The sequence below is a fragment of the Streptomyces sp. NPDC127084 genome, assembly GCF_042724175.1.
Classification (GTDB): domain Bacteria; phylum Actinomycetota; class Actinomycetes; order Streptomycetales; family Streptomycetaceae; genus Streptomyces.
Window position 1 is genome coordinate 14,343 of sequence record NZ_JBHXFA010000008.1, and the last position, 57,416, is coordinate 71,758.

At 68.8% G+C, this 57,416-nt stretch carries 46 protein-coding genes and 4 pseudogenes (1 of these 50 only partly in view); 24 read left to right on the forward strand and 26 right to left on the reverse strand.

All coding sequences use genetic code 11. The annotated features are described in order from the left end of the window. Positions 1-60 precede the first annotated feature (60 nt). Both ACFWI9_RS03635 and ACFWI9_RS03640 read left to right on the forward strand, forming a co-directional pair. On the forward strand, positions 61-696 hold the full coding sequence (locus ACFWI9_RS03635) for an HtaA domain-containing protein (RefSeq protein WP_387158844.1): 636 nt from the start codon (positions 61-63) through the stop codon (positions 694-696). A gap of 59 nt (positions 697-755) precedes the next feature. Further along, positions 756-1,427: pseudogene (locus ACFWI9_RS03640) on the forward strand (PhzF family phenazine biosynthesis protein); the annotation flags it as partial. A gap of 136 nt (positions 1,428-1,563) precedes the next feature. On the opposite strand, the gene ACFWI9_RS03645 reads toward ACFWI9_RS03640, so the two are convergent. Further along, the gene (locus ACFWI9_RS03645) at positions 1,564-2,229 is read right to left on the reverse strand and encodes a heme oxygenase (biliverdin-producing) (RefSeq protein ID WP_387158845.1); all 666 of its coding nucleotides are present in this window, start codon (positions 2,227-2,229) and stop codon (positions 1,564-1,566) included. Positions 2,230-2,350: 121 nt separating this feature from the next. Then, the gene (gene map / locus ACFWI9_RS03650; protein WP_387158846.1) at positions 2,351-3,208 is read right to left on the reverse strand and encodes a type I methionyl aminopeptidase; all 858 of its coding nucleotides are present in this window, start codon (positions 3,206-3,208) and stop codon (positions 2,351-2,353) included. Between the two features lie 94 nt (positions 3,209-3,302). Between map and ACFWI9_RS03655 the strand changes: the two genes are divergently transcribed. Then, positions 3,303-3,533, forward strand: a complete 231-nt coding sequence (locus ACFWI9_RS03655) for a hypothetical protein (protein ID WP_387158847.1) — start codon at positions 3,303-3,305, stop codon at positions 3,531-3,533. 35 nt (positions 3,534-3,568) lie between these two features. Here ACFWI9_RS03655 and ACFWI9_RS03660 read toward each other — a convergent pair whose 3' ends face one another. Next, entirely contained in the window at positions 3,569-4,174 is a 606-nt protein-coding gene (locus ACFWI9_RS03660) for a hypothetical protein (protein WP_387158848.1), read from the reverse strand. A gap of 72 nt (positions 4,175-4,246) precedes the next feature. Between ACFWI9_RS03660 and npdG the strand changes: the two genes are divergently transcribed. After that, complete coding sequence (gene npdG, locus ACFWI9_RS03665) at positions 4,247-4,957, forward strand: NADPH-dependent F420 reductase (protein ID WP_387158849.1); 711 nt, start codon at positions 4,247-4,249, stop codon at positions 4,955-4,957. Between the two features lie 72 nt (positions 4,958-5,029). Beyond that, a complete protein-coding gene (locus ACFWI9_RS03670) occupies positions 5,030-5,194 on the forward strand; it encodes a hypothetical protein (RefSeq protein ID WP_387158850.1) in 165 nt (54 codons plus the stop codon). A 4-nt stretch (positions 5,195-5,198) separates the two neighbouring features. Here ACFWI9_RS03670 and ACFWI9_RS03675 read toward each other — a convergent pair whose 3' ends face one another. Then, positions 5,199-6,005: a site-2 protease family protein gene (locus ACFWI9_RS03675; RefSeq protein WP_387158851.1), complete on the reverse strand. Its 807-nt coding sequence runs from the start codon at positions 6,003-6,005 to the stop codon at positions 5,199-5,201. Between the two features lie 127 nt (positions 6,006-6,132). Here ACFWI9_RS03675 and ACFWI9_RS03680 point away from each other — a divergent pair, with 127 nt between their 5' ends. Next, positions 6,133-9,645, forward strand: a complete 3,513-nt coding sequence (locus tag ACFWI9_RS03680; RefSeq protein ID WP_387158852.1) for a BTAD domain-containing putative transcriptional regulator — start codon at positions 6,133-6,135, stop codon at positions 9,643-9,645. On the opposite strand, the gene ACFWI9_RS03685 is transcribed toward ACFWI9_RS03680, so the two are convergent. The 4 genes from ACFWI9_RS03685 to panB all read right to left on the reverse strand — a co-directional run bounded on the left by ACFWI9_RS03685 (position 9,593) and on the right by panB (position 13,069). Next, positions 9,593-10,441: an ABC transporter permease gene (locus ACFWI9_RS03685; protein ID WP_387158853.1), complete on the reverse strand. Its 849-nt coding sequence runs from the start codon at positions 10,439-10,441 to the stop codon at positions 9,593-9,595. The two genes, ACFWI9_RS03680 and ACFWI9_RS03685, sit on opposite strands and share 53 nt — an antisense overlap. Further along, positions 10,438-11,433 carry an ATP-binding cassette domain-containing protein gene (locus ACFWI9_RS03690; protein WP_387158854.1) on the reverse strand — a complete coding sequence of 332 codons (996 nt, stop codon included), beginning with the start codon at positions 11,431-11,433 and terminating at the stop codon, positions 10,438-10,440. Before ACFWI9_RS03690 ends, ACFWI9_RS03685 begins: the two co-directional genes overlap by 4 nt. Before the next feature lie 191 nt (positions 11,434-11,624). Then, positions 11,625-11,990, reverse strand: a complete 366-nt coding sequence (locus tag ACFWI9_RS03695) for a cupin domain-containing protein (protein ID WP_387158855.1) — start codon at positions 11,988-11,990, stop codon at positions 11,625-11,627. Between the two features lie 203 nt (positions 11,991-12,193). Further along, complete coding sequence (panB, locus tag ACFWI9_RS03700) at positions 12,194-13,069, reverse strand: 3-methyl-2-oxobutanoate hydroxymethyltransferase (protein ID WP_387158856.1); 876 nt, start codon at positions 13,067-13,069, stop codon at positions 12,194-12,196. 200 nt (positions 13,070-13,269) lie between these two features. On the opposite strand from panB, the gene ACFWI9_RS03705 reads away from it, so the two are divergent. From ACFWI9_RS03705 to ACFWI9_RS03715, 3 genes are all read left to right on the forward strand, one after another. After that, complete coding sequence (locus tag ACFWI9_RS03705; RefSeq protein WP_387158857.1) at positions 13,270-14,898, forward strand: DHA2 family efflux MFS transporter permease subunit; 1,629 nt, start codon at positions 13,270-13,272, stop codon at positions 14,896-14,898. Positions 14,899-14,960: 62 nt separating this feature from the next. Continuing rightward, positions 14,961-15,620: a TetR/AcrR family transcriptional regulator gene (locus ACFWI9_RS03710; protein WP_387158895.1), complete on the forward strand. Its 660-nt coding sequence runs from the start codon at positions 14,961-14,963 to the stop codon at positions 15,618-15,620. Positions 15,621-15,822: 202 nt separating this feature from the next. Next, positions 15,823-16,872, forward strand: coding sequence for an endonuclease/exonuclease/phosphatase family protein (locus ACFWI9_RS03715; protein ID WP_387158858.1), 1,050 nt, complete (start codon positions 15,823-15,825; stop codon positions 16,870-16,872). An 81-nt stretch (positions 16,873-16,953) separates the two neighbouring features. Here the strand turns inward: ACFWI9_RS03715 and ACFWI9_RS03720 are convergent, their stop codons facing one another. Together ACFWI9_RS03720 and ACFWI9_RS03725 are read right to left on the reverse strand one after the other, a co-directional pair. Next, entirely contained in the window at positions 16,954-18,714 is a 1,761-nt protein-coding gene (locus ACFWI9_RS03720) for an NAD+ synthase (RefSeq protein WP_387158859.1), read from the reverse strand. Between the two features lie 100 nt (positions 18,715-18,814). Beyond that, the gene (locus ACFWI9_RS03725; protein WP_387158860.1) at positions 18,815-20,596 is read right to left on the reverse strand and encodes a multicopper oxidase family protein; all 1,782 of its coding nucleotides are present in this window, start codon (positions 20,594-20,596) and stop codon (positions 18,815-18,817) included. Between the two features lie 345 nt (positions 20,597-20,941). Between ACFWI9_RS03725 and ACFWI9_RS03730 the strand changes: the two genes are divergently transcribed. After that, positions 20,942-21,868, forward strand: a complete 927-nt coding sequence (locus ACFWI9_RS03730) for an alpha/beta fold hydrolase (protein WP_387158896.1) — start codon at positions 20,942-20,944, stop codon at positions 21,866-21,868. On the opposite strand, the gene ACFWI9_RS03735 is transcribed toward ACFWI9_RS03730, so the two are convergent. The 4 genes from ACFWI9_RS03735 to ACFWI9_RS03750 all read right to left on the reverse strand — a co-directional run bounded on the left by ACFWI9_RS03735 (position 21,853) and on the right by ACFWI9_RS03750 (position 24,207). Further along, positions 21,853-22,272 carry a CBS domain-containing protein gene (locus tag ACFWI9_RS03735; protein ID WP_387158861.1) on the reverse strand — a complete coding sequence of 140 codons (420 nt, stop codon included), beginning with the start codon at positions 22,270-22,272 and terminating at the stop codon, positions 21,853-21,855. The two genes, ACFWI9_RS03730 and ACFWI9_RS03735, sit on opposite strands and share 16 nt — an antisense overlap. A gap of 178 nt (positions 22,273-22,450) precedes the next feature. Then, positions 22,451-23,158, reverse strand: a complete 708-nt coding sequence (locus ACFWI9_RS03740) for a DUF305 domain-containing protein (protein ID WP_387158862.1) — start codon at positions 23,156-23,158, stop codon at positions 22,451-22,453. Then, the gene (locus tag ACFWI9_RS03745) at positions 23,155-23,790 is read right to left on the reverse strand and encodes a DUF3105 domain-containing protein (protein ID WP_387158863.1); all 636 of its coding nucleotides are present in this window, start codon (positions 23,788-23,790) and stop codon (positions 23,155-23,157) included. The genes ACFWI9_RS03740 and ACFWI9_RS03745 overlap by 4 nt, the downstream gene beginning before the upstream one ends. Before the next feature lie 57 nt (positions 23,791-23,847). Then, positions 23,848-24,207 (reverse strand): hypothetical protein, encoded by a 360-nt coding sequence (locus ACFWI9_RS03750; RefSeq protein WP_387158864.1) that lies wholly within the window; start codon positions 24,205-24,207, stop codon positions 23,848-23,850. A gap of 186 nt (positions 24,208-24,393) precedes the next feature. Between ACFWI9_RS03750 and glnA the strand changes: the two genes are divergently transcribed. Continuing rightward, a complete protein-coding gene (gene glnA / locus ACFWI9_RS03755; protein ID WP_387158865.1) occupies positions 24,394-25,755 on the forward strand; it encodes a type I glutamate--ammonia ligase in 1,362 nt (453 codons plus the stop codon). Positions 25,756-25,762: 7 nt separating this feature from the next. Here the strand turns inward: glnA and ACFWI9_RS03760 are convergent, their stop codons facing one another. Continuing rightward, complete coding sequence (locus ACFWI9_RS03760; RefSeq protein WP_387158866.1) at positions 25,763-26,287, reverse strand: hypothetical protein; 525 nt, start codon at positions 26,285-26,287, stop codon at positions 25,763-25,765. 672 nt (positions 26,288-26,959) lie between these two features. Then, a pseudogene (locus ACFWI9_RS03765) lies at positions 26,960-27,190 on the reverse strand (LysR substrate-binding domain-containing protein); the annotation flags it as partial. Here ACFWI9_RS03765 and ACFWI9_RS03770 point away from each other — a divergent pair. Further along, a pseudogene (locus tag ACFWI9_RS03770) lies at positions 27,126-28,078 on the forward strand (zinc-binding dehydrogenase). The pseudogenes ACFWI9_RS03765 and ACFWI9_RS03770 sit on opposite strands and share 65 nt — an antisense overlap. A gap of 22 nt (positions 28,079-28,100) precedes the next feature. On the opposite strand, the pseudogene ACFWI9_RS03775 reads toward ACFWI9_RS03770, so the two are convergent. From ACFWI9_RS03775 to ACFWI9_RS03785, 3 genes and pseudogenes are all read right to left on the reverse strand, one after another. Next, positions 28,101-28,211, reverse strand: a pseudogene (locus ACFWI9_RS03775) (IS5/IS1182 family transposase); the annotation flags it as partial. A 127-nt stretch (positions 28,212-28,338) separates the two neighbouring features. Next, on the reverse strand, positions 28,339-30,996 hold the full coding sequence (locus ACFWI9_RS03780) for a LuxR C-terminal-related transcriptional regulator (protein ID WP_387158867.1): 2,658 nt from the start codon (positions 30,994-30,996) through the stop codon (positions 28,339-28,341). Positions 30,997-31,158: 162 nt separating this feature from the next. After that, a complete protein-coding gene (locus tag ACFWI9_RS03785) occupies positions 31,159-32,403 on the reverse strand; it encodes a cytochrome P450 (protein WP_387158868.1) in 1,245 nt (414 codons plus the stop codon). A 1,416-nt stretch (positions 32,404-33,819) separates the two neighbouring features. On the opposite strand from ACFWI9_RS03785, the gene ACFWI9_RS03790 reads away from it, so the two are divergent. From ACFWI9_RS03790 to ACFWI9_RS03805, 4 genes are all read left to right on the forward strand, one after another. Beyond that, positions 33,820-34,692, forward strand: a complete 873-nt coding sequence (locus ACFWI9_RS03790; protein WP_387158869.1) for a hypothetical protein — start codon at positions 33,820-33,822, stop codon at positions 34,690-34,692. Positions 34,693-35,040: 348 nt separating this feature from the next. After that, entirely contained in the window at positions 35,041-35,250 is a 210-nt protein-coding gene (locus tag ACFWI9_RS03795; RefSeq protein WP_387158870.1) for a hypothetical protein, read from the forward strand. 1,050 nt (positions 35,251-36,300) lie between these two features. Further along, positions 36,301-37,287: a tetratricopeptide repeat protein gene (locus ACFWI9_RS03800; protein ID WP_387158871.1), complete on the forward strand. Its 987-nt coding sequence runs from the start codon at positions 36,301-36,303 to the stop codon at positions 37,285-37,287. Between the two features lie 311 nt (positions 37,288-37,598). Then, complete coding sequence (locus ACFWI9_RS03805; protein WP_387158872.1) at positions 37,599-38,510, forward strand: cytochrome P450; 912 nt, start codon at positions 37,599-37,601, stop codon at positions 38,508-38,510. 268 nt (positions 38,511-38,778) lie between these two features. Here ACFWI9_RS03805 and ACFWI9_RS03810 read toward each other — a convergent pair whose 3' ends face one another. Further along, positions 38,779-39,219, reverse strand: coding sequence for a VOC family protein (locus tag ACFWI9_RS03810; RefSeq protein WP_387158873.1), 441 nt, complete (start codon positions 39,217-39,219; stop codon positions 38,779-38,781). Between the two features lie 168 nt (positions 39,220-39,387). Beyond that, positions 39,388-40,029, reverse strand: a complete 642-nt coding sequence (locus ACFWI9_RS03815) for a DUF1963 domain-containing protein (protein WP_387158874.1) — start codon at positions 40,027-40,029, stop codon at positions 39,388-39,390. 400 nt (positions 40,030-40,429) lie between these two features. Between ACFWI9_RS03815 and ACFWI9_RS03820 the strand changes: the two genes are divergently transcribed. Then, positions 40,430-43,432 carry a bifunctional [glutamine synthetase] adenylyltransferase/[glutamine synthetase]-adenylyl-L-tyrosine phosphorylase gene (locus tag ACFWI9_RS03820; protein WP_387158875.1) on the forward strand — a complete coding sequence of 1,001 codons (3,003 nt, stop codon included), beginning with the start codon at positions 40,430-40,432 and terminating at the stop codon, positions 43,430-43,432. A gap of 157 nt (positions 43,433-43,589) precedes the next feature. On the opposite strand, the gene ACFWI9_RS03825 is transcribed toward ACFWI9_RS03820, so the two are convergent. From ACFWI9_RS03825 to ACFWI9_RS03835, 3 genes are read right to left on the reverse strand one after another with little or no spacing between them, the layout of a single operon-like run. Then, positions 43,590-44,546 carry a phosphatase PAP2 family protein gene (locus ACFWI9_RS03825; protein WP_387158876.1) on the reverse strand — a complete coding sequence of 319 codons (957 nt, stop codon included), beginning with the start codon at positions 44,544-44,546 and terminating at the stop codon, positions 43,590-43,592. 51 nt (positions 44,547-44,597) lie between these two features. After that, positions 44,598-45,632, reverse strand: a complete 1,035-nt coding sequence (locus ACFWI9_RS03830; RefSeq protein ID WP_387158877.1) for a LacI family DNA-binding transcriptional regulator — start codon at positions 45,630-45,632, stop codon at positions 44,598-44,600. Between the two features lie 25 nt (positions 45,633-45,657). Then, positions 45,658-47,301: a glycoside hydrolase family 13 protein gene (locus ACFWI9_RS03835; RefSeq protein ID WP_387158878.1), complete on the reverse strand. Its 1,644-nt coding sequence runs from the start codon at positions 47,299-47,301 to the stop codon at positions 45,658-45,660. A 392-nt stretch (positions 47,302-47,693) separates the two neighbouring features. On the opposite strand from ACFWI9_RS03835, the gene ACFWI9_RS03840 reads away from it, so the two are divergent. From ACFWI9_RS03840 to ACFWI9_RS03860, 5 genes are read left to right on the forward strand one after another with little or no spacing between them, the layout of a single operon-like run. Further along, on the forward strand, positions 47,694-48,968 hold the full coding sequence (locus tag ACFWI9_RS03840; RefSeq protein WP_387158879.1) for an extracellular solute-binding protein: 1,275 nt from the start codon (positions 47,694-47,696) through the stop codon (positions 48,966-48,968). A 16-nt stretch (positions 48,969-48,984) separates the two neighbouring features. Next, positions 48,985-49,998 (forward strand): carbohydrate ABC transporter permease, encoded by a 1,014-nt coding sequence (locus tag ACFWI9_RS03845; protein ID WP_387158880.1) that lies wholly within the window; start codon positions 48,985-48,987, stop codon positions 49,996-49,998. Further along, on the forward strand, positions 49,995-50,900 hold the full coding sequence (locus tag ACFWI9_RS03850; RefSeq protein ID WP_387158881.1) for a sugar ABC transporter permease: 906 nt from the start codon (positions 49,995-49,997) through the stop codon (positions 50,898-50,900). Before ACFWI9_RS03845 ends, ACFWI9_RS03850 begins: the two co-directional genes overlap by 4 nt. Before the next feature lie 59 nt (positions 50,901-50,959). Then, a complete protein-coding gene (locus ACFWI9_RS03855; RefSeq protein WP_387158882.1) occupies positions 50,960-52,651 on the forward strand; it encodes a glycoside hydrolase family 13 protein in 1,692 nt (563 codons plus the stop codon). Beyond that, positions 52,636-53,682, forward strand: coding sequence for a LacI family DNA-binding transcriptional regulator (locus ACFWI9_RS03860; protein WP_387158883.1), 1,047 nt, complete (start codon positions 52,636-52,638; stop codon positions 53,680-53,682). Before ACFWI9_RS03855 ends, ACFWI9_RS03860 begins: the two co-directional genes overlap by 16 nt. A gap of 59 nt (positions 53,683-53,741) precedes the next feature. Here the strand turns inward: ACFWI9_RS03860 and ACFWI9_RS03865 are convergent, their stop codons facing one another. Further along, positions 53,742-54,161, reverse strand: a complete 420-nt coding sequence (locus ACFWI9_RS03865; RefSeq protein WP_387158884.1) for a PIN domain nuclease — start codon at positions 54,159-54,161, stop codon at positions 53,742-53,744. Next, a complete protein-coding gene (locus ACFWI9_RS03870; RefSeq protein WP_387158885.1) occupies positions 54,161-54,415 on the reverse strand; it encodes a type II toxin-antitoxin system VapB family antitoxin in 255 nt (84 codons plus the stop codon). Before ACFWI9_RS03870 ends, ACFWI9_RS03865 begins: the two co-directional genes overlap by 1 nt. A gap of 537 nt (positions 54,416-54,952) precedes the next feature. Between ACFWI9_RS03870 and ACFWI9_RS03875 the strand changes: the two genes are divergently transcribed. Together ACFWI9_RS03875 and pulA are read left to right on the forward strand one after the other, a co-directional pair. Continuing rightward, positions 54,953-56,641 carry a carbohydrate-binding module family 20 domain-containing protein gene (locus ACFWI9_RS03875; RefSeq protein WP_387158886.1) on the forward strand — a complete coding sequence of 563 codons (1,689 nt, stop codon included), beginning with the start codon at positions 54,953-54,955 and terminating at the stop codon, positions 56,639-56,641. A gap of 123 nt (positions 56,642-56,764) precedes the next feature. Next, positions 56,765-57,416, forward strand: the beginning of a protein-coding gene (pulA, locus tag ACFWI9_RS03880) for a pullulanase-type alpha-1,6-glucosidase (protein ID WP_387158887.1). 4,700 nt of this gene lie beyond the right edge of the window; the window shows 652 of its 5,352 coding nt (coding positions 1-652); its start codon is at positions 56,765-56,767; its stop codon lies off the right edge, out of view.

The window sequence follows — 57,416 nt, forward strand, 5'->3', positions numbered from 1 at the left end:
TGTGTGTCTCACACCCTTGTTTCGGTTGCCCCACCCCACACTTTCCCGTATATCATTTCTTTGTCTTACTCTCCCTTTACCCCCCCCTGTGCGCACCCCCCCCACGCCGCCTTCGGCGGCAAGGTCCGCTTCGCCTGCGCCGCGCACGGCATCGACTGGACCATCGGTGACATCAAGGTGAAGACGACCGGCAAGTCGTCCGGCACGCTCATCGCCGACGTCGCCACCGCCAAGGGCACGTCGAACGACGTGGCGTTCGCCAAGCTCGACCTCGGCAAGGCCGACTTCCGTGCGAAGAAGGGTGTCGTCACCCTCAAGAACCTCCCCGCCAAGCTCACCGATGCGGGCGCCGCGCAGTTCGCCGGCCCGAACGGCGAGTCCTTCTACCAGCCGGGCACGCCGATCGACCCGGTGACGGTCACCCTCACCCTCGACAAGGACGCCGCCCTGCCGATCACGGACCCGTCCGGCGGCGCCGCACCGACCGCGGACGCCTCGTCCTCGACGGACGGCGGCGCCAGCGGCGGCACGGTGGGAGGTGGCACGGCCGGCGGCGGGCTCACCACCACCGGCAGCCTCGCCACCACGGGCTCCGAGGTCCCCGGCGGCGCCCTTCTGACCGCCGCGGGTGCCCTCGCCGCAGCGGGCGCGGGCGTGGTGTTCGCGGTGCGCCGCCGCGCTGAGACCCGTAACTGACGCTCCCGGGTGTGACGATCGCCGCTCCGGCCGATTTCGGCTGAGGGCGGCGCTCGCATATGCCCGGGTGCTTCAATGCCGGTGTGGACGAACTCGACGTGCTCCAGGTCTTCTGCGCCGGCGACGGCCGGTTCGGCAACGCCCTCGGAGTCGTACGCGACCCGCGCCGCTGGCCCGACCGGGAGTCCCGGCAGGCACTGGCGGCCGAACTGGGCTTCAGCGAGACGGTGTTCGTCGACGATCCCGAGCGCGGGACCGTCGACATCTACACGCCCGGCGTGCGGCTGCCGTTCGCCGGGCATCCGCTGGTCGGAGTCGCCTGGCTGCTGGACCTGGAGACCGTGCAGCCGCCCGCCGGTGAGGTGTGGGCGCGCGACGACGGCGAGTTCACCTGGATCAGCGCCCGCGCCGAGTGGGCGCCGCCTCGGCTGCTGGAGCAGTACGGCTCAGCCGCCGAGGTCGACGCGCTGCCCACGCCGCCACCGGGCGAGGGCTGGCTGTACGCCTGGGCGTGGGAGGACGAGGCGGCCGGCCGGGTACGGGCCAGGGCCTTCCCGCGCCGCGGGGACGGGATCGTCGAGGACGAGGCGACCGGCGCGGCGGCTCTGCTGCTGACCGCCCGGCTGGGCCGCGCCCTGAACATCACCCAGGGCCGGGGCTCGCAGATCCTGACCGCCCCGGGTCCGGACGGCATCGTGGAGATCGGCGGCCGGGTGCGGATGGCCCCGCGCGCGGCCGGCCCCGCTGCTGCCGGGCCCGCCGGGCCCGGCACGGCGTCCTATGTGAGGGACACCGCCGCGCCCCGTGCCACCGCCACCCGGATAGCGCCCCTGCGGCGCACGGAACGCCTCCGGCTGCCGCACGCCGTCATGCGCTCAGCGGAAACTCCCCCTCCAGCTCCCGGAACACCGCTCCGTTGAAGTCGAAGGCCCGCTTGCACTCGTCCACGATCCGCTGCTTCTCCAGGTCGTTCGCGTCCACCCGGTCCAGCAGCTCGCGGTAACCCCGCTTGAACGCCGCGGGGTTGGTGATCCGCTCGAACACATAGAACCGGACGCCGTCGCCCTTGCGTTCGAACCCCCAGGTACGCTCGGCCTTGTCGCGGATGATCTGACCGCCGGACAGGTCGCCGAGGTAGCGGGTGTAGTGGTGGGCCACATAGCCGGCCGGCCAGTCCCGGGCGCATTCCTCGATCCGGGCCGCGTACGCCGCCGTCGCGGGCAGCGCCCGCAGTCCGGCCCGCCAGCCGGTCCCGCGCAGATGCGCCAGGTCACGCTCCAGCTCCGCCGTACGGAACAGCTCGGGCTGTATGAACGGTCCGGCCACCCTGTCCGCCCTGAGCGACTCGGCCGCGCCTTCGAGCGCCGCGTACACGAACCACAGCTGCTCCGTGTACCGCGCGAACGCCTCCACTCCCAGCCTCCCGCCGAGCAGATCGCTCATGAACGTCGAGGTCTCCGCCTCCGTGTGCTGCTCGTGCGACGCGACACGGATGAGCGTGGAGAACGGCGTGGGCGTGTCCAGCGTGTCCAATGCGGACCTCCGGTGGCGTGGGCCGATGGGGGCGGGTACCAGCTAGGATGCTCCTACTTAGGCATACCTAAGTCAACTGGTTCCCGACGACCTGTCGGTAAATTCCTACCCCGTTTCCGCCTCAGGGCAACGTCAGGATCTCGGCGCCCGTCTCCGTCACCACCAGGGTGTGCTCGAACTGCGCGGTCCGCTTGCGGTCCTTCGTCACCACGGTCCAGCCGTCGTCCCACATGTCGTACTCATGCGTGCCGAGCGTCAGCATGGGCTCGATCGTGAAGGTCATCCCCGGCTGCATGACGGTCGTCGCGTGCGGGCTGTCGTAGTGCGGGATGATCAGCCCTGAGTGGAACGAGGAATTGATCCCGTGCCCGGTGAAGTCGCGCACGACGCCATAGCCGAACCGCTTCGCATACGACTCGATGACCCGTCCGATGATATTGACCTGACGGCCCGGCCGGACCGCCTTGATCGCCCGGTTCAGCGCCTCCCTGGTGCGCTCGACCAGCAGCTTCGACTCCTCGTCGACATCGCCGCAGAGGTAGGTGGCGTTGTTGTCGCCGTGCACGCCGTTGAGGTACGCGGTGACGTCCAGGTTCACGATGTCGCCGTCCCGCAGCACCGTCGAGTCCGGGATCCCGTGGCAGATGACCTCGTTGACGGAGGAGCACAGGGACTTCGGGAAGCCGCGGTAACCCAGGGTGGACGGGTAGGCCCCGTGGTCGCACATGAACTCGTGCGCGACCCGGTCCAGTTCGTCGGTGGTCACCCCGGGTGCGATGAGCTTCGCGGCCTCCTCCATCGCCCGCGCGGCGATGCGGCCCGCGACGCGCATACGCTCGATCGTTTCGGCGTCCTGGACCTCCGCGCCGGTGTACGGCTTCGGCATGGGCTTCCCGACGTACTCGGGGCGCCGGATGTTTCCGGGGACGGAACGGGTGGGAGAGAGCTCCCCTGGTACGAGCAGCGACTGGCCAGACATGCCAGCGAGTCTATCCGGGGGTCCCGCACATGCTCTGCGGCGTAGCGGGAGCCCCGCGGGGCAGGCAGCATGGCGACAGAGGAAGGAGCCGAGGATGGCCCTGTTCAAGAAGCGCACGGTGGGCAAGCCGGGCGAGTGGTACTACTGCCTGGAGCACAAGAAGGTCGAAGAGGGGCCGGAGTGCCCGGCGAAGGACCGCTTCGGGCCGTATACGACGCGGACGGAGGCGGAGCACGCGATGGAGACGGCCCGCGAGAAGAACCTCCAGTGGGAGAACGACCCCCGCTGGCACGACGCCCCCCGGGGGGAGAGTGCCCCCGAGTAGCCCCTAGCCCGAGCGGGCCCCGGCCCCGCCTGCCGCTACCAGCGCGGGGGCGGTGGGGCCGTCAGATGGTCGGCGAGGCGGAACAGGCGGGCCCGCAGGCCCCCGTGGCGGCGGTGACCGGGCGGGGCGCCGTTCTCGCCGGTCGCCGCGCTGATCAGGTGCTGGACGGTGTCCAGATCCACCTCCGCGGATCGGGGCACCGTCAGCGCCTCATGCGCGAGACCCCGCACCTCCGGGTCACCGGCGTCCAGGGACAGCACCGTCGCCCCGGAGCGGCGTGCGTCGTGCACCCTTTCGAGCAGTGCCGCGTCCGGCCGCTCCGGGGCGACCAGCAGCACCGTCTCCCCCCGCCCAGCCGCCTCCACCCGGGCCAGCCCCACGGCCAGATGCGCCGGATCACCCGCTCGGACCCGGTGCCGCACCAGCGTCGGGGCCAGCGCGGGCTGGCCCGACCAGGCGGCCTCGTCCACGAGGTGGGCGGCCAGGTGCCAGGGCTCGTACTCCGCCGTTCCGACCAGCAGCAGCCCCCCGCCGTGCGGTACGACGGACGAGCGCAGTACACCCGCGAACCGCCGGGCCTCGGCGGGCCAGGCGGTCCCGGCCAGCACCTCCCGCAGCAGTGCGACACGTACGGCATCCATGTCCCGGCATCCTGCCCCAAGGACCCCCATGGTGTGGGGTGTACGCGAAACCCGTACACGTAAGGTCGGCACATGACTTCTCAAGACAACGCCGCCGCCCCCAAGCCAGCTCCGAAGGACCCCTGGGAGCTCCCCGATGTCTCCGGCCTCGTCGTCGGGGTCCTCGGCGGCACCGGGGACCAGGGCCGGGGCCTCGCGTACCGGCTGGGCCGAGCCGGGCAGAAGGTGATCATCGGCTCCAGGGCGGCCGAGCGCGCCGAGCGCGCAGCCGCCGAGCTGGGCCTCGGCATCGAGGGTGCGGACAACGCCGAGTGCGCGCGGCGCAGCGATGTGGTGATCGTGGCCGTGCCCTGGGACGGTCACGCCAAGACGCTGGAGTCGCTGCGCGAGGTACTGGCCGGAAAGCTGGTCATCGACTGCGTGAACCCGCTGGGCTTCGACAAGAAGGGCGCCTACGCGCTGAAGCCGGAGGAGGGCAGCGCCGCCGAGCAGGCCGCCGCCCTGCTGCCCGACTCCAGGGTCACGGCGGCCTTCCACCACCTGTCCGCCGTGCTGCTCCAGGACGAGTCGATCGAGGAGATCGACACCGATGTGATGGTGCTGGGCGAGTCGCGTGCCGACACCGACCTCGTACAGGCCCTCGCGGCCCGCATCCCCGGTATGCGGGGCGTCTTCGCGGGACGGCTGCGGAACGCCCACCAGGTCGAGTCGCTGGTCGCCAACCTGATCTCGGTGAACCGCCGCTACAAGGCCCACGCGGGCCTGCGGGTGACCGACGTCTGACCCAGGACGGACGCCCCGCGGGCATGGGGGACACTGGACCGGAGACACGTCACCGGACAGGAGCCCGCCCCCATGCCCCGCCTCGCCCTCTACGCGCTCGTCATCTGCCTGCTCGCGGCCACCGCCGCGGTGGTGTCCTTCGTCCAGGGCAGCTGGCTGGGGATCGTCTGGGTGCTGATGGCCGGTGTGTCCTCGAACATGGCGATCTACTACTTCCGCCGCGCCAAGGCCGGCTGAGTCCTCACCCGCTGGTCAACGTCTCGCAGACCGGGTTCTGCACGGTCCAGAAGCGGTAGAGGTTCTGCCCGCAGTACGAGTCCACATCCGTCACCCCGAGACCGCGCAGCAGCGTGTCGATCGCGTCGAAGAAGGCGTGGTTCACCTCGGGGATGAAGAGCACGCCGAACACCGCCAGCAGACCGAACGGGGCGAACGGCTCCACCTGGCGGCGCACCCCGTGGGGCAGCCACGGCTCGATCACCCCGTACCCGTCAAGCCCCGGGACCGGCAGGAAGTTCAGGATCGCGGCGGTCAGCTGGAGCAGCGCCAGGAAGCCCAGCGCGAAGCGGAACGCCATCGGTACCCCGTCGAGCGCGCCCAGCCAGAACGGTGCCGTGCACACGATCGCGAACAGCACGTTCGTCAGCGGTCCGGCCGCCGAGATCAGACTGTGCTTCCAGCGGCCCTGGATACGGTGCCGCTCGATGAACACCGCGCCACCCGGCAGGCCGATCCCGCCCATGATCACGAAGATCACCGGGAGCACGATGCTCAGCAGGGCGTGGGTGTACTTGAGCGGGTTGAGCGTCAGATAGCCCTTGGCCCCGATGGTGAGATCACCGCCGTGCAGCGCCGTGCGGGCGTGCGCGTACTCGTGCAGGCACAGCGAGACGATCCACGCCGATGTCACGAAGAGGAAGACCGCGAGCCCGGGGTTCGGTGCGAAGCCGGTCCACACGGCCCATCCGGTCACCGCCATGATCGCGGCGATTCCGAGGAAGACGGGCGAGATTCGCCGATCGCTGCTGCGGGTCGCGGCGGTGGCCATGGGGCGGGCTCCTGGGGATGGGGCGTGCGGCTGGTGCCTGGACTGGGGTTGAGGCTGGGGCGAGCGTAGCCGCTCCGGGTGGCTCGGCGTCATCGTCGGACTCACGGTGATCGATGACAATGGGCCGGTGCAATACCGCGTACTCGGCACCACACAGGCCATCCAGGACGACGGCACCCCCGCCGCGCTCGGCGGGACACGGCTGCGTGCCCTCGTGACCGTGCTGGCGCTGCGCGCGGGACGCACCGTGCCGGTGGGGATGCTCGTGGACGAGGTATGGGACGGCGATTCCCCGGCCAACGCCGCAGGCGCCGTGCAGGCTCTCGTCGGCCGGGCCCGCCGCGCTCTCGGGCATGCGGAGGTGGTGTCCGCGGAGGGCGGCTACCGGCTGCGCGCCGATGCCGGCGACGTGGATCTGCACCGCTTCGCGCGGCTCGCGGAGCAGGGCGCCCAGGCGCTGGCCGAAGGCGATCCCGGCCGGGCCGTCGAACCGCTGGACGAGGCCCTGGCGCTGTGGCGGGGACCGGTGCTCGCCGATCTGCCCGACCGTGCGGCGGAAGCCGCCCGCTGGGACGCCCGCCGCCTCGAAGCCCGCCGTACCCGGCTGGTCGCGCTCATGGCCCTGGGCCGGGCCCGGGAGGCGCTGCCCTCGCTGGTCGCCCTCTGCGGCGAGCACCCGCTGGACGAATCCCTCCAGGCACTGCGTATCCGCGCCCTGCGCGCGGTCGGCCGCCCGGCCGAGGCGCTCGCGGCCTACGAGTCCGTGCGCCGCGAGCTGTCGGACCTGCTGGGCGCGGAACCCGGTCCCGAGCTGCGCTCCCTGCACGCCGAACTGCTCGCACCCGCGCCGGTGGTCGGGTCCGCGCCGGTGCAGGGTGTGCCGGTGGTGGTGCGGCCCGCGCCCGCCTCGGGAACCGTGCCCGCGTCGGGGAACCTGCGAGCCCGGCTGACCAGTTTCGTCGGGCGGGAGAGCGATATCGAGGCCATACGCGGCGACCTCCGCCGGACCCGACTGGTCACCCTCGTCGGCGCGGGTGGCGCCGGCAAGACCCGGCTGTCCCAGGAGGCCGCCGAGCAGACGGCCCGGGCGTATCCGGACGGTGTCTGGCTCGCGGAGCTCGCCCCGGTCAGCGACCCCGGCAACCTGCCGGAGGCCGTGCTCACCGCCGTCGGCGCACGGGAGACCGTGCTGCGGGGCGTCGGTGCCGAGGAGCTGTGGCACGGGGGCGATCCGCTGGTACGCCTCACCGAGCACTGCGGCCGGCGCCGGATGCTGCTCGTACTCGACAACTGCGAGCACCTCGTGGAAGCGGTGGCCACGCTGTGCGAGCGGCTCCTGGAGCGGTGCCCGGGGCTGACCGTCCTCGCGACCAGCCGGGAACCCCTCGGTGTGCCGGGTGAGGTGGTACGGCCGGTCGGGCCGCTTCCCACTCCGATGGCCCTGCGGCTGCTCGCGGAACGCGGTGCGGCGGCGAACCCCGGCTTCCGGCTCGACGCGGCCGCAGCCGCGGAGGGAGAGGTCGACGACGACACCGCTGCGGCGGCGGCCGAGATCTGCCGGCGTCTCGACGGTCTGCCCCTCGCCATCGAACTCGCCGCCGCCCGGCTGCGGCTGCTGACGCCACGGCAGATCGCCGACCGGCTCGACGACCGCTTCCGGTTGCTGACGAGCGGCAGCCGCACCGTCCTGCCGCGCCAGCAGACCCTGCGCGCGGTGGTCGACTGGTCCTGGGACCTGCTCGACGCGGCAGAACGCACCGTCCTGCGCCGGCTCGCGGTCTTCGCCCGCGGCTGCGACCTCGAAGCCGCGGAGGCGGTCTGCGCGCTGTCCGGCCCGCACGGCATACGCCAACCCGAGGCGTCGTCGGCGCGAGTGGCCGACGAGCGGGACGTCCTCCCCCTGCTCGGCGCCCTCGTCGACAAGTCACTCGTCGTCGCCGTCCCCTCGACGGACGGGACGATGCGCTACCAGCTGCTCGAAACCGTCGGCGAATACGCCGCCGAACGGCTCGACGAGGCGGGCGACCGGGCGGAGGCCGAGCGGGCACATCTCGTGTACTACCGGGAACTCGCCCGCCGCACCGACCCGTTGCTGCGCGGCCCCGGACAGATCGAGGCCATCGCGCGACTGGAACGGGAACGGGAGAACCTGCACACGGCGCTGCACCGGGCCACCGCCGCGGGCGACGAGGACGAGGCGCTGTGCCTCGTGCTGTCGCTGGCCTGGTACTGGCAGATGCGGGATCTGCGCGCTCCCGCCCGGCACTGGTCGCGCACCGTGGCGGCGCTCGGGCCCGATCCGTTCGCGGCGCCCGTCGTACCCGCCGAGCCGATGCGTGCGAAGGTGACCGACACTCCGCCGCCGTTCGACGCCGGGTCCCGCGAGGAGGCCCGGCGCGGGGTGCGGCTGATCGGGGTCTGCAGTATGGAGCACTGGGCCGAGGACTGGACGACACCCGAGCGGCTCGACTGGCTGCGCGGGGTCGCGTCGGCGTATCGCCCCGGCCATCCGCAGACCTGCCGCTTCCCCGGTTCACTCTGGCTCTACGCTGTCGTGCTCACCGGTGACGAGGAGCAGCTGCTCAGCACCATCGACGAGACCGTGCGGGGCTGTGCGGAGTACGGCTACGAGTGGGACCTCGGTGTCGCCCTCCAGATGCGGGCCAATGTGCTGGCGAACCGCGGCGAATGGCCGGGCGACGCACGCGCCGACGCGGATCGCAGTCTGGAGATCTTCGAGCGCATCGGAGACCTCTGGGGAGCCGCCGGAGCGCTGTCGGCGCGAGGGGAGGCCCGGCAGACGCGCGGTGAGTTCGCACTCGCCGCCGAGGACTTCACCGCCGCCGTCGACCGTGCCCGGCGCCTGGGCGCGGACAGCCAGGTGCCGTATCTGCACGCCCGGCAGGCGGCGATGCTCACCGAGCTCGGCCGCCGCGACGAGGCGGAGGCCATCTTCCGCGAGGTGCTCGCGCAGCCCGACGAAGGCGTCGTCGGCGAGGCCCTGCCCACCGCACGGCTCTTCTTCGCCATGCTGCTCGGGCTCGACGGCCGTACGGCCGAAGCCCGCGAGCAACTGGAGCTGCTCGCGGACGAGTTCCAGTCCGAGACCCTGGCGTTCTTCGACGGCTTCCGGCTCGGCTCGCTGGCCTGGATCGACTGTCTCGACGGCCGTTACCCGGAGGCGCTCCGCCATGTCCACGTGGCGCTGGAGTCCGCATTGGCGCCCATCGCCCGGATGGTCGCGCCGAATCTGGTCGCGACCCAGCTACCGACCGCCGCTGAAGCGCTCGCCCGCCTCGCCGCTCCGGTCAGGCCGGCTGGTCCGGCAGGTCCCGCCGCGGGCATCGACCGCACCGCCGCCACCTGTGACCGCGCGGACGGCGCAGCCGCCGACGCGGCCCGGTTGCTGGGTGCGCACCGGCGGCTGCTGCCCGCCGGGCATGTCCCGACGACCTTGGAGCGCGAGGGCCGAGAGCGTGCGGAGCTTGCCGTCCGCGCCGTGCTGGGCGACGAGTGCTGGGCGGCCCGCTCCGCCGAAGGCGGGAGCCTCACCCCGGAGCAGGCCGTCGCGCTCGTGGAGCGGCACGTCAGGACTTCGTGCGGAACTTCCGGACCGCGACCGGAGCCATCACCGCGGTGATCGCCACCGACCAGATCAGCGTCACCCACACATCGTGTGCGATGGGTCCGCCGTGGATCAGACCGCGCGCCGCGTCCGCGAGCGAGGACATCGGGTTGTAGTCGGTGAAGGTCCGCAGCCACCCCGGCATGGTGCTGGGCGGCGAGAAGATCGAGGATCCGAACTGCAGCGGCATCAGTACCAGGAACCCCATGCCCTGAATGGCCTGGGCACTCTTCATCGTCACGCCCATGGTGAGGAAGATCCACATGACCGAAGAGCTGAAGACCACGGACAGACCGAACGCGGCGGCCAGCCCCCAGACCTGCGACACGGACATACCCAGCAGGAAGCCGACGGCCAGCTGGATCGTCGTGGCGACGGACATCCGGAGCAACTCGACGACGACCTTGGCGATCAGCACCGATGACCGGGCGATGGGCAGGGACCGGAACCGGTCCATGACCCCGCTCTGGTAGTCCTGGTTGAAACCCGTGCCGACACCCATGGCGATGTTCATACCGATCATCGCCATCAGGCCGGGCACCACATAGTCCACGTACGTGGCGCGGTCGCCGCCCAGGGACGCCCCGACAGAGCCGCCGAAGACGAACACGAACAGCAGGGTGAAGACGATCGGCATCAGCACGGCGTCGAACATCGACTCCGGGTCCTGGCGGATCCACAGCAGGTTCCGGCGGACGAGCGCGCCGATGTGGCGCAGATTGCCGCGCAGCCCGATCCGGCTGTCGTCGTCGAGCGCGTGCTTCCCGACCAGGGTGTCAGGCGTGGCAGGGGAGACGGTGGTGGCGCTCACGCCGCGACCTCCTGGGGAATCGTGTGGGTGGCGGACGCGGTCTTCTGGCCGGTCAGGGCCAGGAAGACTTCGTCCAGGCTGGGCAGATCGGTGCCGATGTCGGCGACGGCGAGCTCGCGGGCGCCCAGCAGCCCGACCACGGCGGTCAGTTGTTCGTCACTGAGGATCGGCACATACAGCACGCCCTCGTCCGGTACGGCCTGGATGCCCGCGATACCGTCCAGTCCCGCCTCGCGGATCGCCGCCGCCATCGGCGCCAGCTCAGCCGGGTCGGCGGGCCTGATCCGCAGGGTCCGGCCGCCGACCTTCGCCTTCAGCTCATGGACGGCGCCCTCGGCGATGACCCGCCCGCGGTCGATGACCGTCAACGCGTCGGCCAACTGCTCGGCCTCTTCCATGTACTGCGTGGTCAGCAGCACGGTGGCGCCCTCGGCGACCATCCGCTGGACCTCGTCCCACACCTCGTTGCGGGTGCGGGGGTCGAGCCCGGTGGTCGGCTCGTCCAGATAGAGCACGGCGGGCCGCCCGATCATCGACGCGGCCAGGTCCAAACGGCGGCGCATACCCCCGGAATAGGTGGAGGCGGGTCGTTTGGCGGCTTCCGTGAGCGAGAACCGCTCCAGCAGCTCGTCCGCGCGGAGCCGCGCGTCCTTGCGGGACAGGTCGAGCAGCCGCCCGATCATGTAGAGGTTCTCCCAGCCGGGGAGCTTCTCGTCCACCGACGCGTACTGGCCGGTCAGCCCGATCGTGCGGCGCACCCTGCGAGGCTGCCGGACCACGTCGAGACCGGCGACGGTGGCGCGTCCGGCGTCCGGGACGATGAGCGTGGAAAGGCAGCGCACCAGCGTGGTCTTGCCCGCCCCGTTGGGCCCGAGGACCCCGAGCACGGTGCCTTCCCGCACATCGAGGTCCACTCCGTCCAGGGCTTTCGTCTCGCCGTAGTGCTTTACGAGGCCACGTACCTCGACGGCGTTCTTGTCGCTTCGCGTCATGTGCCGAAGCGTGGCAGCCGCCACCGACAATCCACCGACAGACTGCCGACAGCCCACCGACACCCCCTTGCGCCGGAGTCAGGGCCGTGCGGTACCGCGGTCGGCGTCGGTGCCGTCGAGAAGGTGTCCGCCCAGCGAGACGAGGGTGTGGCAGATCGCGATGCCCGCGCGCTGAACGGCGTCGGTACCGGTCACCGGGGCTTGGCGTAGTCCCCGAAACCGGCCCAGTCGAGCATGACACAGGGTTCGTCACCCTCCACCCAGGCGTCGTGCCCAGGCTTGACGCCTATGTAGTCGCCGGGCCCCACCTCGGCGGACTCCCCATCGTCCATGACGATCTTCATCCGTCCGCTGACGATGTATCCGGCGTGAGCGGCCTGGCAACTCTCGGTACCGGCGATGGACTTGACGTGCTTGGACCACTGCCAGCCCGGTTCGAACACGGCGCGGCCGACGGGTCCCTGCTCGGTGTTGAGGAGCTCGAGCCTCCCCGTACCGTCATCGAAGGGACGGGTCTCGTCCGCGGAGTCGAAGTTCTTCGTGAAGATTCCAGCCATAATCGTCCGCCTCCCGGCGGAGGAGCGGGTCCCCGAGTCCGATTCCAGGCTAGCCCGAACCCCGCGCCCCCTCCACGGACGGCCGACAGCCCGCCGACGGGGGAAGATCGGCGGGCTGTCGTTGGTGCCGGGAGTGGCTCAGCTGACCGGACCCGGACGGCCCGGATGCCCTTCAGGCCGGCTCCGTGGCGTCCAGGCCGTGCTCAGTGGAAGGTGTGCTCCTCGGCGGGAAACGCCCCGCCCGCCACGTCCTCCGCGAACGCCTTCGCCGCGTCGCCGAGCACCTGCCGCATGTTCGCGTACTGCTTGGTGAAGCGCGGCACCTTCCCGCCCGTCAGCCCCACCATGTCGGTCCACACCAGCACCTGCGCGTCCGTCTCGGCGCCCGCGCCGATGCCGATGGTCGGGATGTCCAGCGAACGGGTGACCTCGGCGGCCAGCTCCGCCGGTACGAGCTCCAGCACGAGGGCGAACGCGCCCGCGTCCTGCGCCGCCTTGGCGTCACGCAGCAGCCGGTGCGCCGCCTCGTCGCTGCGGCCCTGGACCCGGTAGCCCATGGTGTTGACGGACTGCGGGGTGAGCCCGAGATGGGACATGACCGGGATGCCCGCCTGCACCAGCAGCTCGGTCTGGGGCAGCGAGCGCTCGCCGCCCTCCAGCTTCACCGCTCCCACACCGGCGTCCTTGACCAGCCGGGTGGCGTTGCGCAGGGCCTGCACCGGACCCTCCTGGTACGAGCCGAAGGGCAGGTCGCCGACAATGAGGGCGCGCTTGGTGCCCCGGACGACGGCGGCGGACAGCAGGGTCATCTCGTCCATCGTGACGGGCACGGTGGTGTCGTAGCCGAGGTGGGTGTTGCCCATCGAGTCGCCGACGAGCATCACCGGGATACCGGCCTCGTCGAACACGGACGCGGTCATCGCGTCGTAGGCCGTGAGCATGGGCCACTTCTCACCGCGCTGCTTGGCGGCGGCGATGTCGTGGACGGTGACGCGGCGAGTGCTCTTTCCGCCGTACAGCGCCTTGCTTCCGCTGTCGCTGCTGTCGGCGGACTGCTTCGGGGCAGCCTGAAGCGTCATGGAACGGCTCCTTCGTCATCTCGAGGCGCCCTGACGGCGTCCCCGGACCGCATCCATGGTGGCATCCCGGCGCCCGTCGCGTGAAGTGGTGCCGTTCACACCTGGCGATGTTCCGCCACCGGTCCACCAGCGTTCCGCCATCCCGGTCGTTTTTTCCTATTACGAGACGGCCTCGTATCGAAAACGGGAAGTCCTGGATCATGTCCACACCCCCGGGGGCGCCACCCGCCCCGCCCCGTGTCCCGGAAGCCGTCCACCGGCGCCGCTGGGCCATCCTCGCCGTCCTCATGTTCAGTGTGCTCATCGTGGTGCTCGACCACTCGGTGCTGAACGTCGCGGTCAAGACCATCGCCACCCCGGCCCCCGTCGGCCTCGGGGCCACCCAGGGCGAGCTGGAGTGGGCCATCAACTCCTACACCCTGGTCTTCGCCGCCCTGCTGTTCACTGCGGGCCTGATCGGCGACCGTACGGGCCGCCGCAAAGCGCTGCTGTTCGGTATGGCCGTCTTCGGGGCGGGGTCCGCGCTGGCGGCGTTCTCCGGGTCGTCCGCCGAGCTCATCGCCTACCGCGCGGTGATGGGTGTCGGCGCCGCGTTCGTGATCCCCGCCACGCTCGCCATCCTCATGAACGTGTTCGAGCGGGATGAGCAGGCCAAGGCGATCGGTATCTGGGCGGGCGGGGTGGGTGTGTCGATCGCTCTCGGCCCCCTCACCGGCGGGCTGCTGCTCGAACACTTCTGGTGGGGCTCGATCTTCCTGGTCAACGTCCCCGTGGTGCTGATCGGCTTCGCCGCCATGGTGGTGCTGATCCCCGACTCCCGGGACCCCGCACCCGGCCGACTCGACCCGGTCGGCGTGCTGCTGTCGATCGTCGGTCTCGTCCTGCTGGTGTACGGGATCATCCGGGGCGGTGAGCTGGCGTCGCTCACCGATCAGGCGGTGCTGGTGCCGCTGCTCGGCGGGTTGGGTGTGCTGGCGGTGTTCGTGGTCTACGAGGTGCGCAGCGACCATCCGGCGCTCGACTTCTCGTACTTCAGGAACCCGGTCTTCTCGGCCGCGATCGCCGCGACCGCGCTCGGCTTCTTCGCGATGATGGGCGTGGCGTTCCTGTCCGTGTTCTACCTGCAGAGCGCGCGCGGCTACAGCCCGCTGGCGGCCGGACTGCTGCTGCTGCCGCTCGCCATCGCGCAGTCGGCGTTCGCCCCGCGCGCCCGCCTCGCCATCGGCCGGTTCGGAGCCAAGGCGACCTGCACGGCGGGCATGCTGATGATCACCACCGGTCTCGCCGCCTTCGCCTTCTTCGACGGTTCGACCCCGCTGTGGCTGATCGAAGCCGCCTTCTTCGTCCAAGGCGCGGGGATGGCCCATGTGATGCCACCGGTGACGGTGGCGGTGATGCAGGCGCTGCCCCGTGAGAAGGCGGGCGTCGGCTCGGCGATCAGCAACACGTTCCGGCAGGTGGGTGGGGCGCTGGGCGTGGCCGTGCTCGGCTCGCTGCTCTCGGCGGGGTACCGGGGCGGTATCGAGTCCACCCTGGCCAGGACGGCGGGCCTGCCCGACGGCGTCAGGGCGGCGGCGGGCGAGTCGATCGAGGCCACTCTCAGCGCCGCCGCCAAGCTCGGCCCGTCCGGGAAGCTGCTGGTCGGCCCGGCGAACGACGCCTTCGTCTTCGCCATGCACCTCACGGCCCTCGCGGCGGCGACCGCGACCGTCGTGGGCGCCGTGGTCGTGGCGATGCACTTGCCGGGACGGGTACGCCCCGGAGCGGACGGGACACGCCCCCCGGGGAAACCGGACGGAAGGCCCACGGCAGGGGCGGTCCGAGGGTGAGTGCCGGAAGCGCCGGGCTCGTCGGCACCGCCGGGAGCGCCGGAAGCCCGCGTCGTACGGCTGTGCGGGACCGGGACCGGGACCGCGCCACCGCGCGAGGCCGTACTGCTGCGCGGGGGCGCCCCCGGAGCGAGGCTGCCGAGCGGGCCATCCGGACGGCTGTGGTGGGGCTCCTCGAGGACGGGGTCCCGCTGGGCGAGATCTCCATCGAGCGCCTCGCCCGCACGGCCGGTGTGGGCAAGGCCACCATCTACCGCCGCTGGAGCGGCAAGGAGGAGCTGTTCGTCGAGGTCCTCCGGGACATCGAGCCACCGGAGCCCGCCCTGCCGGGCACTTCCGCCCGGGACGACCTGGTCGTGATGCTGGAGTCCGTACGGGTACGGGGCCTCGCCCACCGCTCGTCGGCGCTGCTGCACAACGTACTGGCGCAGATGAAGAGCCACCCCAAGCTGTGGGCGGCCTACGTCGCCACCGTGATCGACCCCCGGCGGGCCACCGTCCTGCAGATTCTGCGGCGGGGGATCGCGGGCGGGGAGCTCCGCGCCGACGTCGATATCGACCTGATCAATGACCTCATCGTCGGTCCCATACTGGTCAGGGCCGTGATGCGGCCCGACGCCCCGCTGCCGGAGGACCTGGCGGAGCGTATGGTCGCCGCGGTGCTCGACGGCCTGAGCCCGGCCCGGCCCGCCCGGCCGCTGAGCCCGTCCCAGGCGGACTGAGGACGCTATATGCGTGTTCTGTCACAGCTGCCTTCCCGCCACCCGTGACCGGAACCCGGCACGCCCACCGGTTCGTCCTCGTGACCGTACGACGGCAAGCCCTCCGTCATCCCCTAGGGTCGGTAGCGGCGCGGACAGCACGGGCGGACGGCACGGCTTGCGAGGCACGGCAGCAAGGCGCGGTAAGGCAGTGAGGACACGCATGCGGCAGGCATTCATCACGGAGACGGGACAGGACGCGGAGCAGGGCGGACGCTCCGGCTCCCGCGTCCGGGCCGCGCTCGACAGATGGCGTCGCGATCCGGGGATCTGGCGCCGCGGCATCGTGCTCGCCGTGTTCGCCCTGCTGGCCGGACTGCTGATGATCTTCCACGCGCAGATCCCCAACCGGATCGGCAACCTGGGCAGCCTGACCGAGACCTTCCTGCCCTGGCTCGGTCTGCTCGTACCGCTGCTGCTGGTGTTCGCCCTGCTCCGGCGGTCGGCCACGGCGCTCATCGCCCTGCTGGTGCCGGCCGTGGTCTGGCTGAACCTCTTCGGCGGCCTGCTCGGCAGCAAGAGCGAGAGCGACGAGCCGCGGTTGCGGTACGCGGACAAGGGCGCGCTCACGGTCGCCACCCACAACGTGAACGCCGACAACCCGGACCCCGAGGGCACCGCGCGTCAGGTGGCGGAGTCCGGCGCCGAGGTCGTCGCGCTGGAGGAGCTGAAGGCCGAGGCGGTCCCGGCGTACGAAAAGGCACTGAAGTCGGCGTACCCGCATCACTCGGTGGTGGGCACGGTCGGGCTGTGGAGCAAGTACCCCATGAGCGGGACGGGACCCGTGGACATCCGGCTCGGCTGGGAGCGCGCGATGCGCTCCACGGTCGCGACACCGTCCGGCGACGTGGCTGTGTACGTGGCCCATCTGCCGTCCGTACGGGTCAAGATGAAGGCCGGTTTCACCGCCAACCAGCGGGACGCGAGCGCCGACGCGCTCGGCAAGGCGATCTCCCGCGACGAGGTGCCCAGGGTGGTGCTGCTCGGTGACCTCAACGGCACCATGAACGACCGTTCGCTGAACGCGGTCACCGCCCAGATGCGGTCCACCCAGGGCGCGGCGGGCGACGGTTTCGGCTTCAGCTGGCCGGCCTCGTTCCCGATGGCGCGGATCGACCAGATCATGGTGAAGGGCGTCGAGCCGGTGTCGTCCTGGACGCTGCCGCGCACGGCGAGCGACCACCTCCCGATCGCCGCGCGCGTCACGTTCTGACCGCGTTCGCGACAGACGGGGGCGAGAGACGGGAGAGGGACTTCCCGCGGTACCGGGAAGCCCCCTCTGCTCTCGCAGGGCTCAGTGGGAGGTGCTCTCCCGCCAGCGGTTGGTGATCGGGAGCCGGCGGTCCTTGCCGAAGCCCTTCGCCGAGATCTTGGTGCCCGGCGGGTACTGGCGGCGCTTGTACTCCGCCATGTCGACCATCCGCAGGGTCCTGGCGACCAGTTCCTCGTCGTAGCCCGCCGCCACGATCGCGTCCTTGCCCTGGTCCCGGTCGACGTACAGCTCCAGGATGCGGTCCAGCACGTCGTAGTCCGGGAGCGAGTCGGTGTCGACCTGGCCGGGGCGCAGCTCGGCGCTCGGCGGCTTGACGATGGAGTTCTCCGGGATCGGCGGGGTCTGGCCGCGCTCCTTCGCCGCCTCGTTGCGCCACTTCGCGAGGCGGAACACGGTCGTCTTGTAGACGTCCTTGATGGGGCCGTACGCGCCCACCGAGTCCCCGTAGAGCGTCGAGTAGCCGACGGCCAGCTCGGACTTGTTGCCCGGAGCGAGGACGATATGGCCCTCCTGGTTGGACACGGCCATCAGCATGGTGCCGCGCAGCCGCGACTGGAGGTTCTCCTCGGCGAGACCGGTGAGACCGAGCGAGCCCATGTAGGCGTCGAACATCGGCTCGATCGGTACGGTGCGGAGGTTGAGCCCGGTCCGGCGGGCGAGCTCGGCTGCGTCGCCCTTGGAGTGGTCCGAGGAGTACTTGGACGGCATCGAGATGCCGTACACGTTCTGCGCGCCGACCGCGTCGCAGGCGATGGCGGCGACGAGAGCGGAGTCGATGCCCCCGGAAAGGCCCACCAGCACCGAGCGGAAACCGTTCTTCGCGACATACGCCCGCAAGCCCACGACCAGCGCGGAGTAGATCTCCTCCGCGTCGTCGAGCCGGTCCGCGTAGCCGCCGGTCAGCTCCGGCTCCCACGGCGCCAGCGGCTCTTCGGAGAGCACAAGCCGGTCGATGGCCAGACCGTCGTCCACCGTGCCGGTGGGGGCGTCCGGGGACGCGGCCGGAAGGTCCAGGTCCAGGATCACGCTGCCCTCGGCGAACTGCGGGGCGCGTGCGACGACCTCGCCGTCCTTGTCGACCACGATCGAGTCGCCGTCGAAGACCAGCTCGTCCTGGCCGCCCATCATCGCCAGATACGCGGTCGTGCAGCCGGCTTCCTGGGCCCGCTTGCGGACGAGTTCGAGGCGGGTGTCGTCCTTGTCCAGCTCGTACGGCGAGGCGTTGATGGACAGCAGCAGCCCGGCACCGGCGGAACGGGCGGCGGGCACCCGGCCGCCCTCCTGCCAGAGGTCCTCGCAGATGGCGAGGGCGACGTCCACCCCGTGGACACGGATCACCGGCATGGTGTCGCCCGGGACGAAGTACCGGAACTCGTCGAAGACCCCGTAGTTGGGCAGGTGGTGCTTGGCGTATGTCAGCACCACCCGGCCGCCGTGCAGCACCGCCCCTGCGTTCTGCGGAGCACCAGCCGGCTGGCCGAACCGGGGCTGGGCCTTCTCGGAGCGGTCCAGGTAGCCGACGATCACCGGCAGCTCCCCGAAGCCCTCGTCAGCGAGCCGCGCGGCGAGCGCGCGCAGGGCCGACCGTGACGCTTCGACGAAGGAGGACCGCAGAGCGAGGTCCTCGACGGGGTAACCGGTGAGCACCATCTCGGGGAAGGCGACCAGATGCGCCCCCTGCTGGGCGGCGTGCCGGGTCCAGTGCACGATCGACTCGGCGTTTCCGGCGAGGTCGCCGACGGTCGAGTCGATCTGATTCAGGGCGAGACGTAGTTGAGGCACGGGGACAGTGTAATCGTCTGACTGACGCAATGTCCCTGCGGGGGAGTGTGGGGCGCCCCACTCCGGGGCGCCCCGGACATCCTGGGTGACGGGTGCGGCGTCACCCGCGACCGCGACCGCGACCGCGGCCTCGGCGGTCGCGATAGGCGACCGTCGTCATCATCCCGGACTCCGCGTGGTAGATGTTGTGGCAGTGGAGCATCCACGCGCCGGCGTTGTCGGCGTCGAAGTCCAGCACCAGCTTGTGGTGCGGCAGCACCGCGGCCGTGTCCTTGCGGGCGCCGTGCGAGAGGATGTCGGCCAGTGCGAACGTGTGCCCGTGCAGATGCACCGGATGCCACATGTCCGTGACGTTGATGACCACGAGGCGGACCCGCTCGCCGTACTCGATCCGGTGGATCGTGTCCGGGTCGTAGGGCCTGTTGTCGAAGGCCCAGTCGTACTTCGCCATACCGCCGGTCAGCTTGAGCTTGATCAGCCGGTCCGGCTTGCCGCGCCGCGGCAGGGCCACGGACTCGTCCGGGCGCAGCTTCGCCGCCGACGTGAGCACGTCCCGGTACAGCTCACGCGGCCGGGTGCGCGGCCCTGGCGCGCGACCGCCGCTGGTGCGCAGCACGGCCATCGCCGAGCCGTGCTTGCCCTCGGCCAGCGCGGTGAGCGGGAAGACCCCGTCCTTCGCCGTGATCAGCACGTCGTAGCGCTCGCCCATGCCCATCAGCAGGGCGTCGGTCTTGTACGGGCGGACGGGGAACCCGTCGGTGTGGGTGACCGTGAAGCGATGGCCGCCGAGCGCCACCCTGAAGGCCGTCTCACCACCGGCGTTGATGATCCGCAGCCGGATCCGGTCGCCTGGCTTGGCCTTGAACTGCGTGGGGAAGTCCGGGGTGCGTCCGTTGATCAGGTAGTACGGGTAGGCGATATCGCCCGCGTGGCCGAGCAGGCTGCTGTGGGCGCCCGTCATCACCCGCCGGGGGCCCCTGGGGCGGCGCCGCGCCGAGGGGTCGTCGTTCTTCGGGTCGTCGTCACGCAGCGCCCCGCCGCCCGCGCCCACGGCGCCGGACGGCTTGGCCCCGGCCCGGGCGCTCGAGCCCGGACCGGAACCGGAACCCGACCGGTCGCCGTCGTGCCCGCCGCCACCTCCGTGGTGTCCGTATCCGGGGTCGTGCACCATCTTCTTGCCCTTGCTGAGCTGGAAGAAGACATCGTCCGGGGTCGAGCCGTCCACCCCGTCGATCCAGTCGTCCAGCATGATGATCCACTCGTGGTCGTACGAGAGCGGCTCCCTGGGGTCGTCCACGATCAGCGGCGCGTACGTACCGCGGTCGACCTGGACGCCCTGGTGCGGGTGGAACCAGTAGGTGCCGGCGTGCGGGACCTCGTAGCGGTACGAGAACGACTCGCCGGGTTCGATCGGCGGCTGGGTCACGAAGGGCACGCCGTCCATGTCGTTGCGCAGCGCGATGCCGTGCCAGTGCACCGTGGTCGATTCCGGCAGATGGTTCTTGAGGGTGAGTGAGAGGGTGTCGCCCGCGGTGATCCGGACCACGCGTCCCGGCAGCTCGTCGTCGTACGTCCAGGTCTTGAAGGTGCGTCCGCCGCCCAGGTCCACCGTGCTCGGCCGGGCAGTGAAGGTGAGCTGGCGGCTGCGCTTGCCGCCGCCGTCCCTCTCACGGATGCCACCCCCCTCGTCGTGTCCGCGGCCGGGCGCCGCGGTGCCCCTGGGGCCCGCCCCCTGGTCCGCGCCGTGGCTGCCGGATCGTCCGGAGTCGCCGTCGCCGGAGCCTGAGCAGGCGGCGAGCAGGCCGGATCCCGCGACGGCGAGCCCGGCGCCGAGCACGGCGCGACGGGAGGAGGGGGTCTGACCGGTGTGCTCCATGGGCATGACTGTGTGCACCTCGCTGGGGGGTGAAGGCGTGAAGGGGGGTGCGTCTGCCACCGCGTCAGGACAACAGGACGGGACGGCCGGACGCGCTCATATCGGCAGCGGCAGCGGTCCGTACCCGGCCGTCCGGTGGTTCATCACACGACGCACATTAGCCGGATCGGACAAAAGACCCGAGTAAGGGCTGATCCGACACGGCCTATCATGCGCTCCTATGTGGTGAATGTAGTGATTGCTTCCCCGTGGTGTCGTCGCCCATGGCAGGGTGGCCCCGTGAGCGACAAGGCCGGCGGCGAGGTCAGCGGCAAGGTGGGCGGCGAAACGAGGTTCGTGCGGATCGGGGGCGTGTCCGGGGGTGCCGTCGGAGGCGGGTTCGGAGGCGTTCCGCACCATGTCGTGGTCGACGGCAGCGGGCCGGTCTGCGTGCTCAGCGCCGGGCTCGCCATGAGCTGGTTCGACTGGGACCCGGTGGTCCCGCTGCTCGCCCCGTACCGCACGGTCGTCCGCTTCGACCGGCCCGGCCACGGGCTCAGCGGGCCCGCGCTGGTGCCGCCCACCGCCGCCGGTGAGGCCCACCGGATCGCCGCCGTACTCGACGCACTCGGCCTGGACGGGCCCGCCACGGTCGTCGGGCACTCGATCGCCGGGTTCCACGCCGAGGCCTTCGCCCGGCTGTATCCCCACCGCACGGCCGGGGTCGTACTGGTGGACTCCAGTATCGAGGAGGACGCCCGGGTGCCTCCGGCCCCGGCCGTCCGTACCGCACTCGCCCGCGGCGCCGGGACCGCGCTGTCCCTGCTGGGCGCCCCCGCCGCGCTGGGACCGGCCACCCGGCGCCTCGTGGTCCGGCTGTCACGGACCGGGGGAGGCGACCCGGCGCCCGCCGCGCTCGTGCGCCGCTGCTACCGGACCTCGCGGGTGCTGCACGGCATCCTGAACGAGAACACCCACTACCAAGCGGTCGCCGCCGAACTCCTCGCCCTGCGCGGGCGCTACCCGCTGCCGCAGGGCATCCCCGTCGCGGTGCTCGCCGCTCACGACGGGCGCGGCGGGCTCGCCGACCGGCTCGCCCGGCGCCGACTGGAACGGCAGCGCGCACTCGCCCGCGCACTCGGCGGCGACGCGCACGGTGACGCGTACGCCGAGGCGCGTTTCGAGGCCGTCGAGTCCGCGGGCCATATGGTCATGCTGGACCGGCCGGACGCGGTGGCGCGCGCGGTACTGACGATGGATCAGGCGGTCGATCGGGCTGCGGCTCAGCCCCGCGCGTAGATCTGCTCGACCCACGAGGCGAGCTGGCCCTCCGGCAGATGCTGGGCGAGGTCGGCCTCGCTGATCATGCCGACCAGCCGTTTGTTCTCGATGACCGGCAGCCGGCGGATCCGGTGGTCCTGCATCTCGTGCAGCACATCGTTCACATCCGCGCCCGCGTCGATCCAGCGGGGCGTGCCCTTGGCCATGTCACCCGCGGTCACCCGGGCGGGGTCGTGGCCCATCGCGACACACCCCACGACGATGTCGCGGTCCGTGAGGATGCCGCCGAGCCGTTCGTCGGAGTCGGCGATGGGGAGTGCTCCCACGTTCAGTTCACGCATCAACTGCGCGGCGCGGTCGAGCGTCTCGTGCGCGGGGATCCACTGCGCCCCGGGATGCATGATGTCCTTGGCGGTGGTCATGGGGTGCGTACCTCCTGCCTGCTGTATGCGGCTTCACACGCGGCTTCATACGGCGACCCGAACCCGTTTTCGACCTTACCGCCGACGGCGGTGAGCCGCCCCATGGACCGTGGCCATGACGAGGGCCATGACCAGGGCCGCAAGGACGCCTCACCGCCGTCAGCCGCTGCCGTCGGGGTCAGCTCCGGGGCGCCGCCCCCCGCTTTTTCAGCATGTCGGCCATCAGATCCAGCTCGGACTGCTGGGCATTGACCATGCCCTGCGCCAGGGACTTCTCCGGGGCCACCGTGCACTGCTCGGCGCAGCCCCGCGCCATGACGACACCGCCCTTGTGGTGGTCGGTCATCAGCTGGAGGTAGAGGATCTCCGCCTGGCGGCCCTCGGCCTTGGCGAGCTGGTCCAGCTCGGCCCGGGTGGCCATACCGGGCATCAGCGAGCCGTCGCCGCCCGACCCTTGCCCGGCGCGCTCGCCATGACCGCTGTGGTCCATGGAGTCCATGGACTGCATCCAGGCCATCGGCTCGGTCCCGGCCTCGACCTTCGGCAGCCCCCACAGGTCCAGCCAGCCGAACAGCATGCCCCGCTGGTTGGCCTGGGTGTTGGCGATGTCGTACGCGAGTCTGCGCACGTCCTCGTCCTCGGTGCGGTCGCGGACGATGAAGGACATCTCCACCGCCTGCTGGTGATGGACCGCCATGTCACGGGCGAAGCCCGCCTCCGCCGAGTCCTTGCCCGGCACGGCGCCGCCCGCTGCGGTCCGCTGAGCGTCCTCGTCCGCGCCGCCCGCCGTCGCGACCGTGGCCGCCCCCGCGAACAGCAGGGCCAGGAGCACGGCCGCGATCGACACCCAGTGCGTACGCGTCAGACGTCGGGTGCTCCGGCTCACGCGGTCTTCCCACCCATGCAGCTCGCACCCGGCTCAGGCGTCTGGGGGCCCTGCACGTACTTCGTGAAGAACTCGTCCACCCGGGGGTCGTCCGCGCCGTCGACGGTGAGCTGCTTGCCCCAGGCGCTCAGCATGATGGCCCCGGACTGGCCCTTCACCGGGCTCATCAAGGAGTACGAGGTCTTGCCGACCTTGTCCTTCAGCTTCTTGACGTCCTCGGCCGCGGCCTTGTCGTTGTAGGTGACCCACACCGCGCCGTGCTCAAGCGAGTGCACCGCGTTGGACTCGGGGATCTCCTCGGCGTAGACGTCGCGGTCGCAGTTCATCCACACCTCGCTGTGGTTGCCACCCACCGGAGGCTTCATCGAGTACTTCTGCGGCTCCTCGGTGTGCTTCTGGCCCAGCTTCTTGGCGTCCCAGATCTTTTCGCCCCGCACCGGCGCCTTGGCCCGCTCGTTCTCCCGGGCTTCCTCGTTCAGCACATAGACGCCGAAGCCGACGAGCCCCGCCACCACGAGTCCGCTGACGCCGATCGTGATGAGGCGGTTGCGGCGCTCGCGCGCCTGCTCGGCGCGGCGCATCTGCTCTATCCGGGCGCGGCGGTCGGTGGCGATGCTCTTTTTGGCAGTCATGACGTGTCCTTCTCAAAGTGGGGGTGGTGAGGGCGGTGGCGCGGAGAAGGGCGGGGCCTAGGTCCGCTGCACCTGAAGGACATGCAGATCGGGCGCCCGGGGCAGTGCTCCGGTGCGCGGCACCCGGCCGGAGACAGGCACCACAGCGGACACGGGGTGCGAGCCGGCCTGGTCGGTCGGTGCGTCCAGCGGCGGCGCCGTCAGCACGGCGGGCGACAGATGGCCGAGCATGCCGCAGTCGCCGCGGTCGAAGGGACAGCCGACCTGCGCGCCCGCGGGCACACCAGCCGCGACGGTGATCCCCGGCGGGCGACCGCCCCCGTCGTGGCCCGTATGGCCGGGCCGGGTGTCCGGCGGTACCCCGAGGCAGACGAAGAGCGCGGTGAGGAGCGTCGCCACGGCGCTCCCCAGCGCCATGGGACGCACGATGTGTGCGATGCGGCGGCGCCGCGAGCCCCCCATGGAGGCAGATGGTAACGATGACGGCGTGCCCCGGGGATACGGGGTGCGTAATCTGGGCGAAACCAAGGGTGGCGATACTGAAGCTCCTCCACTACGCCCTGGCGGTGGTGCGCAGACCGTCTGAACTGCAAGGATGTGGTCATGGACAAGCAGCAGGAATTCGTGCTCCGTACGCTCGAGGAGCGCGACATCCGGTTTGTACGGCTGTGGTTCACCGATGTGCTCGGCTTCCTGAAGTCGGTGGCGGTGGCCCCCGCGGAGCTTGAACAGGCATTCGACGAGGGCATCGGCTTCGACGGGTCCGCGATCGAGGGCTTCGCCCGGGTCTACGAGTCGGACATGATCGCCAAACCGGACCCCGGCACCTTCCAGATCCTGCCGTGGCGCGCGGAGGCCCCCGGCACCGCCCGGATGTTCTGCGACATCCTCATGCCGGACGGCTCCCCGTCCTTCGCCGACCCGCGCTACGTCCTGAAGCGGATCCTGGCCAAGACCTCCGACCTCGGGTTCACCTTCTACACCCACCCCGAGATCGAGTTCTTCCTGCTGAAGGACCGGCCGCTGGACGGCACCCGGCCCACCCCTGCCGACAACTCCGGCTACTTCGACCACACCCCGCAGAACGTCGGGATGGACTTCCGCCGCCAGGCCATCACCATGCTGGAATCCATGGGCATCTCGGTGGAGTTCAGCCACCACGAGGGCGCGCCGGGCCAGCAGGAGATCGACCTGCGGTACGCGGACGCGCTGTCGACCGCGGACAACATCATGACGTTCCGCCTGGTGATGAAGCAGGTGGCGCTGGAGCAGGGCGTCCAGGCCACCTTCATGCCGAAGCCCTTCTCCGAGCACCCCGGCTCCGGGATGCACACCCACCTCTCCCTCTTCGAGGGCGACCGCAACGCGTTCTACGAGTCGGGCGCCGAGTACCAGCTCTCCAAGGTGGGACGTTCCTTCATCGCCGGTCTGCTGCGGCACGCCGCGGAGATCTCGGCGGTCACCAACCAGTGGGTCAATTCCTACAAGCGCATCTGGGGCGGCTCGGCCCGCACCGCGGGCTCGGGCGGCGAGGCCCCCTCGTACATCTGCTGGGGCCACAACAACCGCTCGGCCCTGATCCGCGTTCCGATGTACAAGCCCGGCAAGACCGGCTCGTCCCGCATCGAGGTCCGCTCCCTCGACTCCGGAGCCAACCCCTACCTCGCCTACGCGGTCCTGCTCGCGGCCGGACTCAAGGGCATCGAGGAGGGCTACGAGCTCCCCGCGGGCGCCGATGACGACGTCTGGGCCCTCTCGGACTCGGAGCGCCGCGCGATGGGGATCGAGCCGCTGCCGCAGAACCTGGGCGAGGCGATCGCGCTGATGGAGCGCAGTGAGCTGGTCGCGGAGACGCTGGGGGAGCATGTCTTCGACTTCTTCCTCCGCAACAAGAAGCAGGAGTGGGAGGAGTACCGCTCCGAGGTGACGGCGTTCGAGCTCCGCAAGAACCTGCCGGTGCTGTAAGCACAGGTCAGATGGTGTAAAGCCCGGAATCAACGATCAGGGCCGGCGGTCGCGAACCGCTGGCCCTGACCCGTCTCACTCGCCCTGGGCCGTCTCTGGGCCGTCCGACGTCGAACCGGCGCCCTCGTATGAGCGCCTTGATGTTCTCGCCGGCGTCCAGGAGCAGGGACGCGTAGAAGTGCCTCAGCGCATGCATCCCATGCTCACGGGCCGCCTGGTGCCGCCCGCCCTCCTTGGGCTCCGGAATGAAGCCGACCTGGATGAGCGCGAACTTCCACACGCGGGTGTTGAAGTCGGTCCGCCTGACGGCGCCGCCGCCGGTGAGCGAGAAGAACAGGCGCTTGGTGACGAGCGGCCCGTCCGGCTTCAGCCAGGGCAGCGAGACCTCCACGGTTGAAAACTCCTCGGAGTGCTCGCGGAAGACCGGGCAGCTTGGCGGGGGAGCGGGACGTCTCGCTCCTTTCCGCGCTTCGGCGGATACGAGGCGGCCGTTGACCACCTTCAGCGTGGTCTCTTCTGCTGAAAAGTCCACTGAGAAAGGGTTGAAGAAAACGAGCGGGGTGATGGACTTGAATCTTTCCTATTCTTTGCGCCGCCTTATTTCGAAGAAGTACAGTGGGCAACCTAGCGCAAGTCCCATAAATAGTGCTTAGCCAAATCCTCGAAGAAGACTTGGTTCTGGATCGAATATCGCACGACTGACCCCGGCAATAGTTCCAATCGCAAGGACACACAGTCCTAGTTTGCGTAGATCGATCTTTTTCATAATTTTCCTTCTTTACTGGAGGCGGCATGGGGTGCTCGCTCGGGAATGCTGCATGATCAGGTGGCAGCGCGGCTTATGCAGCCAGAGCTGCGGGTGGGCAATGATGGTCTCGTATTCGACGGGGGTCAAGCGGTCCGGGCGACGTGAGATACCAAGAGAGGTTCGGCCGTCGTCCGCCCCCCGATGCGCATGCGGCCCGCATTAGACCTATGCCTGCGCCGCCCACTCCAGCCCGAGCCCAGCCAGTCGTTCCAACTGCTCGCCGCTCCGCTCAGCTTCACCCGCGGTCTCGCTGTTCGCGAGGAACACCCCAAGCCGCACCTGGGTCCCCGTCAGGGAGGGTCTCGACCCACGAGCGGCTGACGGGTCCTGCGGATCCGGTGCGGACGTATCGGTTCTCATGGCCCCCCTTTGCCTGGTCTCGCCGGAGCCTGCCCGTCAGAGGGCGGAGCCGGCGGCCCGCAGCTCCCGGACCAGAGCGCGCACGGCGGCGGAGGCGACGAGTTCCGGGGTGGTCACGTAGCCGACGCGGCGTGTTGGGCGCTCCGGACCGAGGTCGGTGATCTCGATCGAGTCTGGTGCTCCGACCAGGGAGAGCGCGGGCATGATCGCCATTCCGTTGCCCCCGCTCACGAGTGAGAGCACTGCTCCGTCGTCCTCGGCTTCGACCCTCTACTGGTCCGTCGACCCCTACCACCGCGAGATGATGGACGACGTGCCCGGCGGCTTCGCGCTCCACGCACCGCTCGAGGGCCGGACTCTCGGACTCTCGGGCGCGTCGTCGCCTCGCGGACGCCGGAGCTGACCGAGGGCGAGATTGTGTTCCACCGGGAGGGCTGGCGCACACACTCCGTGATCCGGCCCGAAGAGAGCCGCAAGCTTCCCCGTTTCGACGGGGTCCCTCTGACGGCCTACCTGAGCGTCCTCGGCGGTACCGGACTGACCGCCTACGTGGGCCTCACCCGCATCGCCCGGCTCCGCGAGGGCGATGACCTCTTCGTCTCCGCCGCGGGCGGCGGCGTCGGCACGGCCACCTGCCGGTTCGCCCGACTGCTGGGCGCCGGCCGGCTCGTGGGCAGCGCGGGCTCGGTGGCCAAGGTCGACCACCTGACCCGGGAGGTGGGCTACGACGCGGCGTTCGACTACCACGACGGCCCTGCCGCTGAACTGCTCGCCAAGGCTGCACCGGACGGCATCGACGTCTTCGTCGACAACGTCGGCGGAGAGCAACTGGCCGCCGCGGTGGGCGCACTGCGTGAGTTCGGGCGCATCGTCCGGATCGGCACCATCAGCCGCTACAACACCCCGGACGAGCCCACGCCGCACTTCAACTACGCGGACATCGTGGAGAAGAGCCTTCGCATGGAGGGCTTCCTGGTCAGCAACTACCGCGACCTGCAGGACGAGCTGTACGCCTTCGCGGTCCCCCATCTGCAGAGCGGACGGCTCGCGCTGGACCAGATGGTGGTGGACGGATTCGAGAACATCGTGGACGCGTTCCTGGGCATGCTGCACGGCAAGCACACCGGAAAGATCATCGTGCGGGACCACACGTAGGCACTGCCGGGGGGTGATGGCACTGCGGACTGTCGTGCCGCTGACCAGCGGTGATAAGCAGCGACAGCGGCTCATGCCCCTGCTCGACCGCCAAGTGCAGCTTGGTGGTCAGCCCGCCACGCGAGCGTCCGATGCCGTGATCGTCGGGTTCGGTGCCAACGCCGCCGGGAGGCTCCTTCTGCAGCGCACCTGCCCTGGCCGGAGAACAGGAACATGGCCAGCACCGGCTTGATTCGCAAATAGAGTCCCAAGGTCCACCATCAACCGCCGACGTGGAAAGCTCCGGGGAGCTGGCGACGGGAAGCGATACCGAGCTTTGCGTATATCTGATGTAGGTGGTTGTTGACAGTGCGGGGGGACAAGTGAAGAGCCGCAGCAATTTCTTTACTAGTGATGCGGTCGGCGGCCATCCGGGCTATTTCACGTTCGCGTCTGGTGAGTGGAGCTACGGCGGGTGCAGCGCTTTGAAGCAACGGAGTCTGCACATTGCCGCAACGGGCGGCGTAGGCGGTGGCCTGTCGGGCCGAGGAGGTAGACCGCCGGCTTTCTCCGGCAGATCGCCAAGCAGCCGATGCAGCCATCGCTGCTTCTGCGGCAAGGAGTTCCAGGCCGATAGCCTCCAGGGCGTTGGCTGTGGCAAAAAGTTCCACGGGGTCGTTGCTCTCCAGCGCTGCAGCCAGACGCGCGCAGGCTGCTATCAACTCGCCATCGCACTCGTCCGCGAGCTCGGCAAGCCGGTGCACAACGCTCTTGGCTCCGCCAAGGCGTGCGACATCGGTGAGCAACTGTGCCTCCGTCGACCACCAGCCGGCATCGCGGGCTGACTGCGCAGCGTTGGTGAGTACAGTCCTTGCATCGCTCAGACGGCCGTGCGCAGCGAGCAACCAGGCCTCAGCCAGGTGCTCTTCTCGTTCAGGTGGATACGAAGGAGGGTAGGTGAGCGCTTCTCGCTGGGCAGCTTCAGCGATGCTGATTTCTCCTTGAAGGGCAGCCGCGGCTGCTAGTCCGGACAATGCACGACGCATCATCCTGTAGTTGTTGAATGAGCGGCCCTGGGTTACGGACTCTGCATACCAACGGTATGCAGCACTCACATTTCCGGACATCCAATCAGTGTTCGCCTGATGGTAGGGAAGAAGAATCCATGGCAGGACTGGATCATTTGTTTCCCTTAGCCCTTCCCATGCTTGCTCACTGATCTCTCGCGCTTCGCTCAACCTCCCCGCACTGTTATACGCGTTAACCAGGCTGATGAGATAGGCCACCTTTCCAAAGAGCACGAGAGGCATCGGATCCGATAGCCCACAGCGCTGCTCGTATGCGCGTTCAGCGAACTCCACCGCTTCCTGGCAGCGTCCCACAGCTGAAAGAGCTGCTGGCTTGAGGAGTGATGCCATCAGCCATATCCCGAGATTGGGGGATGTAGCGGGCTCGTCTTCCAGGTCCCGTAGCAGTCTCAGGCCCCGCTCAGACTCTCCGATCATGAGCCGCAGACAGCCTTCGAGCATTCTCAGCATGCGTTGATCAGCCGGTCCAGTCAGGGACTTGAGTGCAGCGTCGTTGAGCGCGAGGGCGTCTGTTACACGATCGCAGGCCCAGCTGAGATTCATACTGCGGATGAAGATAGCCTGCAGGCGCTCTTCATTTGTGCGGGCCAGTTCTGCTGCCGACTTCAGCGTCTCTTCTGCCTGTTCTGATGCTCCGGACTCGAACAGCGACGCCCCCAACTGGAGAAGGCTGCTGACGGTATGCCGTTCTTTGGGAAGCGCATTGAGCAGAACAATTGCCTGCCGGTAATCAGCAGAATGACGGGCGAGGGCGGCACCTTGGAGGAGAAGTTCCGGTTCAGCCGTACCTGTAGCAGACAGTCGCCAATTGGCAATGTTCAAAGCGTCTTGGCGTCTGCGGCACCCCCAAGCCTCGGTCCGCTCAGCTTGTTCTTCAAGTAGATGCCGACTACGTACTGCGGGGAGGCCATCCCGCAGGACCTCGCCGTATAGAGGATGCGCCAGGCTCACTTCAACTCGGCGGCCTTCCATAACGGCATGGATTAGGCCTTTGTCTTCCAGATCAGCCACCACCGAGGGAGCGGCGACAAACTCAGCATGATCCAGCGACATGGCGCCGCATAGTGCGAGCAATTCCAGTACCGGCCGACCTTCAGGCGGCGCTGCGGACAACCGGCCTTTGATCAATTCCGTCAGCTGCCATGTGCTAGGCAGATCACCATCGACCAGTTCCCACACTTCGCCGTGATTCCTCAACCTTCCGGAAAGCGCAGCGCCGTGAACAAGCTCATGCAAGTACAGCGCGTTTCCCCCGGATGCCATGAACAGAATATTGACCGTTCGCTTTCCCACCGGCCCACCAAGCACCTGTTCAAGTATGCACTCAACGGTGCTTCTGTTGAATTCGTTAAGTTCAACACAGTGGACTTCCCCGCTCATGAAAGCTTCGACTGCGTGACCGATTCTTTCACCTGTGCGGACGGTGGTGATCAGTCGGAGCGCTCGCGCGTCCACGAGTTGTCGCAACAGCATCACGGACGTATCGTCAAGCAAATGCAAATCATCGATGAATAGCACCCATCGCCGTCGGCCGGACTCGGAGAGGTTTCGGGTCACTGCAGCAAATCCCTCCACAGGATTCGCCGTATCCACCCCGGACGGAAGCAAATGCGCGATCGCCCCTAGTGGCACCGCAGCCGCCGCCTTGCTTGCCGTCGCCCTTCCGATGTGTGCTTTCTCGCCTCTGATTCGCTCTATGCATTCCTCGGCCAGACGTGTTTTTCCCACTCCTGCCGCACCGCATATAACGAAGGCGCCGCACCAGTTGCCTTCCCAGGAACGAATGAAGGAATGCAATTCCCTTTCGCGTCCAACTAGGGGCCAGCGCTGTTCGAGATTGATCAGGTCCACGACACACCTCGTACTGAGAGTAGCGCTTCGCCGGGTGCCTCGGTAGTTCTAGCCGACAAAGACCTGAAGACCACAACTATGGATGCACCGTTCGCTGGTCTGCCATGTCCAGGCAGTGGGCGGTATTCACTCCCGGACAGCTGGGTGAGTTGAACGCTGCAGCTATTGGGCCGTTCCAGGGGAGATGCGGTCGCAGGCGACGTTCAGGTGGCGGCGCCCGCGTAGGACCGCATTCTGCCGGTACTCGGGCGGATCCTCTAGCAAGCGGGGATTCTCGAGCCTGCGTGCCAGCTGACTGAGTGCGAGCTGGGCCTCAACCCTCGCGAGCGGCGCGCCGAAGCAGCTGTGGATGCCGCTGCCGAAGCCCAGGTGCCCGGCGTCCTTGCGGTCAGGGTCGAAGCGGTCGGGGTCAGCGAAGCGTTGCGGGTCACGGTTGCCGGCAGCGGTCACAAGCCAGATCAAGGCGCCCTTCGGGATACCGACACCGCAGACTTCGATGTCGGTAAGGGGGGTGCGGTTGGGGAGAAGGTGCACAGGCGGCTCGTAGCGAAGCAACTCCTCCACCAAGGGTGCGGCCAATTTCGGGTCGTCCCGCAGACGCTGGAGGACCTCTGGGTGGCGCAGCAGTGTGAGCATGCCGTTGCTGATCAGGTTGACGGTTGTCTCGTGGCCGGCGATCAGCAGGAGAGCTGCGGTGGTGATGGCCTCAATCACCGACATCGTTTCCTCTTGGCTCCCGCTACTGGCGACAAGGTGGGAGAGCATGTCGTCGGCGGGCTTCTTCCGCCGCTCCTCGATCAGCTCCGCCAGATACCCTCCCAGTTGTGTCTGGGCATCACGGACCTCCCGATTCCGCTCGGTCGGGTTCTCCCCCGGCTTGGGGTCAAGACTCGCTGCCAGGGTATCCGCCCAGTGATGGAAACGGACTTCGTCCTCGCGTGGAACCCCTAGCAGTCGGCAGATCGCGGTCACGGGGAACGGATAGGAGACCTGCTCAACGATGTCGATCCGATCCACGTCGCTGATACCGTCAATGAGGCTGGATACGACCCCACTGAGTTCAATGCCCAATTCCTGGACCCGCTTTGGGGTGTGCGGCGGGCCGAAGGAGCGGTTCGTGACACGGCGCAGCCGGTCGTGTTCTGGGGGATCGAGCCTGAGGAACGGAGGAGTGGTGCCTTCGGCGCCGCCCTCCTGCGAGGCAAACCCGTAGGCGTCGCCAGCGGTCCGCTTGCGGTGGTCGGAGCTGATCCGCGGATCGTGTAGAAGATTGACGATGTCCCAGTACGTGCTTACGACGTAGGCACCGTCTTCGTCATGCAGCACCGGCGTCTTGCGTAGCTCCGTATAGAGGGGGTAGGGATTCGCGCGGCTGTTGTAGTCTAGGATCTGCCGGATAAGCGTCATGTCAAGTCCTCACAAGGTTGCGGCCATGAGCAGAAAGTCGCCCGGGGTATTCCACGCTGACGCACTGTTGCTCAGGCGAACTGCTGTGGCGGCGGCCTAAGACCGCCGAAGAGGGCGCCGCTCCCGGTCCGTTTACGAGTATCCCTCTCGCACTGCACAAACGCAGAGCCATCCGCACCAGGCAGGCCAGTGAGCTGCGCAGTTCTTGCTCCAGCCGTGAGTGTGTTTCTTGCCCGAAGCATTCCGGCCTCCCGGACACCGTCACTGTTTCCCGCACGGGCTGCATTGCCGCACCATAGGATCATCACGCGGACGCTGTAAGAGCAGCCGAAACACCAGGTCGAACCGATGGTTTCGGGCGCTGCAACATACGCTGAAACTGGCTGGCGGGGGGGCGCTTGCGGTGCTGGCAGACCGGGCCGGTGTTGATGGGGCGCCGTCGCGCAGCGCCGTGATGTCTTCGCTGATCTCGTCGGCGGTCTTGGTCGAGGGGTGCGGCCTATGGCGCTGGCACCTTGGTGGGCCCGAATGAGCCAGGGTGAGTACCTGGCTGATCAGGCAGGTCTGGATGCTGTGTGCCCGGGCCGCGGTTGCTCGGACCGGCAGAGTCGGCGAGGACTGCAGGGGTGTGCCGTCAAGGTGGGTGATGCCTTGCACGTCTGTCCCGTACCGGGGGTGCTTTTCGCGAGTAGTACGGGTCGTCCGCGCGGATGCGGCCGGTGGGGATGCCGCCCCCGGCCTCCGCTGAGGGCGAGGGAGCCTCCGGCCCCCTGTGACAGCACCCCAGAATTCATCCGGCACCAGCCGCTCAATGTTCCCCACCACCCAAGACCATCGAACACACCACAGGAGAACGGCTTCTTGGCTGCTCCATCGGAGTGGTTCTTCTCCCATCGGATCTAGGGTCGCCGTCTTGCGGGCATGGTGCGGGTACGACCCGACCGACCCTGTCGACTCGGCGATGCTCAGGCCTGCTGTGAGATGTCGCCTCTGGGCGTTCGGGCAACCGGTATGGGACGGACAGAGAACGATGCCTCCACTGCAACTGTGGCCCAATGGCTGCGGCCGGCGGCTGAGCCGCCCAACGGCGAGGCCCTGGTGGAGCCCCGGGCCAGGGTCGGTGCAGTCGCGTGCGGTGGGCGTGGCGGAGTGTGCGACGGTGCGTCCGGCCGCAGTGATCGACGCGAGCGGCGGGTGGCTCGCTCGGCCCGGGCATGCCCACGGCCTGGCTGCGTCAATCGGCTTCGGCTGGCCGGTATCACCGGAATGAGCCGTCTCCAGCGGTGCGTACGGCTCGGGCGTCTCTGGCGGGCCGTCGCCGCTTCGTGGTACGTCTGCCTGGCCGGGGCCCTGCTCGCTGTATTGGCCAGTGCTGGGCCTGCTTCAGCGACTCCTGTATGCAGGGTCGGTGTGTACTTGGCCGACCTTTACGATCTCGACGCTGCGGCGGAGACCGTGGGCGCGGATATGTGGTTGTGGAGTGTGTGTCCCAGGGCTGAACTCGATCCCACCCGGCGCCTCGAGTTCGTCAACGCGACCGAGACCACGCTGAGCGGTCACTCCATTGTCAAGGTCGCTGGTGAGTACTGGTCGCAGGTGAAAGTCGTGGGGAAATTTCGGCAGCACTTTCACCTCGAAAGCTATCCTTTCGACCGGCAGCTCATCGAAATCTTGATAGAGGACAACCAGTTCAACACTTCGCAGTTGGTGTTCCAGCCGGACACTGCTAATTCCACCTACGATCACAGCATCTCGCTCGACTACTTCAAGGTCGTAAAGTTCGGGGTCGGAGTCGGGATCCACAAATATCCCACCAACTTCGGCGACCCGAGCATCCCATCGGGCAAGGGAAGCGATTTCAGTCAGTTCACCATCGCCCTCGAACTGAGCCGGGTGAACCTTTCGAGCTTCGTCGAGGAGACATGGCCGGTTTACGTGGCCATCGTCTTCACTCTCATCTCGTATCTGATCTGGTCGGAAGATTCCATGACGGGACTGACCACTCGATACGGAATCCTCGGGGCCGCGGTTTTCGCGCTCGTCGTCAACATGCGGGCTGCCAGTCAGTCACTGGGAGCGGTATTCGGGGTGACACTGGTGGATGGGATCCACCTCCTCGCCCTCATGTACACACTGGTCGCCTTGGTCACCACGACCTATGTCTGGAGGCATTTGGGTACGCCGGAGGAAAAAGGAGCGGCACGGCGCGTGAACACGGTGGTCGCCATCACCTCCACGGGCTTGTACCTGGCCGTCAACGCCGTCATGGTGCTGCTCGCATTGCACTAAAGAAGACCGCGCCGCATCGCGACTGCCAGTGCGGCAGGCCGCCCCGATGGTTCGCTCGCCTGGGTGACCGCGGACGCTGTCTACCGACAGGTGCGGCGCTTCCGTTCACTGCTGGAACAGTCCAGCCTCGGTTATGTACTGAAGGTGCCCGAGTATGTACTGGCGGTGCCCAAGTCCCAGTTGGTCCCTCGGCCTGCGCGTCGACCGTGTCTGCGAGAGGGCCGTCACTCAGGATGAGATAGGTTTACTCTTCCTTCCTTCCCGAGATCACTTCACCCTCCAGTGCGTGAGGCTGAGTAACTGCGTCACCTGAAATATGAGTAAAGATTACTCTGATTCCCCCTCGGGGTGGCAGTACTCTTTTTGTATCTGCACGTTAACGATTCACGGGAAGTGGTGAGCGTGATGGAAGAAACTAATCCGGCCCCTCTGGAGAATGTGGAGCTTGAGCAGCCTGACCTGGATTCGGTATGGGAAGCGGCCGGGGTCCTTGAGGATTCCGATTTCATTTCGTTTGCCATCGCCCCGAATCACAACGAAGCAGTTGTGACTGAGTGACTGGTTCCGCCCAGGCTCCTTGTGCGGGCGGCGTCGCGTATGCGGTTCCGCCCGTACACATCTCAATTTTCTGAAACAGCGATCAGGTGTTCATCGTGAGCGGCTTCTCCTTCCGTGCATGCTTTGACGGAGTCCCGGCTCCCGTTCCGGCAGATCCCTCCACGGAGGGAGGGGCGTCGTTCCGTGCTACCGCGCACTGTCGGCCGTTCCGTGAGGCCAGCGGATACGGGTGGCATGTCAGCCCGCCGCTCGACTGCTACGTGAAGTGGGATGGTGCGCAGTTTCACTGGCTGCTGGCCGGGGAGGATGCTTGGCTGCCATTGACAAAGGTGACAGTCCGTATGCTTCGGCGACTGCGCGGTGCCAGTCTTACCGATGACCCGTTGCTTTCCATGCATGTGCTCGCCACAGGGCCGGAGCCGGGCATGTTGCTGGTGTGGACGGGCCTCATCGCGACAGCTCCCCCGGCCTGGAGCCTGCTGGTACGCAATGTGCCCAACAGGCCTGGGAGTCTGGCGTTTGAAGTGCTGGAGGGCCTCACTGAGTATGACTGGTGGAACGGCCCGCTGGTGGGGGTACTGCGGTTCCGTAAGAGTGACCAGGTTGTTCCGCTTCGGAGGGGCACGCCGATCTTCGGTGTGCAGCCGGTACCGCGCGCAGCATACGCAGACGCTTCTCTCAAGGAGGCGGAGTTCAGGCCGTATGTGTCTTGTGACGCGGCAAAGACACGGGAACTGGCCCAGAAGTCAATGGATTTCCGCGTGCCAGGCCGACCTGGCGGATACCAGCGTGAGGTTTCCCGGCGAAGTCGCGACCTGCTCATCAGGTCTTCAGGAGAGGCGAGACCCGGCTCGCCGGAGACGGCGTGACCCGTTGGCGGGGACCCTCCCTGTTCAGGCGCGCGTGTCACTTCTGGGATCTTGCGGGCGTTGGGGCAGGCGCAGGGGACGGACACCAACCTGCGGAGCCCGGGGCCGGACTGACGCGCGGATGCCCGAACCTATCCGCCGGATTCCCCTACCTACCCCGTACACAAGCGGAACTGACGTCATGATGCCAACTCCTTCCCAGCCCGGGCGAACAGATGGTTGCTACGGCCGCGTTCTGGAGCATGCCGGCCACAATGAGGCTGAGCAGCAGATCCGGGCGGCTATTGCCGACAGCCGCCGCTCAGGTAACAAGTCCAAGAGGTTGTGGGCGCAGATCGCCCTCGCCAACAGGTGGCGTGAATACGGCGACTACCGCCGTGCCGGCCTTCTGCTCTCGCTCACACTGGGCGCAGCGGAGAGCCTGACAGGTCGTGACAGTCCGCTCGTTGCCGCTACGTACAACGATCTCGGTGTCCTGAACAAATACACCGGCGATTTCGCGTCATCGGAGGAGTACCTCCAGCGTGCACTGCGCCTCTACGAAAGTGCCTACGGGCCTGCCCATGACACAGTCGCCACTGTCTACCACAATCTCGGGGGCCTGGCACATGCCCGCGAGGAGCCTGTCCGCGGAGAGGTCTGGGCAGCCCGGGCCGTTCAGATCCGGACCGGTCTCCATGGTGGCGACGATCACCGTACCGCCGCCGACGCCGCAGCATGGGCCGCGCTCCTTGAGGGGTGCGGGCGACTGGATGAGGCGGAGGCCCAGCTTCGCCGGGCCCTCGAGGTCTTCCGCCGGGCGTTCGGCGATGAGTCCTGCGAAGTCGCGGTCGCCCTTCACAATCTGGCGGCTCTTCATCATCGTCGCGGCAATCTCTGCAAAGCACTGGTCGGCTATGGGCAAGCCCTCACGCTGAAAGAACGAATTCTGGGGGCTTCTCATCCCGGACTCGCCCCCACTCTGGTCAATCTTGCGGCCATCTACCGGCGCCTGGAGTGCTACAACCTTGCCGCGTCGTGCTGCGTCCGCTGCATCGCTCTTCTCGCTCCTCGGGTGGACTCCTGCCACCCGACCCTCGCTGCCGCCAGACGAAGCCTCGCCCGCATAGTGCTTCGCCCACATGTGCACGAGGAGTTGGACGACAGGGGCCCCTCGGCTTGTTTCTGATCAAACTGTACTGGCCGACCGTCCGAGCAACCATTTCTCTCCCCCCACTGCGAAAGGACAAGGAAATGCCAGCACCTGTAATGCCCTCGGCGCAGGGCGGTCAGCTTCCCTTTATTCCTTCTCCAGTCACGCGCCTCAGCCGCCTCGGGCCCGTGATCCGACTCGAGCCCGCCAACGGGATTAACAGGTGGATTGTCACTGGGTATCAGGAGGCGCGTTCAGTCCTAGGCGATCCCGCCCGCTTCAGTTCTTGTGTACCCAACCCCGGCGCGGCAGAGGGCTTTCACAGCTTCGTCCTCACTGATCCCCCTGTGCACACCGAGATCCGGAAGAAGCTCGTCCCGGAGTTCAGGGCGCGAAGGATCACCGAGTTGCGCCCCTCTTTGGAGATGACAGTGGCCTCTCTCCTCGAGGGCCTCTCCCGGGAACAGCGTCCGGTCGACCTGGTGACTTGTTTGATACGGCCGGCTGCTTACGGTGCGCTCTCGCACATACTCGGTACCACGGTCGCCGATCATGTGGCATTCGACCGCTGGTCGCGAACCTTTCAGGGGCGCCGCACGCCCTCAGCCGTGAAACGCCGAGACGGTGCCGAACTCATGGCTTTCATGCGCAGGATAATCGCCGAGCGGACTGGCAATCCGTGTGAAGACCTGCCTAGCCGGCTGATCGGTCACGGCTTCGGCGGCGTCGGCCCCAAGGATCCTGCGTCCATCCTCGCAACCATCGCGTCCGGCGGTTACGAAACCACGAGCAGCCTCATCAGCACAGGGCTCCTGGCCTTGCTCGCGCATCCCTCTCAGGCAGCAGCCCTAGATGACGCGATGATTGCCTCCGCCGTTCAAGAAGCCGCGCGATACGTTGCGGTTATTCCGGCACTGGACCGTATTGCATCCGCAGAAGCGCAAGTCGGGGGCGCTGTGGTCGGTGAGGGCGACCTTGTGCGCGTGAGCATCGCCGCCACTACACGGGACGCACGAGAATTCTCTGATGCAGACATCTTCGACGTCCAGCGGCGCGATCTGCGCCATCTTGGATTCGGCTACGGAAGTCACCACTGTCTCGGCCGGAACATCGCAGAGACCCTCTTCGAGATCATCATCCGGCAGCTCTTCCTCCGCTTTCCGTCTATTTCTCTCGTCGAGTGGCCCAGTGTCGGTCGAGAACTGATGAACAGCGGCTCTCTGCTGCACAGCGCACGCCGGCTCCTGGTCACGTGGTGACGTATGGCGACAGGCTGCCGGCCCATCAGCTCGTCAGCGCGGCCAGCAGGAATGTGTTGGCCCGGAGACTCGATGCTCGATGGCTGGCCACCGACTCAGCGCTCAAAGTCACCAGCCCAGTGCCGGTCACGCGGCTCCGGGCGGGCGCATCGTCATCGTCGGCGCCTCCCCTGCAAATGGGAGAAGCGCCGCTCCGAGGTGACGGCGTTCGAGCTCCGCAAAAACCTGCCGCTGCTGTAGTGCCGAAGACCGGGGGTGCCGTGCTCCCTCACACCTGGAGCCGCTGGGCGAGCGGTGACGGCGCCTCCTGCACCACCCAGCCGTTGCCGTCCGGGTCCTGGAAGAACACGAACGAGTTCCAGGTCCCGCCCTTGCCGCGGGTCCAGCCGTCCGGTGAGACGTGCTGGACCGCGCTGACGGCGACGCCCCGGGCGAGCAGCTCGTCGTGGGCGGCCTCGATGTCGGGGACGCACAGCTGGAGACCCTGGACGGCGCCCGGGGCCATGGTGCGCTGGCCGGGTGCGGGAAGCATGCCGGATCCGATGACGATGGAGCAGGGCGACCCTGGTGGGGTCAGCTGGATGATGCGTACGCCTCCCTCGACACGGGTGTCGTGGTCGACGCGGAATCCGCACTGACCGGCGTAGAAACTCTTGGCCCGGTCGATGTCGCCGACCGGGACGACGATCACTTCAAGGGTCCATTCCATGGCCGTCTCTCCCGTCGTCTACCTCGACCGGTTTCCCATCGGACAGCCAGTGGTCATTCAACCGTCGTGCCCTGACTGGCTCCGCCATCCACAGACCTCGCCCTCGACATGTACCCCCGGTGAACGTTCCCGGCCAACGCACCGGCTGCCCGAGCAGCCGGCCCGGGCTCAGCACTGCCACAGGAACTTCGCGCGGCCACATGGTTCGCAGGCGAACGCGTAGCCGCCACCGCAGTCGCCGAAGTTCATGGCGGTGCTGTGGTCCGGACCTTCCTCAAGCTGGACGATCAGCGGCATAGGAGCGGCGCATGACGGGCACGACGGGGTCTCGTCGTCCTGAATCCAGGCGGGGCTGCCGCCGAGCTGGCCGAGCACGGATGAGACGGGGAGGTCGTTGTCCGCTGCCCACTCGTCGCCGGCCCGGTCGTAGTCGGGCTCATCCATACGCACCAAGCCGACCGCCCGAACGGAACCGAGCAGAAGCAGTGCCTCATCGACACCGCCCTCGGGCCGGGGCAGTGGCTCAAGGCCGTCCCCCGGGAAGAGCAGGGCCTGGTTCCCGCCGGAGTCAGGTTCCCACTCGTCGCACATACCCGGCTCGTTCTGGCATTGGAACAAGGCGAGGACTCCCCGCTTCCCCATCCCGTCCCCGAGGTCGTCCAGGACCACCTGGGCGAGGAACTGCATCGGGCCACCGCACGCGGTGCAGCTGGGCCACGGCGTGCCCGCCGGTGCCAGAGGCACTCCACCGGTCCGGGTCACCTGAGCAGCCGGCGCAACCGGACCCGCGTCGATCATCAGAACGGTCATGCCGGGACTCTAGGACAGACCGGTGACACTGCCCGGAAGAGCCAGCCCCGGCCCTCCGCGGCATCAGTGACCAACGTGCCATCGACGGACGTCCCGGCCCGGGCACCGGCGGCCTCGGCCGGGCAGGCCGCAGCGGTGGCGGCGACTCCACCGGTTCCCGGCTTGATCTGGCCAGCCTTCTCTACGCGGTCGGGCGCTTCACGAGGGCGGTGACGTGCGCGGACTGCGTCCCTGTCCCACCACAGCGGGTGGGATCCGGTCGGCCGAAGCCGACTGCGAGGAACGTGAGCGCCGCGGCCCCGGTGGAACGACCCGCGGGACGGTGAAAGCCCCCCGACATCGGGATGCGGCGCCGCGGGCTACGCTCGGATCCTGGCCTTGATCGGATGGAGGCGGCGGGATGACGGTGCCGGGGCGCAGAAGCAGCACGTTCACCCGTTTGCTGCGACACGGCTTCACCCACCCGGCCGTCGCCGAGCGGTTCCTGGAGCTTCCCGAGATGGCGCCCGTACGCGCCGACTCCGTACTGCTCGACGCACTCGGGGCCACCGCCGACCCGGATCTCGCGCTGCGCGGTCTGGTGCGGCTGCTGGAGGCGCAGAAGACGGCGGACGGCGAGCCTGACGAGCGGCAGGTGCTGCTGGACACGCTGATCTCGTCGAAACCCCTGCGGGACCGGCTGCTCGGGGTGCTCGGGGCATCGGAGGCACTCGGCGACCATCTGGCACGGCACCCTCAGGACTGGCACGCCCTGGAAACCTACGAGGCGGCGGATCTGCACCCGGGTGTGGCGGAGTTCGAGCGCGGGCTCGCCGAGGCCACCGACCCGGTGTCGCTGCGGATCGCCTACCGGCGCTGCCTGCTGCTGCTGGCCGCCCGGGATGTGTGCGGGACTACGGATGTCGCCCAGACCGCGGCCGAGCTCGCCGATCTGGCCACCGCGACCCTCCGTGCGGCGCTCGCCATCGCGTGTGCCGACGCACCCGATGACGCCGCGGCCTGCCGACTCGCGGTGATCGCGATGGGCAAGTGCGGCGGCCATGAGCTCAACTACGTCTCCGACGTCGATGTGATCTTCGTCGGGGAGCCCGCCGACGGCACCGACGAGGCAGCGGCCGTCAAAGCCGCGACCCGGCTCGCCTCGCACCTCATGCGGATCTGCTCGGAGACCACCGTCGAGGGCGCCATCTGGCCCGTGGACGCCAATCTGCGTCCGGAGGGCCGCAACGGCCCGCTGGTGCGGACCCTCTCCAGCCATCTCGCCTACTACCAGCGCTGGGCGAAGACCTGGGAGTTCCAGGCACTGCTCAAGGCCCGGCCGGTGGCAGGTGACCCCGAGCTCGGCGACGACTACCTCGCCGCCGTCTCACCGCTCGTCTGGCAGGCCGCCGAGCGTGAGAACTTCGTGCCCGACGTGCAGAAGATGCGCCGCCGGGTCGTCGACAACATCCCCGCTGCCCAGATAGACCGCGAGTTGAAGCTCGGCCCCGGCGGGCTGCGGGACGTCGAGTTCGCCGTGCAGCTGCTCCAGTTGGTGCACGGCCGCAGTGACCCCGCGCTGCGTGTCGGCAGCACGCTCGGCGCTCTGGACCGCCTCGCCGCCGGCGGGTACGTGGGGCGCGCGGACGCCGCCCAGCTCGACCAGGCGTACCGCTTCCTGCGCGCCATGGAGCACCGCATCCAGCTCTACCGGCTGCGCCGTACGCATCTCGTCCCGGAGGACGAGGACGACCAGCGCAGGCTGGGGCGTTCCCTGGGGCTGCGCGCCGAGCCGGTCACCGAGCTCAACAAGGAGTGGCGGCGCCACGCGGCGGTGGTACGGCGGCTGCACGAGAAGATCTTCTACCGGCCGCTGCTCGACGCGGTGGCCCAGCTCGCCCCCGGCGAGATCCGGCTCAGCGCCGCCGCCGCGCGGCAGCGCCTCGAAGCACTCGGTTACGCCGATCCGGCCGCCGCGCTGCGTCATCTGGAGGCGCTGACCTCGGGCATGACCCGCAAGGCCGCGATCCAGCGGACCCTGCTGCCGGTGCTGCTGGGCTGGTTCGCGGACTCGGCCGACCCGGACGCGGGTCTGCTGGGCTTCCGCCAGGTGTCCGACGCACTCGGCAAGACCCCCTGGTATCTGCGGCTGCTGCGTGACGAGGGCGCGGCGGCGGAGAACCTCGCGCGGGTGCTGTCCGCCGGCCGGCTCGCGCCCGATCTGCTGCTGCGGGCCCCGGAAGCGGTGGCGCTGCTCGGCGACCCCGAAGGCCTGGGGACGCGCGACCGGGACCATCTGGAGCAGGAGGTCCTGGCCGCGGTGGGCCGCGCGGACGGCGCCGAGGCGGCGGTCGCCGCGGCCCGCGGGGTGCGGCGGCGCGAGCTGTTCCGGACCGCGGCGGCCGACCTGATCGGCTCGTACGGCACCGAGGACAATCCGGCCGCACAGGACCCCGGCGCCCTGGTGGACCGCGTCGGCAGCGCGGTCACCGACCTCAACGCGGCGACGATCGCGGGCGCCCTGCGCGCCGTCGTACGGGAGCAGTGGGGCGACACCCTGCCCACCCGGTTCGCGGTGATCGGCATGGGCCGCTTCGGCGGGCAGGAGCTGGGCTACGGTTCCGACGCGGACGTGCTGTTCGTACACGAGCCGCGCGACGGAGTGCCGGAGCCGGAGGCCGCCAGGGCCGCCAACGCCGTCGTCGCCGAGATGCGGCGGCTGCTCCAGGTCCCCACGGCGGACCCGCCGCTGCTGATCGACGCCGACCTGCGCCCCGAGGGCAAGAACGGCCCCTTGGTCCGCACCCTCGCCTCGTACGCCGCCTACTACCGGCGCTGGTCGCTGGTGTGGGAGAGCCAGGCCCTGCTGCGGGCGGAACCGATGGCGGGTGACGCGGAGCTCGGCGCGCGCTTCATCGAGCTGATCGATCCGCTGCGCTATCCGATGGAGGGCCTCGGCGACGAGGCCGTCCGTGAGATCCGCAAGCTCAAGGCCCGGATGGAGACCGAACGCCTGCCGCGCGGAGCCGATCCCGCCCTGCACGCCAAGCTGGGCCGGGGCGGCCTCAGCGACGTCGAGTGGACGGTGCAACTGCTCCAGATGCGGCATGCCTGGTGCGAACCGGGCCTGCGCACACCCCGCACCCGCGAGGCCCTGGCCGCCGCGCACGCCGCGGGTCTGCTGTCAGCTGAGTACGCCCAGATCCTCGACGACGCCTGGGTGCTGGCGACCCGGGTGCGCAACGGTGTGATGCTGGTACGGGGCAGGCCGGGCGACACCTTCCCCTCCGACGCCCGGGACCTGGCCGCGGTCGGGCGGTACCTGGGCTATGGGCCGGGGCATGTCGGCGAGATGCTGGACGACTACCGGCGCGCGACACGGCGGGCACGGGCGGTGGTGGAGGACCTGTTCTACGGGGCCTGACGCGTGATGCCGCGGGTCCGGGCGGTGGTGGGGTTCTTCTGCGCTGCGATGGAGTTCTTCTGCGGGGCGTGACGCCTGAGGCGGCGGGTCCGGGCGGGGCCCGTCATCCGCGAGCCGCCCGGTTGCCTCAGCCTCGGTGCGGTCTGTGCCGCCGCGTTCAGCTCCGCGCGGCGGGCTGGGGGACGACGGGCTCCAGCGGCCCCAGCGGGGCCGGGCGTCCGAGTGGTGCGACCCGCTTCGGCAGCCGGTGCGGCAGGGCGCCGTGCCAGGCGTGGCTCACGCTGTAGCCGAAGGCCAGGCAGAGCATGCCGCCGACCGCGTCCAGCCAGAAGTGGTTGGCTGTGGCGACGATGACGACAAGCGTGAGCGTCGGGTACAGCAGGCCCAGGATCCTCGCCCATGGAGCCGAGGCCAGCGCGAAGATGATCAGTCCGCTCCACAGGGACCAGCCGATGTGCATCGACGGCATGGCCGCGTACTGGTTCGACATGTGCTTCAGGTTCCCGGAGGCCATCGAGCCCCAGGTGTGGTGCACCAGCACCGTGTCGATGAAGTCCTGGCCGTTCATCAGCCGGGGCGGGGCGAGGGGGTAGAGGTAGTACCCCACGAGCGCCACGCCCGTGGTCGCGAAGAGGACCAGGCGGGCGGCGGCGTAGCGGCCCGGGTGCCAGCGGTAGAGCCAGACGAGGACGCCGATGGTGACCAGGAAGTGCAGGGTCGCGTAGTAGTAGTTCATGGTCACGATCAGCCAAGTCACCGAGTTCACGGCGTGGTTGATCGTCTGCTCGACCGCTATGCCGAGGGTCTTCTCGACTTCCCAGATCCAGTCGGCGTTCCGCATGGCCTGTGCCTTCTGCTCGGGCACCGCGTTGCGGATGAGGGAGTAGATCCAGTAGCTGACCGCGATGAGCAGGATCTCGAACCAGATCTTGGGCCGCTGGGGCGCCCGCGTACGACGCCAGCGCCCGCGCCCGCGACCGGGCCCGTGCTCGGGGCCGAGGTCGGGCGCGTGATCGGGCTGGGGATCACTGTCCGGAGCCGGAGATTCCGCGGTCACCATGGGTGACGAGGTGGCCGCCCGGGCTTCCAGAGGTTTTACGGTCGCTTCACCCATAGGGGGAGAGTCTGCCAGATGGCCGCGCGGGCTTCGATCAACGCCCCAATCTCAGGCGCCAGGGGTACTTCCGGGGCCGGACGCGGTCGATCCCCGTACCACCAGCTCGGGCATGAAGACGAACTCGCTGTGCGGCGCCGGGGTCCCGCCGATCTCCTCCAGCAGGGTGCGCACGGCTGCCTGGCCCATGGCCGGGACGGGCTTGCGGATCGTGGTCAGCGGGGGGTCGGTGAAGGCGATCAGCGGGGAGTCGTCGAAGCCGACCACCGAGATGTCGCGCGGTACTTCGAGCCCGCGCTGCCGGGCCGCCCGGATCGCGCCGAGCGCCATCATGTCGCTCGCACACACCACCGCGGTGCAGCCTCGCTCCATCAGCGCGGACGCCGCCGCCTGGCCGCCCTCCAGGGTGTAGAGGGAGTGCTGGATCAGCTCGGCCTCGATCTGCTCGTCGGTCAGTCCCAGTTGCTCGCGGACGGCCTTCGTGAAGCCCTCTATCTTCCGCAGCACCGGGACGAACCGCTTTGGTCCGAGTGCCAACCCGATCCGGGTGTGCCCGAGCGCGACGAGATGGGTCACCGCCAGCCGCATCGCCGCCCGGTCGTCGGGGGAGATGAACGGGGCGTGCACCCCGGGAGCGAAGCCGTCCACGAGGACGAACGGCACTCCCTGGGCGCGTAGTTTCTCGTAACGGGACATATCGGCGCTGGTGTCGGCATGTAGTCCGGAGACGAAGATGATGCCCGAAACGCCCCGGTCAACCAGCATTTCGGTGAGTTCGTCCTCGGTGGAGCCGCCCGGCGTCTGGGTGGCCAGCACGGGGGTGTAGCCCTGGCGGGTCAGCGCCTGCCCGATGACCTGGGCCAGGGCCGGGAATATCGGGTTCTCCAGCTCGGGGGTGATCAGTCCGACGAGCCCGGCGCTGCGCCGGCGCAGCCGTACGGGGCGCTCGTAGCCGAGCACATCGAGTGCGGCGAGCACCGATTCGCGGGTGGCCGCGGCCACGCCCGGCTTGCCGTTGAGCACTCGGCTGACCGTGGCCTCGCTGACCCCCGCCTGGGCTGCGATGTCGGCAAGCCGTGCGGTCATGCCATGGGACTGTACCGGTCGCATCTCAGATTGCCCACCAAGTGCTGGAGTCGGCGGGCAGGCGGACCGTCCCGTCGCCGAACCCTGGTGAGGCCGAGGACAGCAGCACCGTCCCCGGCACGGGCAGTTCCACGTCCGAGCCCGTGGTGTTGGTGGTGCAGACGAAGCCGTCGCGGGCCAGGGCGAGTACGCCTTCGGGCGCGTCCAGCCAGGTCACCGCGTCACCGGAACCCAGGCCGGGGTGCTCGCGGCGGACCGCGAGCGCCGCCCGGTACAGCTCCAGCGTCGAACCCGGCACACCCGTCTGCGCCTCCACACTCAGCTCACCCCACACCTCGGGCTGCGGAAGCCAGCTGCCGCCGCTGCCGAAACCGTACGAGGATCCGGTACGGGTCCAGGGGATCGGCACACGGCAGCCGTCGCGGAACCCGTCCTGCCCCTCGGCACGGAAGAACGACGGGTCCTGGCGCACCTCGTCGGGCAGGTCGGTGACTTCGGGCAGGCCGAGCTCCTCGCCCTGGTAGATATACGCCGATCCCGGCAGCGCCAGCATCAGCAGCGCCGCCGCGCGTGCCCGCCGCAGCCCGATGGGGCCGTCGCCGTAGCGGGTCGGGTGCCGCACCACATCGTGGTTGGACAGTACCCAGGTGGTCGGGGCGCCGACCGACGCGGTCGCCGCGAGCGAGGCGTCGATGACCTCGCGCATCCGCGCTGGTTCCCAGGGGCAGCGCAGGAACTGGAAGTTGAACGCCTGGTGCATCTCGTCCGGACGCACATACAGGGCCAACCGCTCGGAGGTCGGGGCCCAGGCCTCGGCGACACCGATGCGCTGGCCCTCGTAGCCGTCCAGGAGCCGCCGCCAGGAGCGGTGGATCTCGTGCACACCGTCCTGGTCGAAGAACGGCAGCACCTGTGCGCCGATCATCTTGGCCTGCTCTCGCAGCCCGATGTCGGGCATTCCGTCCGCCTTGACCATCCCGTGGGCCACATCGATACGGAAGCCGTCGACCCCCAGGTCCAGCCAGAAGCGCAGCACCGAGGCGAGCTCCTCGTGCACGGCGGGATGGTCCCAGTTGAGGTCGGGCTGCTCGGGTGCGAAGAGGTGCAGATACCACTCTCCCCCAGCCTCCGGCTGGGAGGTGCCCCCATTGCCGTCCGGCACCTCGACCCGGGTCCAGGCGGGACCGCCGAACACGGACTCCCAGTCGTTGGGCGGCAGCTCTCCCTTCTCGCCCTTGCCGGGGCGGAAGTGGTAGTACGCCCGCTCCGGGCCGCCCGCGAGCGCCGCACGGAACCAGGGGTGCCGGTCCGAGGTGTGGTTGGGCACGATGTCGACGATCACCCGCAGTCCGAGCCGGTGCGCCTCGCGGACCAGGTCGTCCGCGTCGGACAGCTCGCCGAAGAGGGGGTCGACCGCCCGGTAGTCCGAGACGTCATAGCCGCCGTCCGCCTGGGGGGAGGCGTAGAAGGGCGTGATCCAGACCGCGTCCGCACCCAGCCCGGCGAGATGGGGGAGCCGCTCCCGGATGCCTCGCAGATCGCCGATGCCGTCGCCGTCGCTGTCGGCGAAGGAGCGTACGTACACCTGGTAGATCACGGCGTCACGCCACCAGTCGCCCCGCTGCCGGGGAAGGTGCGCCGGGGCGGCGGTGCTGAGCTCCTGGGTCATGGACGGGTCCCTCCGGATCTTTCGGGTGCTGCCGATGCGGTGGTGCGCTGCCGATGCCTGCGGACACGTAAACCGGGAGGACGTAAACCGGGATGAACCGTTCCACGCCCGACCCCTCTTGAAGGTAACAGCGCTGCAATCTCTTGCGGAAGCACTTGCCGCGCCTTGCGAGGCGGGTGTCAACCGGTACTGACCGCGATCAGACGAGGCCGGAGCGTACGAATCCGCAGCCTGGCAAGCTCCTGGGCGGCAACCTTGAGGACACGCGGATGTAACGATCCCCGCGTCTTGCGGAAATCTCTCGCAAGCTCTTTCGGTCTTCTTTCAACCTTGTTACGTTCCTCCACGAATCGGCGCCGCCGTGATGGTGCGGCCCCATCGAAGGAGTTCACATGCGACGTGGCATAGCGGCCACCGCTCTGGTCGCGAGCCTGGCGCTCTCTGCGACCGCGTGCGGCGGCGACGACAGTGAGGGCGCGAAGAACAGCTCGGGCGGCAAGCTGTCGGGCACGGTCACCTGGTGGGACACGTCCAACGTCGGCAGCGAGGACAAGGTCTTCAGGAAGCTGGCCGAGGGTTTCACCAAGAAGCACCCCGACGTCAAGATCAAGTATGTGAACGTGCCTTTCGGTGAGGCGCAGAACAAGTTCAAGAACGCCGCCCAGTCCGGCTCCGGCGCCCCTGACGTCATCCGCTCCGAGGTCGCCTGGACCCCCGAGTTCGCCGACCTGGGCTACCTCGCCCCGCTCGACGGCACCGCGGCCCTCAAGGACGAATCGGACTTCCTGAAGCAGGCCGCGGCCTCCACGAAGTACGAGGACAAGACCTACGCCGTCCCGCAGGTCATCGACACCATGGGCATCTTCTACAACAAGAAGATCTTCAAGGAGGCCGGCGTCCAGGCCCCCACCACCATCGCCGAGCTGAAGACCGCCGCCAAGACCATCAAGGACAAGACCGGTAAGACGGCCCTGTACCTGCGCGGCGACGACGCCTACTGGTTCCTGTCCTTCCTCTACGGGGAGGGCGGCGACCTGGTCGACGCCGAGAAGAAGCAGATCACGGTGGACGACCCGGCCGGTGTCAAGGCCATGAAGGTCGTCAAGGACCTGGTCGACTCCGGGGCCGCCAAGACCGACGCCACCGACGGCTGGAACAACATGCAGTCGGCCTTCAAGGACGGCAAGGTCGCCATGATGATCAACGGCCCGTGGGCCGTCGCCGACACCTACGCCGGCAAGGAGTTCAAGGACAAGGCGAACCTCGGTGTCGCCCCGGTCCCGGCCGGTTCCGCCGGCCAGGGCGCCCCGCAGGGCGGCCACAACCTCGCCGTCTACGCCGGGTCCAAGAACCTCGAGGCCTCCTACGCCTTCGTTGAGTACATGACCTCCGCCGAAGCCCAGACCCAGGTGGCCGAGGAGCTCAGCCTGCTCCCGACCCGCACCTCCGTCTACTCCAAGCCGAAGGTCGCGGCCGACCAGATCATCGGCTTCTTCAAGCCGGCCGTCGACAAGGCCGTCGAGCGCCCCTGGATCCCCGAGGGCGGCAGCCTCTTCGCCCCGCTGGTGACCGAGTACACCAAGGTCCTCACCGACCAGACCACCCCCGAGAAGGGAGCCTCGACGGCGGGCGACGCCTACCGCAAGCTCCTCAAGGACTGGAAGTAAGGGAAGAGACCGACTGATGGCTGTCCACACCAGCGGCCAGTCGGTGGCGAAGGCCGCGGAGCCCAACAGGGCCCGCGGCCGTCGCCGCGACTCCGCAGCGGCGCCCGGCAAGCTCCGCCGCGCCCTCTCCACCCACTGGTACGCCTGGGCCATGGTCGCCCCGGTGGTGATCGTGATCGGGGTGATCATCGGTTATCCGCTCGTCCGCGGCGTCTATCTGTCGCTGACCGACGCCAACGAGCGGAACGTCGAGCGGTCCATCGGGGTCAACCAGCTCCCCGCGACCTACGAATTCGTCGGCCTGGACAACTACGCCGACGCGCTCAGCGGCGACCAGTTCCTCGGCACCCTCGGCTGGACGCTGGTGTGGACGGTCTCCTGTGTGGCCGTCACCTTCGGCCTGGGCCTCGCCCTCGCCAACATCCTGAACCGCAGGATCGCCGGCCGGTCGTTCTACCGGATGGTGCTGGTCCTGCCCTGGGCCGTGCCCGGCTTCGTCTCCGTCTTCGCCTGGCGCTTCCTCTACAACGAGGACAACGGCCTGCTCAACAAGATCCTCGCGGGCGGTGGCATCGACGCCGTGCCGTGGCTGAACGATCCCATGATGGCGAAGATCTCCGTGATCGCCGTCAATGTCTGGCTCGGCGTCCCGTTCATGATGGTCGCCCTGCTCGGCGGGCTGCAGTCCATTCCCGGCGAGCTCTACGAAGCCGCCGAGATGGACGGCGCCAGTGCCTGGCAGCGCTTCCGGCACATCACCATGCCGGGGCTGCGCTCGGTGTCCACCACGGTGATCCTGCTGAGCACCATCTGGACCTTCAACATGTTCCCGGTGATCTTCCTGCTGACCCGGGGCGGTCCCGGTGAGGCCACCCAGATCCTGGTGACCCAGGCGTACAAGTTCTCGTTCGAGATCAGCCCGCGCGACTTCGCCCAGTCCTCCACCTGGGGCGTGCTGATCCTCGTCCTCCTGATGCTTTTCGCCGCGGTCTACCAACGAGTCCTCCGCAAGCAGGGAGAAACCTGGTGACCACGACGACCAACGCCCCGGTCCGACCGGGTACGTCACGGGCCGCCGCCCCGACCGCACGGGGGAAGCGCCCGGTGCGCGGCCGCCGCTCGCCGCTCGCCTCACTCGCCCTGCACCTGACGCTCGTCATCGCGTCCGTGATCGCGGTCTTCCCGGTGCTGTGGGTGTTCCTGACCTCCCTCAAGCCCGCCGAGTACGCGACCACCACCGACTTCGTCAAAGAGACGACGTTCGAGAACTACGGCAAGCTGATCGCCGACACCGAGTTCCTCACCTGGTTCGGCAACTCGCTGCTGGTCGCCGGACTCACCACGGTGCTCGGCGTGTTCGTCGCCGCCACCACCGGGTACGCCGTCAGCCGCTTCCGCTTCCCCGGCAAGCGCGGGCTGATGTGGACCCTGCTGATCACCCAGATGTTCCCGGTCGCGGTGCTGATCGTGCCGATCTACAACATCATGTCCCGGCTGGGCCTGCTCAACGAACCCGCCGGTCTGGTGATCACCTACCTCACCATCGCCGTGCCGTTCTGCGCCTGGATGATGAAGGGCTTCTTCGACACCATCCCGCGCGAGATCGACGAGTCTGGCCAGGTCGACGGGCTCACCCCGTTCGGCACGTTCTGGCGGCTGATCCTGCCGCTGGCCAGGCCGGGGATCGCGGTGACGGCGTTCTACTCGTTCATCACCGCCTGGGGAGAGGTGGCCTACGCCTCCGCGTTCATGGTCGGCGACGAGAACCTGACGCTGGCCGGCGGACTCCAGAAGTTCGTGAACCAGTACGGCGCCCAGTGGGGCCCGATGACCGCGGCGTCCGTGCTCATCGCCATCCCCGCGGCGATCGTGTTCCTCTTCGCGCAGCGGCATCTGGTGACCGGCGTCTCGGCCGGCGCCGTCAAGGGCTGATCCCCCGGCGCATTCCAAGGTCCCCCACACTTCCGCATCCGATCACACCCAGGGATGAAATGACCCAGCACCTCGCCGCCCCCGCCCACCACCCGACCAGTGGCACGCACACCGGCTGGTGGCAGGACGCGGTGATCTACCAGGTCTATCCGCGCAGCTTCGCCGACGGGAACGGCGACGGCATGGGCGATCTCGCCGGCATACGCGAGCGGCTTCCGTATCTCAGGGAACTCGGCGTCGACGCGGTGTGGCTCAGCCCGTTCTACGCCTCTCCGCAGGCCGACGCCGGTTACGACGTCGCCGACTACCGCGCCATCGACCCGGCGTTCGGTAACCTCCACGACGCCGACGCGCTGATCCGCGCCGCCCACGCACTCGATCTGCGGGTCATCGTGGACCTCGTGCCCAACCACTGCTCGGACCAGCACGACTGGTTCCGGCAGGCCCTGCGCGAGGGCCCCGGATCCCGGCTGCGGGAGCGCTTCCACTTCCGCCCCGGCAAGGGCGAGAACGGCGAACTGCCGCCCAACGACTGGGAGTCCATCTTCGGCGGCCCGGCCTGGACCCGGGTCGGGGTGCCGGACGGCAATGGGGGCACCTCCCAGCCGGAGGCTGGGGGAGAGTGGTATCTGCACCTCTTCGCTCCCGAGCAGCCCGACTTCAACTGGGAACACCCCGCCGTCCAGGACGAGTTCCGCTCGATCCTGCGCTTCTGGCTGGACCTGGGCGCCGACGGCTTCCGCGTCGACGTGGCCCACGGCCTGGTCAAGGCCCCCGGCCTGCCCGACATCGGCGGCAGCGACCAGCTCAAGCTGCTCGGCAACGACGTCATGCCGTTCTTCGACCAGGACGGAGTGCACGGGATCTACCGCTCCTGGCGGCGGATCCTGGACGAGTACGAAGGCGAGCGCATCCTCGTCGCCGAAGCCTGGACCCCGACGGTCGAGCGCACCGCGCTCTACGTCCGCCCCGACGAGATGCACCAGGCCTTCAACTTCCAGTACCTCACCACCAACTGGGACGCGAAGGAGCTGCGCGAGGTCATCGACGGCTCACTCGCCGCGATGCGCCCCGTCGGCGCCCCCACCACCTGGGTGCTGTCCAACCACGACGTCACCCGGCACGCCACCCGCTTCGGCAACCCGCCCGGCCTCGGCACCCAGCTCCGTGAGCAGGGCGACCGCGCACTCGGCCTGCGGCGGGCACGCGCGGCGACGCTGCTGATGCTGGCGCTGCCGGGATCGGCGTATATCTACCAGGGCGAGGAGCTCGGCCTGCCCGATGTCACCGACCTGCCCGACGAGGTGCGCCAGGACCCGTCGTTCTTCCGTGCCGAGGGGCAGGACGGGTTCCGCGACGGCTGCCGTGTGCCGATCCCCTGGACCCGGTCCGGTTCGTCGTACGGTTTCGGCAGCGGCGGCAGCTGGCTTCCGCAGCCCGAGGTGTGGGGTGAGCTGAGTGTGGAGGCGCAGACGGGTGTGCCGGGTTCGACGCTGGAGCTGTACCGGGCGGCGCTCGCGGTCCGCCGCGAGCACCCTGGCCTGGGTGCCGGTGACGCGGTGACCTGGCTGGACGCGCCCGAAGGCGTACTCGCCCTGGCCCGCGACGGCTTCGTCTGCACCACCAACACCACGGGCTCGGACGTGGAACTGCCCGTCCCCGGCACCCTGCTGCTGGCCGCCGGCCCAGTCGCGGTGACGGACGGAACCGCCGTGCTGCCCGCGGACAGCACGGTGTGGTGGACGGTGTGACCGTCCCCCGGCCGAGGAGCGGTGGCACGGGGGTGGCCGCTCCTCGGCTCGCGGACCTCGCGGCCCAGTCGGGCGTCAGCGAGGCCACGGTCAGCCGGGTGCTCAACGCCAAACCGGGCGTGTCGGCCGCCACCAGGACCCGGGTGCTGGCGGCGCTCGACATACTCGGTTACGAGCGCCCCGTACGGCTGCGCAGACGCGGCGACGGACTGGTCGGTCTGGTGGTGCCCGAGCTCACCAACCCGATCTTCCCGGCGTTCGCGCAGGTCGTCGAGCAGGCGCTGAGCGGGCACGGCTACACCCCGCTGCTGTGCGCCAAGCAGCCCGGCGGGGCCACCGAGGACGAGTTGGTGGAGCAGTTGGAGGAGAGCGGTGTCGACGGCATCGTCTTCCTGTCCGGGCTGCACGCAGACACCTCGGCCGATCCCGCCCGCTACGCCGAACTCGCCGCCCGCAAGGTCCCGTTCGTCCTCGTCAACGGCCACAACGAGCGGATCTCGGCAGCCTTCGTCTCGGCCGACGACCAGATGGCCGCCGCCATGGCGGTGCGCCATCTCGCCGAACTGGGCCACGAGCGGATCGGCCTCGCGGTCGGCCCCGCCCGCTATGTGCCGTCCCGCCGCAAGACGGAGGGCTTCCTCGCCACGGCGGGGCCGGGCGCCGAACGGTATGTCCGCCACACCCTGTTCAGTGTCGAAGGCGGCCACGCCGCGGCTGCCGAACTGATCGACGCCGGCTGCACCGGCATCGTCTGCGGCAGCGACATGATGGCCCTCGGCGCGATCCGCGCCGTCCGCGAGCGGGGACTCGACGTACCGGGCGACGTGTCGGTGGTCGGTTACGACGACTCCCCGCTGATCGCCTTCACCGACCCGCCGTTGACCACGGTGCGCCAGCCGGTGCACGCGATGGCATCGACGGCGGTGGGTGCCCTGCTGGAGGAGATCCGGGGCAATCCGGTGCCCACCACGGAGTACCTGTTCCAGCCTGAGCTGGTGGTACGGGGCTCGACGGCCCGGCCGTCGCGCTGAGCCGGCGGCCCCGGCCGCCGCGCCTCGCGGCCTCCGTACGGCAGGGCGTCGGTGGGACGTCAGTGGTCGGCGGTGCCTGGTGGGACGACCCATTTGGTGGGCTGTCCGGTGAGGGAGGCGATCATGTCGAAGTCGCCATCGTAGTGGAGGATCGTCAGCCTGTTCAGCTCCGCAGTGGCGGCGATGAGCAGATCGGGGAGTGAAAGGGCGCGGTGGAAACCCGCGTTGAGCGCGTGACGCTGGACTTCCAGGGCCTGGGTGAAGACGTCGTCGTCCGCGCGCAGGTAGTCGAAACCGTGGAGCCAAGTGCTGATGCGCATTGCATCCGCATTGTCCCGTGCCGAGTGGATCATCTCGTACTCGGTGGGCTGGCATACGACGAGCAGGTAGCGCTCGTGGAGGGGCCGGAGGGTTTCCCTGACACTTGGCTTCGCCCAGCGGGCGAGGGCGGACTTGTCGACCAGATATCGGTCCTGCATCAGGCGGCGTGGCCCCCGCCGCAGTCGCCTTTGTGTTTGAGTGAGCCGTCGGCATTACGGGGGCCGGTGCTCTCGATGATCTCGCTAAAGTCGAGCTCGCCGGAGTCGATGGCGTCGAAGCCTTCCTGTCGCAGATGGCGCTTGACGGAGTCCTCCATAGCGAGGCGAACGGCCTTTGCCTTCGTCTTGGTGCCGAAGATGCGCATGGCTTCGGCCACCATGTTCTCATCCAGGTCGATTACGGTTCTCGCCATGTGAATGGCTCCCTTCGCGACACTTCAGTTCAGTGAATGATACCTCTTTCTCGTGAGGGGCGATATCGTTTCTGGCGGTGAGCTGATGAAGGTGCACGGGTCCCCAGCGGACTCGGCGTCGGCTTCGTTGTTGTGCGTGAGGGGGCGCGCGGCGCTGTGGCTGCCGCCCGGGTTCCGGTGGGCCGCCCGGACGGCGGCGTGGACTCTGCGGATGGCTCGGCCGGTGCGCTCGCGGTGCCGACGAGGGCGGTCGCGCGATCGAACGTCCGGTGGTCGTATGCGGCACGGCCAGGGCGTGCGGTGTGGGGGAGCTGTGCCGGGATGCCTCCCTTCCGTCAGTGCAATTTCTTGCGGGCTCATGTCTTCCATGAGTCCCGCAGATGTCGAAACTGTTGACCCTTGGACCCGCTGGCCCTACGGTCACCTGCACAGAGGGTCTTGCATTCTTGCAGCAAGAACATTCAATCCCCATCCCCACCGGGCCCTCCGCTCCGACTCACAACCCCATTCCCCTTCCTGAGCCGCAGGAGGAACCACATGGCCGGCAGAACCCTGGCCGCCGCCCTCGCCCTCGCGGCAGGTGCGGCGACAGTGGTGCTCACGCCACCGGGAGCCGCGCAGGCGGCCCCGCCAGGCAGTAAGGATGTCACCGCCGTCCTCTTCGAATGGCGCTTTGACTCGGTCGCCCGTGCGTGCGGTGAGACGCTCGGGCCGGCCGGCTACGGATACGTTCAGGTCTCCCCGCCCCAGGAGCACATACAGGGCGGGCAGTGGTGGACGTCCTACCAGCCCGTCAGCTACCGGATAGCGGGGCGGCTCGGTGACCGCGCCTCGTTCTCCGCGATGGTGAACGCCTGCCACGCGGCGGGCGTGAAGGTCGTCGCCGACTCCGTCATCAACCACATGGCCGCTGGAAGCGGTACGGGCACGGGCGGTTCGCCGTATACGAAGTACGCCTACCCCGGCCTGTACTCGTCCTCGGACATGGACGACTGCATCACGCAGATCACCGACTACCGGAACCGCGCCAACGTCCAGAACTGCGAGCTGGTCCAGCTCGCCGATCTCGACACCGGCGAGGAGTACGTCCGCACCAGGATCGCGGGCTACCTCAACGACCTGCTGTCGCTGGGTGTGGACGGCTTCCGGATCGACGCCGCCAAGCACATGCCGGCCGCCGACCTCGCGGCCATCAAGGCCAAGCTCAGCGACCCCGGTGCCTACTGGAAGCAGGAGGCCATCCACGGCACCGGTGAGGCGGTCTCGCCCAGCGAGTACCTCGGCAACGGCGATGTGCAGGAGTTCCGCTATGCCCGCGACCTCAAGCGGGTCTTCACCAGCGAGAAGCTCGCCTATCTCAGGAACTTCGGCGAGGGCTGGGGCCATATGGCGAGCGGCCGGTCCGCCGTCTTCGTGGACAACCACGACACCGAGCGCGGCGGTGACACCCTCAGCTACAAGGACGGCGCGAGTTACACCCTCGCCAACGTCTTCATGCTGGCCTGGCCCTACGGCTCCCCGGATATCCACTCCGGCTACGAGTGGTACGACCGGGAAGCCGGACCGCCGAACGGCGGCACGGTGAACGCCTGCTACAGCGACGGCTGGAAGTGCCAGCACGCCTGGCGTGAGATCTCCTCGATGGTCGCCTTCAGGAACGTGGCCCACGGTCAGGGCGTCACGAACTGGTGGGACAACGGAGGGGACGCCATCGCGTTCGGGCGCGGCGACAAGGCGTATGTGGCCATCAACCACGAGCCGGCGTCGCTGACCCGGACCTTCCAGACCTCGCTGCCGGCGGGCGCGTACTGCGACATCCAGTCCGGTACGGGCGTCACGGTCAACGCGGCGGGGCAGTTCACCCGGACCCTGGCCGCCGGCACCGCCGTCGCGCTGCACACGGGTGCGCGGAACTGCGGCGGTTCGACAGGTGCCGCGGGAGCCTCGTTCGGTGTCAACGCCACCACCGCGTGGGGCGAGAACATCTATGTCACCGGCGACCAGGCGGCCCTGGGCAACTGGAACACCGGCGGCGCGCTGAAGCTGGACCCGGCGAGCTACCCCGTGTGGAAGCTCGACGTCAGCCTGCCCGCCGGTACGGCCTTCGCGTACAAGTACATCCGCAAGGACGGCAACGGCAGCGTCGTCTGGGAGAGCGGCGCCGACCGCACGGCCACCGTGCCCGCGAGCGGCACGGTCACGCTGAACGACACCTGGCGCGAGTGACCGCGACCGAACCGCACCTGAACCGCCACGTAGCTGAGTCCCACCCCTGAACCGCCGCTCCGCGCGCTCTCGACCCCGCTGCGCGCGGAGCGGCGCACCACCCACGATCCTCGGAGAGCCCCTGTGATACGCCCCCTGCGCGGCCGGCGCCGAGCAGTCGCGGCCACGCTCGCCGCCGCCCTGTGCGCGGCGCTCGCGCCCGCAGTACCCGCCGCGGCGGCCAAGCCGCCGGCCCCTCCCGGCGACGCGAAGCTCGCCGCCGAGCCGAGCCGCCACGACCTGACCCGGGAGCAGTTCTACTTCGTCCTGCCGGATCGTTTCGCCAATGGCGACCGGGCCAACGACCGCGGCGGACTCACCGGTTCGCGGCTGGAGACCGGCCACGACCCCGAGGACAAGGGCTTCTACCAGGGCGGCGACCTCAAGGGGCTCACCCAGCGGCTCGACTACATCAAGGGCCTCGGCACCACCGCCATCTGGCTGGCCCCGATCTTCAAGAACCGGCCCGTGCAGGGCGCGGGCAAGGACGCGAGTGCCGGGTACCACGGCTACTGGATCACCGACTTCACCCAGGTCGACCCGCACTTCGGCAGCAACGCCGACCTGGCGAAACTGATCGACAAGGCCCACGCCAAGGGCATGAAGGTCTTCTTCGACGTCATCACCAACCACACCGCCGACACCGTCGACTACGCCGAGAAGAAGTACGGCTACCGCCCCAAGGGGGCGTACCCCTATCTGGACAAGGACGGCCGCCCCTTCGACGACCGGGCGG

Excerpts from the sequence above, each read along its gene's own strand:
- map (WP_387158846.1), bottom strand. The coding sequence starts at position 3,208 with ATGTCTGGCCAGTCGCTGCTCGTACCAGGGGAGCTCTCTCCCACCCGT.
- ACFWI9_RS03655 (WP_387158847.1), top strand. The coding sequence starts at position 3,303 with ATGGCCCTGTTCAAGAAGCGCACGGTGGGCAAGCCGGGCGAGTGGTAC.
- ACFWI9_RS03660 (WP_387158848.1), bottom strand. The coding sequence starts at position 4,174 with ATGGATGCCGTACGTGTCGCACTGCTGCGGGAGGTGCTGGCCGGGACC.
- npdG (WP_387158849.1), top strand. The coding sequence starts at position 4,247 with ATGACTTCTCAAGACAACGCCGCCGCCCCCAAGCCAGCTCCGAAGGAC.
- ACFWI9_RS03670 (WP_387158850.1), top strand. The coding sequence starts at position 5,030 with ATGCCCCGCCTCGCCCTCTACGCGCTCGTCATCTGCCTGCTCGCGGCC.
- ACFWI9_RS03675 (WP_387158851.1), bottom strand. The coding sequence starts at position 6,005 with ATGGCCACCGCCGCGACCCGCAGCAGCGATCGGCGAATCTCGCCCGTC.
- ACFWI9_RS03690 (WP_387158854.1), bottom strand. The coding sequence starts at position 11,433 with ATGACGCGAAGCGACAAGAACGCCGTCGAGGTACGTGGCCTCGTAAAG.
- ACFWI9_RS03695 (WP_387158855.1), bottom strand. The coding sequence starts at position 11,990 with ATGGCTGGAATCTTCACGAAGAACTTCGACTCCGCGGACGAGACCCGT.
- panB (WP_387158856.1), bottom strand. The coding sequence starts at position 13,069 with ATGACGCTTCAGGCTGCCCCGAAGCAGTCCGCCGACAGCAGCGACAGC.
- ACFWI9_RS03705 (WP_387158857.1), top strand. The coding sequence starts at position 13,270 with ATGTCCACACCCCCGGGGGCGCCACCCGCCCCGCCCCGTGTCCCGGAA.
- ACFWI9_RS03715 (WP_387158858.1), top strand. The coding sequence starts at position 15,823 with ATGCGGCAGGCATTCATCACGGAGACGGGACAGGACGCGGAGCAGGGC.
- ACFWI9_RS03725 (WP_387158860.1), bottom strand. The coding sequence starts at position 20,596 with ATGCCCATGGAGCACACCGGTCAGACCCCCTCCTCCCGTCGCGCCGTG.
- ACFWI9_RS03735 (WP_387158861.1), bottom strand. The coding sequence starts at position 22,272 with ATGACCACCGCCAAGGACATCATGCATCCCGGGGCGCAGTGGATCCCC.
- ACFWI9_RS03745 (WP_387158863.1), bottom strand. The coding sequence starts at position 23,790 with ATGACTGCCAAAAAGAGCATCGCCACCGACCGCCGCGCCCGGATAGAG.
- ACFWI9_RS03750 (WP_387158864.1), bottom strand. The coding sequence starts at position 24,207 with ATGGCGCTGGGGAGCGCCGTGGCGACGCTCCTCACCGCGCTCTTCGTC.
- glnA (WP_387158865.1), top strand. The coding sequence starts at position 24,394 with ATGGACAAGCAGCAGGAATTCGTGCTCCGTACGCTCGAGGAGCGCGAC.
- ACFWI9_RS03785 (WP_387158868.1), bottom strand. The coding sequence starts at position 32,403 with ATGACGCTTATCCGGCAGATCCTAGACTACAACAGCCGCGCGAATCCC.
- ACFWI9_RS03800 (WP_387158871.1), top strand. The coding sequence starts at position 36,301 with ATGATGCCAACTCCTTCCCAGCCCGGGCGAACAGATGGTTGCTACGGC.
- ACFWI9_RS03810 (WP_387158873.1), bottom strand. The coding sequence starts at position 39,219 with ATGGAATGGACCCTTGAAGTGATCGTCGTCCCGGTCGGCGACATCGAC.
- ACFWI9_RS03815 (WP_387158874.1), bottom strand. The coding sequence starts at position 40,029 with ATGACCGTTCTGATGATCGACGCGGGTCCGGTTGCGCCGGCTGCTCAG.
- ACFWI9_RS03820 (WP_387158875.1), top strand. The coding sequence starts at position 40,430 with ATGACGGTGCCGGGGCGCAGAAGCAGCACGTTCACCCGTTTGCTGCGA.
- ACFWI9_RS03825 (WP_387158876.1), bottom strand. The coding sequence starts at position 44,546 with ATGGGTGAAGCGACCGTAAAACCTCTGGAAGCCCGGGCGGCCACCTCG.
- ACFWI9_RS03830 (WP_387158877.1), bottom strand. The coding sequence starts at position 45,632 with ATGACCGCACGGCTTGCCGACATCGCAGCCCAGGCGGGGGTCAGCGAG.
- ACFWI9_RS03835 (WP_387158878.1), bottom strand. The coding sequence starts at position 47,301 with ATGACCCAGGAGCTCAGCACCGCCGCCCCGGCGCACCTTCCCCGGCAG.
- ACFWI9_RS03840 (WP_387158879.1), top strand. The coding sequence starts at position 47,694 with ATGCGACGTGGCATAGCGGCCACCGCTCTGGTCGCGAGCCTGGCGCTC.
- ACFWI9_RS03845 (WP_387158880.1), top strand. The coding sequence starts at position 48,985 with ATGGCTGTCCACACCAGCGGCCAGTCGGTGGCGAAGGCCGCGGAGCCC.
- ACFWI9_RS03855 (WP_387158882.1), top strand. The coding sequence starts at position 50,960 with ATGACCCAGCACCTCGCCGCCCCCGCCCACCACCCGACCAGTGGCACG.
- ACFWI9_RS03865 (WP_387158884.1), bottom strand. The coding sequence starts at position 54,161 with ATGCAGGACCGATATCTGGTCGACAAGTCCGCCCTCGCCCGCTGGGCG.
- ACFWI9_RS03870 (WP_387158885.1), bottom strand. The coding sequence starts at position 54,415 with ATGGCGAGAACCGTAATCGACCTGGATGAGAACATGGTGGCCGAAGCC.
- ACFWI9_RS03875 (WP_387158886.1), top strand. The coding sequence starts at position 54,953 with ATGGCCGGCAGAACCCTGGCCGCCGCCCTCGCCCTCGCGGCAGGTGCG.